This is a genomic window from Geodermatophilus nigrescens, assembly GCF_900129495.1.
Taxonomy (GTDB): domain Bacteria; phylum Actinomycetota; class Actinomycetes; order Mycobacteriales; family Geodermatophilaceae; genus Geodermatophilus; species Geodermatophilus nigrescens.
Genome location: NZ_FQVX01000008.1, coordinates 1 through 41,120, shown reverse-complemented (window position 1 = coordinate 41,120; position 41,120 = coordinate 1). Strand labels below are relative to the sequence as shown.

The following is a 41,120-nucleotide window of genomic DNA, read 5'->3' as shown; positions in this document are numbered from 1 at the left end:
ACTGATCCCCTCCGAAGAGGTTCACCGTTCGACTTGCATGTGTTAAGCACGCCGCCAGCGTTCGTCCTGAGCCAGGATCAAACTCTCCGTAGATGTTCGATACCGGCTGAGAACCGCGACCTGACAGATCGCGATATCAATCAACCAAAGGAATCCCAAGACCCGACCGGTAACACCGACCAGGCCACGGGGTTATTACTTGGCACTGACTTTCGGCACGCTGTTGAGTTCTCAAGGAGCGGACGCACACCAACTCGACCCTTCCGGGCTCCGTCAGCAGCGGCTTGTCCTACTGTACGCCCGCATCGGGGGCTCCTACCGGGGCCTCTCCGCTGCCCTCCCGGGCCGTGCGGCGCGCAGAGAGAAAGTTACGTGGCTGTCGGACCCGTGTCAAACCCGGGCCGCGGTGACGCCGGACACCGTTCCGGAACCGGCGTGTCACACGCCGTTCACACGGGCGTCGAGCTAGGGCGTCACCCGCTGCACGCCGGCCACGGACCGCTTGCCGCGGCGCAGCACCAGCCAGCCGCCGGGCAGCCAGGCGTCCTCCCCGGGCACGGCGTCGGCGTTGGTCACCCGCTCGTTGTTCAGGTAGGCGCCGCCCTCCTTCACCGTCCGCCGGGCCTCGGACAGGCTGGCGACGAGGCCGGTCTGCTGGAGGAGCTGCGCGACGGTCGGCGTCCCGCCGTCGACGGTGACGCTGCCGGCCTCCCGCAGGGCGGCGGCCAGCGTCTCGGGCCCCAGGGCGGCGAGGTCGTCGCGCCCGAAGAGCGCACGCCCGGCCGCCTCCGCCTGGCGCAGCTCCTCGGGCCCGTGCACCAGGGCCGTCAGCTCCTCGGCCAGCGCGCGCTGCGCCGCCCGGGAGGCCGGCCGCTCGGTGCTCTCGGCGACGATCGCGGCCACCTCCTCGGCCGGGCGCTCGGAGAACTGGGGCAGCCAGGTGAGCGCGTCGGCGTCGTCGGCGTTGAGCCAGAACTGGAAGAACGCGTAGGGCGAGGTGAGCGACGGGTCCAGCCAGACCGTGCCGCCCTCGCTCTTGCCGAACTTCTGCCCGTCGGACTTGGTGACCAGCTGGGTCGACAGGGCGTGCACGCCGGCGCCCTCGACGCGCCGCACCAGGTCGATGCCGGCGGTGAGGTTGCCCCACTGGTCGGAGCCGCCGGTCTGGAGCGTCACCCCGTGCCGGCGGAAGAGCTGCAGGTAGTCGTGCGCCTGGAGGATCTGGTAGCTGAACTCGGTGTAGCTGATGCCCGCCTCGGAGTTCAGCCGGGCCGACACCGCCTCCTTGGCGAGCATCCGGCCGACCCGGAAGTGCTTGCCGAGGTCGCGCAGCAGGTCGATCGCCGAGAGCGGCTCGGTCCAGGTGAGGTTGTCGACGTACACCGGGGCGGGCAGGTCCTCGCGCTCGGCCGGCAGCTCGAGGAACGGCGCCAGTTGCCGGCGGATGCTGTCGACCCAGCCGGCCACCGTGGCGCGGTCGTTGAGCTGGCGCTCCGCCGTCGGCCGGGGGTCGCCGATCAGCCCGGTGGCGCCGCCGACCAGCACCACCGGCCGGTGCCCGGCCCGCTGCAGCGCCCGCAGGACCATGACCTGCACCAGGTGGCCGACGTGCAGGCTCGGCGCGGTGGGGTCGAACCCGCAGTAGTAGGTGACCGGTCCCCCGGCGAGGTGCGCGGACAGCGCGGCCTCGTCGGTGGTCTGGGCAATGAGGCCGCGGCGCTTCAGCTCGGGGAGGACGTCGGTCACGGGATCAATCCTGCCCGGCGCCCCGGGGACGCCGGCGTCCCCCCGGGCGGAACGCGCTCACCGACGGCGCTCCGGTCTCCCAGAAGCGCCACGGCAGCTCGGTCGCCCGGCTGATGCCGACCCGGGGCCCGGCCGACACCCCGGCCGGCGGCTCCCCCGCGTGCAGGCGCACCGGGGAGGCGGGGTCGAGGACGTCGGCGCCGCCGTCGCCCGGCCCGATCGCCAGCGCCGCGGTGAGCCGGGCGGGCCCGCGGGCGAGGTCCCGCGGCACCCGGGCGGAGGGACGGCGGACGGCGGCCAGGGACTCCCCCACCACCACCTCGCCGGCGCGCAGCAGCACCGCCGACCCGCGCCCCGCCGGGCCGACGACGACGTTGGCGCACCAGTGCACGCCGTAGCTGAAGTACACGTAGAGGCGTCCGGGCGGGCCGAACATGATCGCCGCGCGCGGCGTCGGCCCGCGGTGGGCGTGCGAGGCGGGGTCCTCCCCCTCCCCCGAGTACGCCTCCACCTCGGTGAGCCGCACGGCGACGGTGCCCTCGGGCCGGTCGGTGACCACCCAGCAGCCGAGCAGGGCCGGCGCGACCTCGTCGACCGGCCCGAGCAGCTCGTCGGCGGTGAGCAGCCGCCCCGGCGAGGTCAGAGCGCGGCCGCCACGGGCGAGCCGGCCGACCACCGGCCGTGCGCGGCGGCGACGTCCTTCAGCGCCGCGAGCTGGCCCGCGACCCGCTCGGGCGCCGTCCCCCCGCGGGTGCTGCGGGCCTCCAGCGCGCCGCGCACCGAGAGCACGGAGCGCACCTCGGGGGTGAGCCGCTCGTCGATGCCGGCGAGCTGGTCGTCGTCGAGCTCGTCGAGCTCGACGCCCGCCTCCTCGCAGAAGGCGACCATCGCGCCGGAGATCTCGTGCGCCGAGCGGAACGGGACGCCGTTGCGCACCAGCCACTCCGCGACGTCGGTGGCCAGCGCGAAGCCCTGCGGGGCGGCGGCCTCGAGCACCTCCGGGCGCAGCGTCAGCGTGGCGACCATCCCGGTGACCGCGGGCAGCAGGAGCAGCAGCTGCTCGAGGGAGTCGAAGACCGGCTCCTTGTCCTCCTGCAGGTCGCGGTCGTAGGCCAGCGGCAGGCCCTTGAGCATGGTGAGCAGGCCGGTCAGGTTCCCGACGAACCGGCCGGACTTGCCGCGCGCGAGCTCGGCGATGTCGGGGTTCTTCTTCTGCGGCATGATCGACGACCCGGTGGCCCAGGCGTCGTCGAGGCGGGCCCAGCCGAACTCGGTCGACGTCCAGAGCACGACCTCCTCCCCCAGCCGGGACAGGTGGACGCCGATGAGGGCGGCCGCGAAGCAGAACTCGGCGGCGAAGTCGCGGTCGCTGACCGCGTCGATCGAGTTGTCGGCGGCCCGGTCGAAGCCGAGCTCGGCGGCGACGGCGTCGGGGTCCAGCGGCAGCGACGAGCCGGCCAGCGCGCCCGAGCCCAGCGGGCTGACGGCGGCGCGGCGGTCCCAGTCCTGCAGCCGGTCGACGTCGCGGGCGAAGGCGTGCGCGTGCGCGAGCAGCTGGTGGGCGATGAGCACCGGCTGGGCGTGCTGGAGGTGGGTCATGCCGGGGGCCGGCACGTCCTGGTACCGCTCGGCCAGCCCGAGGAGGGCGTACTCCAGCGAGGAGAGCTCCCCGACCAGGGCGCGCACGTTGTGGCGGAGGTAGAGCCGCAGGTCGGTGGCGACCTGGTCGTTGCGGGACCGGCCGGCGCGCAGCTTCCCGCCGAGCGTGCCGAGCTTGGCGATCAGGCCCCGCTCGAGCGCCTCGTGCACGTCCTCGTCGGCCTCGACGGGCGCGAAGGTGCCGGCGGCGACCTCGGCCGACAGCTCGGTGAGCGCCCCGAGCATCTGCTCGAGCTCGTCGTCGGCGAGCAGGCCGGCGCGGTGCAGCACGCGGGCGTGCGCGCGGGAGCCGGCCAGGTCGTAGGGGGCGAGCCGCCAGTCGACGTCGGTGGACTTCGACAGCGCCGCCATGGCCGGGGAGGGGCCGCCGCCGAAGCGGCCGCCCCAGAGCCGGGTCTGCGAGGCGGGGGCGGTCGGGTCGGTCACGGGGTCGGTCCTCCGGGGGGCTCAGGGACGGGGGCGTCGTCGGTCAGGTCGCTGTGCAGCTCGGGGTAGACGGCGGGGGTCCGCGCGGCCATCGCCCGCAGCCGCTCGGCCAGCGCGGGGCCGCCGTCGGGGGCGCGGGAGACGACGAGCAGCGTGTCGTCCCCGGCGATGGTGCCCAGCACGTCGGGCAGTCCCACCTTGTCCAGCGCCGAGGCGAGGAACTGGGCGGCCCCGGGCGGGGTGCGCAGGACGGCGAGGTTGGCGCTGCCGTCGGCGCTGGTGAGCAGGTCGGCCAGCAGCCGGGTGAGCCGGGCGGGCGCGGCCTGGGCCGGGCGCAGCGGGGCGTTCTCCGGCGGCAGCACGTAGGACGCCGGGGCGCCGTCGGTGCCGCGCAGCTTGACGGCGCCGAGCTCCTCGAGGTCGCGGGACAGCGTGGCCTGGGTGACCTCGATGCCGCCGTCGGCCAGCAGGGCCGCCAGCTGGGTCTGGGAGGTGACCGGCCGGGCGGTGATCAGCTCGGCGATGCGGGCCTGCCGGGCCGAGCGGGTCAGCGCCCCGGTCACGCGCGGTCCCCCGTCACCCGGATCGCTCCAGGAGCCACACCAGCAGGGCCTTCTGGGCGTGCAGCCGGTTCTCCGCCTCGTCCCAGACGGCCGACCGCGGGCCGTCGATCACGTCGGCGGCGATCTCCTTGCCCCGGTAGGCGGGCAGGCAGTGCAGGACGACGACGTCGTCGGCGGCGCGGTCGACCGCGGCCTGGTCCAGCGCGTAGGGCAGGAACGGCGCGACCCGGGCGTCGTACTCGTCCTCCTGGCCCATGGAGACCCAGGTGTCGGTGACCAGCACGTCGGCGCCGTCGGCGGCGGCCGCGGCGTCGGCGGTCCACTGCACCGAGCCGCCGGTCTCGGCGGCGATCTCCGCCGCCCGCTTGAGCACGTCCGGGGCGGGCTGGTAGCCCTCCGGCGAGCCGATGCGCACGTGCATGCCGGCCGTGGCGCCGCCGAGCAGGTAGGAGTGCGCCATGTTGTTGGCGCCGTCGCCGAGGTAGGTGAGCGACCGGCCGGCCAGCGACCCCCTGCGCTCGATCACCGTCTGCAGGTCGGCGAGGATTTGGCAGGGGTGGAAGTCGTCGGTGAGCGCGTTGACCACCGGCACGCGGCTGGTGGCGGCCATGGTCTCCAGCCGGTCCTGGCCGAAGGTGCGCCACACGATCGCCGACACCTGCCGGTCGAGGACCCGGGTGGTGTCCTCCACCGGCTCGCCGCGCCCGAGCTGGCTGGACCCGGCGTCGATGACCAGCGGGTACCCGCCGAGCTCGGCGACGCCGACGGAGAACGACACCCGGGTGCGGGTGGAGGGCTTGTCGAACAGGACGGCGACCGCGCGGGGCACCCCGTTCGCGGCCCGCAGCGGGGTGGGCGCGGCGTCGGTGTGCCGGGTGCGCTTGAGCTCGGCGGCCAGCGCCAGGACCTCGGCCTGCTCGCCGGGGGTGAGGTCGTCGTCGCGGGTGAGGTGCCGGATCACGGGGCGGTCTCCTGGAGGGCGGCGTCGAGGGCCGCGGGGAGGGCGGCGACGAACGCGTCGACCTGGGCGTCCGTCACGAGCAGGGAGGGGGCCAGCCGCACCACGTCGGGGGCGACGGCGTTGGTGAGGAAGCCGGCGGCGCGCAGGTGCGCCTCCAGGGCGGCGGCGGCCGGGGCCGTGAGGACGACGCCGAGCAGCGCGCCCCTCCCCCGCACGCCGGAGACGCCGGGGTGGCCGAGGCCCTCGATGCCGGCGGTGAACCGGTGCTCGAGCTCCTTGGCCCGCTCGAGCAGGCCCTCGTCGCGCACGGTGTCGAGGACGGCGAGCGCGGCGGCGCAGGCGATCGGGTTGCCGCCGAACGTCGAGCCGTGGGAGCCGGCGGTCATCAGCTCGGCGGCGTCGCCGAAGGCGAGCGTGGCGCCCAGCGGCAGGCCGCCGCCGATCGCCTTGGCCAGCGTGATCAGGTCGGGCTGGAGCCCGTCCGCCTGGGAGGCGAACCAGTGCCCGGTGCGGCCGGTGCCGGTCTGCACCTCGTCAACGGCGAACAGCGCCCCGGCGTCGGCGGCGGTGCGGGCGGCCGCGGCCAGGTAGCCCGCCGGCGGGGGCAGCACGCCGCCCTCGCCGAGCATCGGCTCGAGCAGCACCATCGCCGTCTGCCCGCCGACCGCGCCGGCCAGCGCGGCGGCGTCGCCGTAGGGCACGTACCGGACGCCGCCGGGCAGCGGGGCGAACGCGGCGGCCTTCGACGGCTGCCCGGTGAGCGCGAGCGCGCCCATCGTGCGGCCGTGGAAGGCGCCCTCGGCGGTGACCACCTCGGGCCGGCCGGTGAGCCGGCTGATCTTGAAGGCGGCCTCGTTGGCCTCGGCGCCGGAGTTGCAGAAGAAGACCCGCCCGGGCCGGCCGGCGAGCTCCAGCAGCCGCTCGGCGAGGGTGACGCCGGGCTCGTGCATCGCCAGGTTGGAGACGTGGCCCAGGGTGCCCGCCTGCCGGGCGATCGCCTCGGTCACCCGCGGGTGGGCGTGGCCGAGGATCGTCGTCGCGATGCCGCCGAGCAGGTCGGTGTACTCGCGGCCGTCGACGTCCCACACGACCGACCCCTCGCCGCGCGCGAGCGCGACCGGGGGCGTGCGGTAGTTGCCCATCATCACGGCCGACCAGCGGGTGGCCAGCTCCTCCGTGTGGGTCATGCCGGCTCCTCTCCGCTCAGGCTGTGGGCGGGGACGACCATCGTCCCGGTGCCCTCGGTGGTGAACATCTCCAGCAGCAGGGCGTGCGGGGTGCGGCCGTCGACGACGGTCGCCCGCTTCAGCCCGCCCTCGACCGCCCGCAGGCAGGCGGCCATCTTCGGGATCATCCCGGCGTCGAGGTCCGGGAGGATCTCCGCGAGCTCGGCGGCGTCGATCTGCTGCACGAGCGAGTCGCGGTCGGGCCAGTCGGCGTAGAGGCCCTCGACGTCGGTGAGGACGACGAGCTTCACCGCGCCCAGCGCGACGGCGAGCGCCGCCGCGGCGGTGTCGGCGTTGACGTTGTGCACCACGCCGTCGCGGTCGGGGGCCACCGTGGCCACCACCGGGATCTTGCCGGCGGCCAGCAGCGCGGTGACCGGTGCCGGGTCGACCGCGGCGACGTCGCCCACCAGGCCGACGTCGACCGGCTCGCCATCGACGACGGCCGTCGTCCTCTCGGCGGTGAACAGCCCGCCGTCCTCCCCGGACAGGCCGACCGCGAGCGGGCCGTGGGAGTTGATCAGCCCCACGACCTCCGGGCCGACCTGGCCGGTGAGCACCATGCGGACCACCTCGACGGTCTCCGGGGTGGTCACCCGCAGGCCGCCGCGGAACTCGCTCGCGATGCCGAGCCGGGACAGCATCCCGGTGATCTGCGGGCCGCCGCCGTGGACGACGACGGGCAGGATGCCGCAGGTCCGCAGGAACACCATGTCCTCGGCGAAGGCGCGGCGGCACTCCTCGTCGACCATCGCGTGGCCGCCGTACTTGATCACCACCACGTTGCCGTGGAACTCGCGCAGCCACGGCAGCGCCCCGGTGAGGACGGCGACCTTGCGGGCGTCGCCCTCCGGGTCGTAGGTGCGCATCACCCGGGTGGTGCCGATGCGGCGGCGCGGCGGCGGGGGCTGCTCGTCGACCCGGACGTCGGGCGGGCTCGGGTCCTGTGCGGTGCTCATGTGGAGTACGCCGAGTTCTCGTGCACGTAGGCGATGGACAGGTCGTTGGTCCAGATCGTGGCCTGCTCGGTGCCGGCCCGGAGGTCGACGTCGATGGTGATGGCCCGGCCGGTGAGGTCGACGCCCTCGCGCGGGTCGCCGATGGCGCCGCCCCGGCAGACGGTCACGCCGTTGATCGTGACGTCGACGCCGTCGGGCTCGAAGGCGGCGTCGGTGGTGCCGATGGCGGCGAGCACCCGGCCCCAGTTGGGGTCGTTGCCGAACAGCGCCGTCTTGAGCAGGTTGTTGCGCGCGCAGGCCCGGCCGGCGGTGAGCGCGTCGCGCACGCTGGCCGCGTTGCGGACGGTGATCGCGATGTCCTTGGTGGAGCCCTCGGCGTCGGCGAGCAGCTGCATGGCGAGGTCGGTGGCCGCGGCGGTGAGCGCCTCGGCCACCTCCGCCGCGGTCGGCGTGACGCCGCTGGCGCCGTTCGCCATGGCGATGACGGTGTCGTTGGTGGACAGGCAGCCGTCGGAGTCGACCCGCTCGAAGCTGACGCCGGTGGCGGCCGCCAGCGCCTCCTGCAGGACGGCCGGCTCGACGGCGGCGTCGGTGGTGAGGACGACGAGCATCGTGGCGAGGCTCGGCGCGAGCATCCCGGCGCCCTTGGCCATGCCGCCGACGGACCAGCCGTCGCGCTGCTGCACCGTCGTCTTGGGCACCGAGTCGGTGGTCATGATCGCCCGGGCGGCGTCGGGACCGCCGTCGGCGGACAGCGCCCCTGCGGCGGCGGTGACGCCGGGCAGCAGCCGGTCCATCGGCAGCCGGACGCCGATCAGCCCGGTGGAGGCGACGGCGACGTCGACCGCGCCGACCTCCAGACCGGCACGCCCGAGCGCGGCGGCGGTGTGCTCGGCGGTGGCGTGGGTGTCCTGGAAGCCCTCGGGGCCGGTGCACGCGTTGGCGCCGCCGGAGTTGAGGACGACCGCCCGCAGCCGCCCGCCGGAGAGGACCTGCCGGCTCCACAGCACCGGCGCGGCCGGGAAGCGGTTGGTGGTGAAGACGGCGGCCGCGGCGGCCTGCGGGCCGTCGTTGACGACCAGCGCGACGTCCTGGGCGCCGGTGCTCTTGAGCCCGGCCGCGACGCCGGCGGCCCGGAAGCCCACGGGTGCGGTGACGCTCACGGGGCCACCCCCACCAGCGGGAGGCCCGCGGTCTCGGGCAGGCCGAGGGCGATGTTCGCGCTCTGGACAGCCCCGCCCGCGGTGCCCTTGGTCAGGTTGTCGACGGCGGCGACGACGACCAGCCGGCCGGCGTCGGGGTCGACGGCGACCTGCACCGCGACCGTGTTGGCACCGAGCACCTGCGCGGTGGTGGGCCACTGGCCCTCGGGCAGCAGGTGCACGAACGGCTCGTCGCCGTAGGCCTCTGCGTAGGCGGCCCGCGCGGCGCCGGCGTCGGTGCCCGGCCGCAGCGGCGCCGAGCAGGTGGCGAGGATGCCCCGGCTCATCGGCACCAGCGTGGGCGTGAAGCTGATCCGCACCGGCTGGCCGGCGGCGGCGCCGAGGGTCTGCGCCATCTCCGGGGTGTGCCGGTGGACGCCGCCGACGCCGTAGGCGCTCACCGATCCCATGACCTCGCTGCCGAGCAGGTGTGGCTTCGCGGCCTTGCCCGCGCCGGAGGTGCCGGAGGCGGCGACCACGACGACGTCGGGCTCGACCAGGCCCGCGGCCAGCGCCGGGGCCATCGCGAGGGTGACCGACGTCGGGTAGCAGCCGGGGACGGCGATCCGCCGCGCCCCGGCGAGCTTCTCCCGCTGGCCGGCGAGCTCGGGCAGGCCGTACGGCCAGGAGCCGGAGTGCTCGCCGCCGTACCAGCGGGCCCAGGCGGCCGGGTCCTCGAGCCGGTGGTCGGCGCCGCAGTCGATGACGAGCGTGTCCTCGGGCAGCTGCGCGGCGATCGCGGCCGACTCCCCGTGCGGGAGCGCGAGGACGACGACGTCGTAGCCGGCGAGGTCCGCGGGAGCGCTGGGCCGCACCTCGAGGTCGGCGAAGGGCAGCAGGTGGGGCTGCAGCTCGCCCAGGCGTCGGCCGGCGCTCGAGTTGGCGTGCACCCCGGCGAGCCGGAGGTGCGGGTGCCCGGCCAGCAGCCGGACCACCTCACCGCCCGCGTACCCGGTGGCGCCGGTGACCCCGACCGTCCACGTCTGCCCTGTGTTCACGATGCATGACCATACAGGGGCGTGCATGACCTTTCATTGCCGGGGTCGGGTCCCCGTGCCCGGCACGGTCGTGCTCTGCACGCGGTGGTGTGCAGAGCACGACCTCCCCGGAGGACGCACGGCGTCCCGAGCCGGGTCGTGCTCTGCCCCGCCGGTGTGGGCAGAGCACGAGCACCCGCGGGGAGAGTCCTCGAGCACTGCCCCGCGGGGGTGGGCAGAGCACGAGCACCCGCAGGCGGAGTCCTCGAGCACTGCCCCGTGGGGGTGGGCAGAGCACGAGCACCCGCAGGCGGAGTCCTCGAGCACTGCCCCGTGGGGGTGGGCAGAGCACGGGCCGCCGCGGAGGAACAGGCGCAGGGTCAGGCCAGGGGGTCGGCGTCGCCGTACGGGAGCAGCCGCAGCCGGCGGGCGTCGCCGGCCGGGGTGGTGGCGCGCAGGGCGTCCAGGGTGTCGGCGCCGGCGCGCAGGAAGCGCCCCGACCACGCGTCGAGCTCCCCGGCGGCGATGGCCACGACGAGGTCGACGACGTCGGCGGGCCGGGTCCACTCGGTGCGGCCGGCGTGCATCGGCATGGCGCGGGTCATCGCGGTGTCGACGACGCCCGGCGCCACGTCGAACGCGCGCACGCCGTGCCCGGCGCCGGCCAGCCCGATCGCCTCGGTGATCCGCATCTGCGCGGACTTGCCGGCCGAGTAGGCGCTGTAGCGCGCGTCGCCGCGGGTGCCCAGGCCGCTGGCCAGCCCGACCATGCGCCCGCCGCCGGCCGCGAGCATCCCCGGCAGCACGGCGCGGGCGAGGAGGAACGGCCCGCGCACCTGGCTCTCCACCACCGACCACCACTGCTCGGGGTCGGCCTCCCACAGCGGCACCTCGGCGGCGTCGATCGCGCCCGCGTTGTTGACCAGCAGGCCGACCGGTCCCAGCTCCGGGGTCACCCGGGCGACGGCGGCGTCGACCGCGGCGGCGTCGGTGACGTCGGCGGGCACGGCCAGCGTGCGCGCCCCGGTGGCCGCGGCGACGTCGTCCATCGCCGCCCGCAGCCGCTCCCCGCCGCGGGCGAGGCCGGCGACGGCGGCGCCGCGGGCGGCCAGCCCCTCGGCGAGGTGCCGGCCGATGCCCGCGGACGCCCCGGTGACGAGCGCGACCAGCCCGGAGAGGTCAGGCATCACCACTGCGCAGGGTGATCCCCTGCATGGCGACGACGGCGAGGATGCCCTCGCGCACCTGGGCGACGTCGGCCGCGGTGAGCGTGCGGTCGGGCGCGCGCAGCACCAGCGAGTACGCCAGCGAGCGCGACCCGGCCGGCACCGGCGGGCCGGAGTAGACGTCGAACAGGCGCACCGCCTCGAACAGCTCGCCCGCTCCCCCGCGCACCAGCGACTCGACGTGCGAGGCGGTGACCTCGTCGGGCACGACGAAGGCGAGGTCGAGGAACACCGGCGGGAAGGCGGAGATCCGCGGGCCGACGGGCACCGGCCGGGCCGGCAGCGCATCGACGTCGAGCTCCATCACCGACGTGCGGGCGGGCAGGTCCAGCGCCGCGCACACCCGCGGGTGCAGCTCGCCGGCGTACCCGGCCACGACGTCGTCGTCGCCGACGCGCACGACCAGCTCGGCGCAGCGGCCCGGGTGCCAGGGCGCCCGCTCGCCGGGGCGGACGAACAGCTCCACGCCCGCGGCCGCGGCCACCACGCGCGCGGCCTGCACGGCGTCGGCCCAGCCGGCCGGGCGGCCCGGGCCCCACCAGCCGCGCGGCTCGCGCTGGCCGGCGAGGGCGACGGCGACGTGCCACGGCTGCTCGGGCACCGCGCCCATCAGCGCGGCGAGCGTCTCGTCGTCGGGCCGGGCGTCGACGCCGGGCAGCGGCGCGGGGGTGCGGTCGCCGCCGCGGAAGACCGCGCCGTGCTCGAACAGGGCGAGGTCGCGCTGCCCGCGGGCCAGGTTGCGGGCCAGGGTGGCGAGCAGGCCCGGCAGCAGCGTGGTGCGCAGCGCCGGCTCCTCCTCCGACAGCGGGTTGCGCACGAGGACCACGGCGCGCCGCTCGTCGTCGGCGTCCAGGCCGAGGGCGTCGAACACCGACGGCGCGAGGAACGGATAGGCCGGCGCCTCGACGTGGCCGGCCTCGGCCAGCGCCCGGCCGATCGCGCGGCGGCGGCGCTGGGTCTCGGTCAGCCCGCGCCCGGGCGGGGCGGTGGGCAGCACGGAGGGGACGTCGTCGTAGCCGGCGAGGCGGACGACCTCCTCGACCAGGTCGGCCGGGTCGGTGAGGTCGGGGCGCCAGGACGGCGGGGTGACGGTGAGCCGGTCCCCGTCGGCCTCGACGGCGCAGCCGACGGCGCCGAGCAGCTCGACCACCTGCTCCGGCGGGTAGGGCACGCCGGAGACCCGGCCGGGCCGGTCGGCGGCCAGCGCGATGGACGGGCGCGAGCGGCGGGTGTCGACGTCGACCGGCGCGCCGACGACGCGGGCGCCGCCGTACTCGGCGAGCAGCGCCGCCGCGCGGGCGAGCGCGACGACGGTCATCTCCGGGTCGACGCCGCGCTCGAAGCGGCGGGCCGCCTCGCTGGGCAGCCGGTGCCGGCGGGCGGTGCGGGCCACCCCGGTCGGCTCCCAGTGCGCGGCCTCCAGCAGGACGTCCGTCGTGCCGTCACCGATCTCGGTGGACGCCCCGCCCATGACCGCGGCCAGCCCGATCGGGCCGGTGTCGTCGGTGATGAGCAGGTCGTCGTCGGACAGCACGCGGTCGGCGCCGTCGAGGGTGGTCAGCCGCTCGCCCTCGCGGGCCCGGCGGACGACGATCGGGCCGGTCACCGCGGCGCGGTCGAAGGCGTGCATCGGCTGGCCGAGCTCGAGCATCACGTAGTTGGTGACGTCGACGGCCAGCGAGATCGACCGGATGCCGGACTGGGCCAGCCGGCGGCGCATCCACCAGGGGCTGGGCGCGGTCGGGTCGAGGCCCTCCAGCGCGACCATCGAGAACCGGTCGCAGCGCTCGGCGTCGGCGACGGTGACGTCCCACGCCGCCTCGCCGGACCAGCTCGGGTCCTCGGCGGCGCCCGGGTCCCGCCAGCCGACCGCGAGGCCGGTGCCCATCTCGCGGGCGATGCCGCGCATGGACAGGCAGTAGCCGCGGTCGGGGGTGACGGCCAGCTCGACGACGACGTCGTCGAGGCCCACGACCGGGCGGGCGTCGGCGCCGGGCTCGAACCCGTCGCCGAGCACGAGGATCCCGGCGTGGTCCTCGCCGATGCCGAGCTCGCGGACCGAGCAGATCATCCCGTCGGACACGTGGTCGTAGGTCTTCCGCGCGGCGATAGCGAACCCGCCGGGCAGCACCGCGCCGGGCAGCGCGACGACGACGGTGTCGCCGACGGCGAAGTTCCGGGCGCCGCAGACGATGCCGCGCGGCTGCGCCTCCCCGACGTCGACCTGGCACCAGCGGATCGGCTTCTTGAAGCCCGTGAGCTCCTCGATCCCCAGCACCCGGCCGACCACCAGCGGGCCGGTGACCTCGGCCGGGGTGTGGACCTCCTCGACCTCGAGGCCCAGCCGGACGAAGGCGGCGTCGAGCTCCTCGACGGTCGTCCCGGCGGGGACGTCGACGTACTCGGCCAGCCAGCCGACGGGGACCCGCATCAGAGCTCCACTCCGAACGCCGTCGTGAACCGGACGTCGCCCTCGACGATGTCGCGCATGTCGCCGACGCCCGAGCGGAACTGCAGCGCCCGCTCGATGCCCATGCCGAAGGCGAAGCCGCTGAACTCCTCGGGGTCGACCCCGCAGGCCACGAGCACCCGCGGGTTGACCATCCCGCAGCCGCCCCACTCGACCCAGCGCGGGCCGTCGCGGTGCTCGGGGAACCAGACGTCGAACTCCGCCGAGGGCTCGGTGAACGGGAAGTAGCTCGGCCGCCAGCGGGTGATCGCCTCCGGGCCGAACAGCGACCGTGCCAGGGAGTCCAGCGTGCCGCGCAGGTGGGCCATGCTCAGGCCGCGGTCGACCGCGAGGCCCTCCACCTGGTGGAACACCGGGGTGTGCGTCGCGTCGAGCTCGTCGGTGCGGTAGACCCGCCCGGGCGCGACGACGTAGACCGGCGGCGTGCGGGACAGCAGCGTGCGCGCCTGCACCGGGCTCGTGTGGGTGCGCAGCACCAGGCCGGAGTCCTCGGGCGCCACGAAGAGGGTGTCCATCATCGTGCGCGCCGGGTGGTCGCGGCCGATGTTGAGCGCGTCGAAGTTCAGCCACTCGGCCTCGAGCTCGGGGCCGTCGGCGACCTCGTAGCCCATGCCGACGAAGACGTCGGCGATGCGCTCCTGCAGTGTGGTCAGCGGGTGCCGGGCGCCACGCGGCGCGCGGTCCCAGGGCAGGGTGACGTCGACCCGCTCCTCGGCCAGCACCCGCGCGTCGCGCTCGGCCTCGAGCTCCCCGCGGCGGGCGTCGAAGGCCTCGGTGACGGCGACGCGCGCGGCGTTGACGCGCTTGCCGGCGTCGGCGCGGGCGGCCGGCGGCAGCGCGCCGAGCTCGCGGCGGGCCAGCGGCACGGGCGCGCGGTCACCGAGGTGGGCCGGGCGGGCGGCGGCCAGCGCGTCGAGGTCGGCCGCGGCCGCGAAGGCCTCCCGGGCCGCCGCGACGGCTCCATCGAGGGCCTCGGCGGACAGGGCCGCGACCTGCTTGGGGTCGTAGGGGTCGTTGGCGCCGGACACGGGAGGCCATTCTGCCCGGCTCCCCTCCCCGTCCGCCTGCGGGTTCCGGTCCCGTCGGCGGCGGCTGCCAGGATCGGGCGGCACGGCGGGCCGGCAGGGCGGTGCGGCGGGGACGGACACGGGGAGGCGCACCGGATGGCGACGCTGCTGGCGCTGGCCTCGGCCGTCGTCTACGGGATGGCCGACTTCGCCGGCGGCATGGCCAGCCGGCGGGTCGCCGCGGCCACCGTCGTCGCGCTGTCGCAGGCCGCGGGCCTGCTCACCGTGGCGCTGCTGCTGCCGTGGCTCGGCGGTGACCCGGCGCCTGCGGACCTGTTGTGGGGGGCGGTCGCCGGGATCGCCGGCGGCGCCGGGCTGGTCCTCTTCTACCGGGCGCTGGCCACCGGCGTGATGAGCGTCGTGGCGCCGGTGACGGCGGTGTCGGCCGCGGCGCTGCCGGTGCTCGGCGGGCTGCTGCTCGGCGAGCGGCTGGGCGCGGTGGCGGTCACCGGCATCGTCCTGGCGCTGGTCGCGGTGGTGCTGGTGTCGGCGGAGGGCGGGCTGGCCTCGCTGCGCTCGGCCCGGCTGTCGGCCGTCGCGCCCGCGCTGGCCGCCGGCGCGGGCTTCGGCCTGTTCTTCGTCGTGCTCGACCGCACCGGCGACGACGCCGGGCTCACGCCGCTGGCCGCCGCCCGCGTGGTGTCGGTGCTGCTCGTCGGTGGGCTGGCGCTGGCCGGCGGGTCGGGGCTCGGGGTGCCGCGGCGGGTCCTGCCGGTGGTGTTGCTGGCCGGCATCGGCGACATGACGGCCAACGCGCTGTTCCTCGTGGCCACCCAGGCCGGCGGGTCCCTGGCGATCACCGGCGTGCTGGCGTCGCTCTACCCGGTGAGCACGGTGGTGCTGGCGCAGGTGCTGCTCCGCGAGCGGCTGGTCGCCGCACAGCGGGCCGGGCTGGCCGCCGCGGCCGCGGCCGTCGTCCTCATCGCCCTCCCCTCCTGACCCTCCGGGGGGAGATCCCGGACCACCGGGTGTCGGATTCCGCCTCCCGTGCCGACAACGACCGCGTGACCCTCCCCTCACAGGCACCGGCGCCCGGCGACACGGTGACCGACACCGTGGCTGACGTCGTGTCCGCCGCGCTGCTCGACGACGCCATCCGCGGCGTCCACAGCGTCTTCCAGCCGATCGTGGAGCTCGACACCGGACGGGTGGTCGCCTACGAGGCGCTCGCCCGCGGCCCGGTCGGCCCGCTGGAACGGCCCGACGCCCTCTTCGCGGCCGCCCGCGCCGCCGGCCGGCTGGCCGAGCTCGACGAGGCGTGCCGCGCCGCCGCCTTCCGCGGCGCCGTCGACGCCGCCCTCGTCGCCCCGCTGACGGTCTTCGTCAACGTGGAGCCCGAGGTGCTCGACACCGCCCCGCTGGCCGACCTGCTGGCCATCGCCGAGCGGGCGCCCGGCCACGTCCGGGTCGTCATGGAGATCACCGAGCGGGCGATCGCCGCCCGCCCGGCCGAGCTCCTGCGCACGGTGGAGCGGGTCCGCGAGCTCGGCTGGTCGATCGCCGTCGACGACGTCGGCGCGGAGTCGATGTCACTGGCGTTCCTGCCGCTGCTGCGCCCCGACGTGGTGAAGCTCGACCTGCGCCTGGTGCAGGAGCGCCCCGGCCCGCAGATCGCCGAGATCATGAACGCGGTCAACGCCTACGCCGAGCGCAGCGGCGCCGTCGTGCTGGCCGAGGGCATCGAGGACGAGCGCCACCTGCGGACCGCCCGCGGCCTCGGCGCCACCCTCGGCCAGGGCTGGCTGTTCGGCCGGCCCGGCCCGGGTGCCGCGCCCGGCCTGACCGTCGGCGAGCTGGCGCTGCCCGGCGCCGGCGCCCCGGCCGGCGCGCTCGGCGCGGTGTCGCCCTTCGCGTGCCTGCCCGACGGCACGCCGCTGCGGCGGGCGCCCAAGGCCCTGCTCATCGAGCTGTCCAAGCAGCTGGAGCGGGAAGCGATGCGGCTGGGCGAGACCTGCGTGGTCGCCTCGACGTTCCAGGAGGCGCGCCACTTCACCGTCTCCACCACCCAGCGCTACCGCGACCTGGTCGCCCGCACCGGCTTCGTCTGCGCCCTGGGCGAGGACCTGCCGGTCGAGCCGCTGCCCGGCGTGCGCGGCGCCCACCTCGACCCGGCCGACCCGGTGCGCGGCGAGTGGGACGTGGCCGTCCTGTCCCCGCACTTCAGCGCGGCCCTGCTCGCCCGCGACCTCGGCGAGGACGGTCCCGACCTCGAGCGCACCTTCGAGTACGCGCTCACCTACGACCGCGACACGGTGTCGGCCGCGGCGCAGTCGCTGCTGTCGCGGGTGGCCCCGCGGGTCGGCCCCGTCGCCGAGCTGCCGGCGCACGCGCCGGCCGCGGCCGCCCCGTCGGGCCGGCCCGCCGGCGGTCTCGCCGTCGGCACCACCAACGCCGAGGTGCTGCTGCGCCGGGCGCTGGAGGCCACCCCCAGCGGCGTGACCGTGGTGGACATGCGGCTGCCCGACCAGCCGATCGTCTACGCCAACGCCGCCTTCCGGGAGCTCGCCGGGCTGTCCGCGCAGGACATCCTCGGCCGCAACTGCCGGCAGCTGCAGAGCCCCGACGCCGACCCCGCCGCCGTCGCGCGGATCCGGGCCGCCGTCGCCGCGGGCGAGTCCTGCCGCGAGACGGTGCTCAACGTGCGCGGCCCCGAGCGGACGCCGTGGTGGAACGAGCTGCACCTCGCGCCGGTGCACGACGCCGACGGCACCGTCGTCCAGTACATCGGCGTGCAGGTGGACGTGACCGCCCGCGTGGAGGCCGAGCGGGCCCTGGTGCGCGAGCGGGACCGCACGTCGGCGGCGCTGGCCCGCATCCAGGAGCTCGCCTACACCGACCCGCTCACCGGCCTGCCCAACCGGCGGCGCCTGGAGGAGCAGGTGGAGGCGGCGATCTGGGAGGCCCGCGCCCGTGGCGACGCCCTCGGCCTGCTGTTCGTCGACCTCGACGGGTTCAAGGCGGTCAACGACGCGCTCGGCCACGCCGCCGGCGACGAGCTGCTGCAGGTGGTGGCCGGCCGGCTGCGCGACCGGGTCCGCCGCCGCGACCTCCTGGCCCGGCTCGGCGGCGACGAGTTCCTCGTCGCGCTGCCCGACCTGCACCCGGAGACCGCGGCCGCCGAGGCGGCGCGGGTCGCCGAGGAGCTGGTGGCCTCGATCCGCCGTCCGGTGCCGCTCCTGGGCACCGAGGTGACGGTGGGCGCGAGCATCGGGGTGAGCGTGTGCCCGGCTGACGGCGTGGTGTTCGCCGACCTGCTGCACCGGGCCGACCTGCGGATGTACGAGCGCAAGGCCGCCTCGCGCGGCGCGGTGGCCCGGGCGGCCACCGCGCGGGCGGCGGCCGCGGCGGTGCCACCGCCGGCGGCGCCCGTGCTCGGCTGACCGGGGAGGGTCCGGCCGGGCACGGGACGGAGGGGGACGGCGCGGTCGCGCCGTCCCCCTCCGCGCGTTTGGATGGCGCGCGTGCCCGCTCCCCCGCGCCGCCCGCCCACCCCCCTCCTGGCGGCGGCGCTGGTGGCGCTGCCGGGCACGTACCTCGGGGCGGCGGCGTACCTCGGCCTGCCCGCCCCGGACCTGGCACCGCCGCTGCAGGCCCTGCTCTACGGGACGGCGATCGTCGGCGCGGCGTTCCTGCTGTCGTGGGCCGCCGAGGCCGCGCAGGTCGACATCAGCGCCGGCCTCGCGCTGGCCCTGCTCGCGCTGCTGGCCGTGCTGCCGGAGTACGCCGTCGACTTCGTCTTCACCTGGACGGCCGGGACGACGGTGGGCGAGATCGGCTCCTGCACCCCCCCGGACGGCGGCGAGGACGCCTGCGCGCTGGCGCTGGCCAACATGACCGGCGCCAACCGGGTGCTGGTCGGCGTCGGCTGGCCGCTGGTGGTGCTGGTCGCCGCGGTCGTGGTCGCCCGCCGCCGCGCGGCCGGTGACCCCGCCGCCCGGGACGTGCCCCGCGGCGAGGTCCGGCTGTCGCCGGCGATGTCGCCCGAGGTCGTCTTCCTCGGCATCGCGACCCTGTACTCGCTGCACCTGCCGCTGCGGACGAGCCTCACGATCGTCGACGCCGTCGTGCTGGTGACGGTCTTCGTGCTCTACGCCCGCCGGCTCGCGCAGGCCCCGGCCGAGGACCCCGACCTGATCGGCACCTCGCGCTGGATGGGCGAGCAGCCGCAGCGCCGGCGGCGCGCCTGGGTGGGCGGCGTGTTCGCCGTCGCGGCGCTGGTGATCCTCGCCTGCGCCGAGCACTTCGCCGAGTCGCTGGTGGAGACCGGCACGACGCTCGGCGTCGACGAGTTCCTGCTCGTGCAGTGGGTGGCGCCGCTGGCCAGCGAGGCGCCCGAGCTCATCGTCGCCTGCCTCTACGCCGCGCGGCTGCGCGCCTCGGACTCCCTCGGCACCCTGCTGTCGAGCAAGGTCAACCAGTGGACGCTGCTCGTGGGCACGATCCCGGTCGTCTTCGCGCTGAGCTCGACGTCGTTCTCCGGCCTTCCGCTGGACACCCAGCAGCGCACCGAGCTGCTGCTCACCGCCGCCCAGTCGCTGTTCGCCGTCTCGCTGCTGGTCGGCCTGCGGCTGACCGCCGGCGGCGCGGCGACGCTGTTCGTGCTCTTCGCCGTGCAGTTCGCCGGCAGCATCCTGCTGCCCGCCGACACCGACCGGGTGCTGGTCCTCGTGCTCTCCGGCGTCTACGTCGTGCTCGCGCTGGCCCGCTTCGCGCTGCGCGCCCGCACCACCCGCCGGCTCGCGCGCGACGGCACGGTCACCCCGTACGCCGAGCTCGAGCCGGCCTGACCCCGGCTCTGCTGACCCCGGGTTCCCGGAAGGCCGTCGCGGCCTCCTCGACCGTCGCGACGTAGGCGGCCCGGGCGGCGTCGCCGTCGCGGGTGAGGTTGCCGTTGTCCCGGCGCAGGCCGGCCGCGCCGTCGAGGCCCTCGCGCAGCACGTCGGCGTGGCCGGCGTGCCGCGCCACCTCGGCCAGCACGTGGACCAGCAGCGCGTGCAGCGTGGGGTGGCGGCGTTCCTCGGGCCACCACGGCACCTCGCCGGTGGCGTCCAGCGGGAGCGCGGCGACGGTGGCCTCCGCGTGCGCGGCCACCCGGGCGGAGAGCGCGAGGACGTCGGCGCGGGACTCGTCGGCGCGCACCCACAGGTCGTCGTCGTCCCCCGCGCCGGGGTCGTCCCAGACCATCGGCTCGGGGAACGGCCGGCCCAGCACGCCGCCCAGGTAGCCGGCCTCCACGCAGGCGAGGTGCTTCACCAGGCCGAGCAGGTTGGTGCCGGTGGGCGTCAGCGGCCGGCGCACGTCGTACTCCGAGAGCCCGTCGAGCTTCCAGAGCAGCGCCTCGCGGGCGGAGGTCAGGTAACGCAGGAGGGTCGCCTTGGCCGCGTCGTCGTCCACCCGGGCAGCCTGTCAGCCCTGGGCGAGCTGTGTGGCGTAGAGGCAAATGGCCGCGGCGGCGGCCAGGTTGAGGCTCTCGGCGCGGCCGCGCATCGGGATCCGCACCCGGGCGTCGGCGGCCGCGGCCAGCTCCGGCGGCACGCCGCGCGCCTCGTTGCCGAACAGCCACAGCACCGGCCCGGCGAGGACGTCGCCCAGCCCGTCGAGGGAGGCCTCCCCCCCGCCGTCGGCGGCGAGCACGGTGATCCCGCGGGCCCGCAGGTCGCCGACCAGCGGCTCCAACGGCGCGCCCCGGACGACGTCGAGGTGGAACAGGCTGCCCGCGCTGGACCGCACGGCCTTGCCGCCGTAGGGGTCGGCGGACCCCGCGCCGAAGACCACCGCGCCCGCGCCGCAGGCGTCGGCGGTGCGCAGCACGGTGCCGGCGTTGCCCGGGTCGGCGAGGCCGGCGAGGGCCACCGCCAGCGCCGGCGGGTCGGCGGCGAGCCGCCCGGCGGGCAGGTCGCGCAGGGCGCAGACGGCGACCAGGCCCTGCGGCGTCACGGTCTCCGACAGCGACGCCGCGGCCCTCTCGGTGACCAGCCGGACGGGGACGGCGGTGCCGGCGAGCAGGTCGCGGTGCGCGGCCGCGGCGGCCTCGGTGGCGAAGACCTCGCGGACGGCGTCCGGGTCGGACACGGCCAGCGCGAGCGCCTCGCTCACGGCCTGCCGGCCCTCGGCGAGGAAGGCGCCGGCCTCGTCGCGGCCGGCCCGGCGGGTGAGCTTCCGCGCGGCGGCAACCCGCCCGGAGCGCTCGGTCAGCAGCTCGCTCACGTCGTCGTCCTCCCCTGTCGCACGGACCCCGGACACACCGACGCCGCCGGCGCCGGCCCCGGGGGACCGGACGCCGGCGGCGTCGGGAGGCGGAACGTCAGGCGGCCTGCTCGCCACCGGCCGGAGCGGCGGCGACGGCGGCGCGGGCGGTCTCCACCAGCGCGGCGAAGGCGGTCGGCTCGTTGACCGCGAGCTCGGCGAGCACGCGGCGGTCGAGCTCGATGCCGGCCAGCTTGAGGCCCTGCATGAACCGGTTGTAGGTCATGTCGTTCTGACGCGCGGCGGCGTTGATGCGGGTAATCCACAGCTTGCGGAAGTCACCCTTGCGCACCTTGCGGTCGCGGTAGTTGTAGGTGGCCGAGTGGAGGATCTGCTCCTTGGCCTTGCGGTACAGGCGCGAACGCTGACCGCGGTAGCCGCTGGCGGCCTCGAGGGTCGTCCGGCGCTTCTTCTGGGCGTTGACCGCCCGCTTCACGCGTGCCACGTGAGTACTCCTTGTTCGTTACGGGAGGCGGGGGCTCAGATGCCCAGCAGCTTCTTGACGGCCTTGGTGTCGGCGGGGCTCAGGACCTGGTCCTTCTCCAGCCGGCGCTTGCGCCGCGAGGACTTGTGCTCGAACTTGTGCTGGTTGTTGGCCTGCTCGCGCATGATCTTGCCGGTGCCCGTCACGCGCACCCGCTTGGCGGTGCCCTTGTGGGTCTTCTGCTTCGGCATGTCCTCGTCGTCCTGTTCGTGGGTGTCGGCGCCGCGCGGCAGCGCGGGGCTGCCGCGACGGCGCCGGCCGTCTCGGTGGTGCGGTCCTGCGGTGCGCCGGTCAGGCCGTCGGGGTCTGACCCTCGGCGGCCCGCTCGGCCTTGGCCTGACGGCGGGCGCCGTCGGTCGCGGCCTGGTTCCGGTGCGGGGCGATCACCATGACCATGTTGCGGCCGTCCTGCTTCGGGTTGGACTCGATGACGCCCAGTTCGGACACGTCACCGGCCAGCCGCTGCAGCAGGCGGTAGCCCATCTCCGGGCGCGACTGCTCGCGACCGCGGAACATCACGGTGATCTTGACCTTGTCGCCCGCCTTGAGGAAGCGCTCGACGTGGCCCTTCTTGGTCTCGTAGTCGTGCGGGTCGATCTTCAGGCGCAGCCGCATCTCCTTGATGACGGTGAGCGCCTGGTTCCGCCGGGCCTCGCGGGCCTTCTGGGCGGACTCGTACTTGAACTTCCCGTAGTCCATCAGCTTGACGACCGGCGGCCGGGCCATCGGCGCGACCTCGACGAGGTCGAGCTCGGAGTCCTGCGCCAGGCGCAGCGCCTCGCCGATCGGCACGATGCCGACCTGCTCGCCCTCCGGTCCGACCAGGCGGACCTCGGGGACGCGGATACGGTCGTTGATACGGGGCTCGGTGATGGCCTCTCCTCTGCAGTTCACACGGGAGGAGCCGCCCTCCGGGACCGGAGACGACGAGGGCCCCGTGAGCGGTGTGCTCACAGGGCCCGTCTCGCCGGTACCGCCCCGGCCCACGGATGGGCCGGGTACGTCGCGGGACGCCGGCCGGGGCGGGCCGGCGTCTCGCGAACCGGTGACCTGAGCGCCTCGGCGGCGCCAGGTGGGAGCGGGCTCCTCTTGGGTCAGCGGCCCGGGGCGGGGCCGCTGGAGTGGTTCACGCGCCTCGTGTAGCGGGGAGGCACGCTCATGCTACAGCGTCCGGGACCCCCGGGTCATTCCCGGGCCTCCCACTCGTAGAGCAACGGGCCGGTGGCGGGCTTCGGATGGGCCGCGCGGTGGGCGGCGAGCAGCGCCCGCAGGCCCTCGACGGCGTCGAGCGCGCGCTGCCGGTCGACCGCCTGGACGGCGAGGACGGCGACCTCGTCGTCGTTGGTGAGCTCGAGGCTGGCCCACGAGGAGTGCCGGTCGAACCGCACGGCCCGCACCCGGTCCCAGCCCAGCTCGTGCTTCACCAGCACGTTGCGCACGCGCACGCCGTCGGCGTCGGCGTCGACCCGGGACGCGCCGGCCAGCATCACACCGCCCCCGACGAACAGGCCCAGGCCCACGACGGCGACCTGGTCGACCAGGCCGAAGGTGACCACGCCGGTCGAGGACTCGGTGAGCAGCACCGCGACGACGACCATCACGGCCACGACGACGGCGGCGGCGACCGCGCAGATCAGCCGCAGCCGGCGCGGCGTGGCGGACACGGGGACGGCGGGCGGCGTCGGCACGGGTCCCATCCTCCCAGCCCGGCGGCCCGGTGCGGTGGCAGAGTGCCGGGCGTGGAGGGATCCGGCATGGTGGGGACCGGCGTGGGAGGGACCGGCGGAGGAGCGACCGGCGGAGGAGCGACCGGCGGAGGAGCGACCGGCATGGAGGTGACCGGGCCCGCGCAGCAGGCGGCGTGGCGGGAGCGCACGGTGCCGGGCGTCGAGCGGGTGCGCCCCGGGCTGTGGTCGGTGCCGGTGCCGCTGGCCGGCCCGCTGCGCTGGGTCAACGCCTACGTCCTGGAGCTGGCCGGTGGCGGGCTCGGGCTGGTCGACACCGGCTGGGACGCCGACGACAGCTGGGCGGCGCTGTGCGCGGGCCTGTCGGGCATCGGCGCCGGCGTCGCCGACGTCCGCGGCGTGCTGGTCACCCACATGCACTTCGACCACGTGGGGCTGGCCGCCCGGGTGCGGGAGGCCTCCGGCGCGTGGATCGCGATGCACCCGGCCGACGCCCGCGGCCTGGCCTCGCTCACCGGGCGGGCGCCGGAGCTGTCCACCGAGACCGAGGTGGCCTTCCTGGTGGGCCTGGGCGCGCCGGAGGCGGACGCCCGCGCCGACGCCGGCACCCCGGAGCAGCGCGCGCAGTGGCACCGGCTGGCCCGGCCCGACCGGCTGCTGGAGGACGGCGACCGCGCCGACCTGCCCGGCTGGTCGCTGCGCGCGGTGCACACGCCCGGGCACACCGCCGGGCACCTGTGCTTCGCCGACGAGGACACCGGCCTGTTCTTCGCCGGCGACCACGTCCTCCCCCGCATCAGCCCCAACATCTCCACCCACGCCGGGGGCCTCGCCGACCCGCTGCGCGAGTACCTCGTCTCGCTGGAGGCGGTCGGCGCGCGGGAGCCCGCCGAGGTGCTGCCCGGCCACGAGTGGCGCTTCCGCGGCCTCGGCGCGCGCACCCGCGAGCTGCGCGCCCACCACGAGCGGCGGCTGGCCGAGCTGCTGGCCGCCGTCCGCGAGCACCCCGGCAGCACGCCCTGGGACCTCGCCGCGCACCTCACCTGGTCGCGCCCGTGGTCGGAGTACGCGCGGCGGATGCGCATCTTCGCCGTCACCGAGACCGACGCGCACCTGCGGCTGCTGGCCAGCCGCGGGCTGGTGACCGGCGACGGCGGCGCGGTGCCCACCTGGACGGCCGCGACCCTGCGCTGAGCCGCGGCCCCGCCGCGGCACTAACCTCCGGGGGCGGACCACGTCCACCCAGAGCCGGTGCCGAGGTGGCCGCACTCCTGACGAGGTGCACCCATGCGCCCTGACGCGTCCCCGCACCTCCCGCTGGCCGACGAGCTGTCGGTGGTCTTCGCCCGCATGGCGGGCCTGCTGCTGTCCGAGGAGACGGTCGCCACCTCGCTGGGGCTGCTCAGCGCGCTCGTCCTCGAGACCGTGCCGGGGGCGGCCGGCGCCGGGGTGTCGATCGTCGACGAGCAGGGCCGCCGGTCCGCGGGCGCCACCGACCGCCGGGTCGAGCAGGCCGACGCCCTCCAGTACGAGCTGGACGAGGGGCCGTGCCTGGCCGCGGTCGCCGGCCGGCAGCTCGTGCGGGTCCCCGACCTGGCCACGGAGACCCGCTGGCCCCGCTGGGCGGCGGGGGCGGCGCGGCTCGGCCTGACCGCTGCGCTCAGCGCCCCGCTCGTCGCCGGGGAGCGGACGCTGGGGGCGCTCAAGGTCTACGCCGACACCCCCGGCGTCCTCGACGCGCACACCGAGCGCCTGGTGACCATGGCCGCCGCGCAGGCGGCGATCCCGGTGGCCAACGTGCAGCACCGCGAGCGGGCCCGCCGGGCGAGCGACGAGCTCCGCAAGGCGCTCGCCGCCCGCGACCTCGTCAGCACGGCCAAGGGCGTGCTGATGGCCCGGCACGGGATCAGCGAGGAGGCCGCCCTGGGGATGCTGGTCGCCCGCTCCGGCGGCGAGGCCGGGACCCTCCGGCAGGCCGCGCGCACCGTGGTCGACTCCGCCGTCCGCCGGCGCCGCTGATGGAGCGGTCCGGCCCCGTCCCGCCGTCCGAGCAGCTGGCCGCGCTGCGGGCGGCCAAGGCGGTGGCGGGTCTCGACGACGAGCAGCTGTGGGTGCGGTACTTCTCGCTCGGCGGGAACGCCGACCTCATGGCCGTCGAGGCCCACCTCGGCGGCGTCCTCCCGCTGCCGCCCGTCGACGGCGACCTGCTGGCGCTCGCGGTCAACGAGCGGCTCGACGAGTTCGTCACCGCCCGGCGGGTCCCCTACACCCGCCCGCAGTACCGCCACCGGCCGACCACCGGCCCGCTGGCCGCCCTGCTGCAGCTGCTGGACACCGCGAGCACGGCCTCCCCCGACCGGCTGCCCGCCCTCACCGCCGACGCCGGCCGGATGCTGGGCGTGGAGGTCGTCGTGCACGTCGTCGACCACCAGCAGCGCCGGCTGTGGCGGCTGCCGTGCGACGACGAGCCCGCCGGGGAGCCGATCGCCGTCGAGGGGACGCTGCCCGGCCGCGTCTTCCAGACGGGCACCCCGCTGCCGTCGGAGGGGCACGGCGCCCCGCGGCTGTGGGTCCCGCTGGTCGACGGCGCGGACCGGCTCGGCGTCCTGGAGGTGCAGGTCGGCAGCGCGGCCGAGCTCGAGGACCCCGGCCTGCGCGCCCAGTGCCGCTGGCTGTCCTCCCTGGTCGGCCACCTGGTCACCTCGATGGGCCCCTACGGCGACGCGCTGGAACGCGCCCGGCGCACGGTGCGGCGGTCGGTGTCGGCCGAGCTGATCTGGCAGCAGCTGCCGCCGCTCACCGCGGCCTCCGAGCAGTTCGTGCTCGCCGGGCTGCTGGAGCCGGCCGAGGACGTCGGCGGGGACGCCTTCGACTACTCCCTGTCCCGCGAGACCGTCTCGATGGCGGTGTTCGACGCGATGGGCCACGGCCTGCCGGCGGGGCTCATCGCCGCCGGCGCGCTGGCGGCCTACCGCAGCGTGCGCCGGGACGGGCGCAGCGTCTTCGAGCAGGCCCTCGCCGTCGACGAGGTGGTCGCCGCGACGTTCCCCGCCAGCTCCTTCGCCACCGGCGTCCTGGCCGAGCTGGACACCGGCTCCGGGCGGCTGCGCTACGTCAACGCCGGCCACCCCCCGCCCCTGCTGCTGCGCGACGGCCGGGTGGTCAAGGAGCTCGGCGGCGGGCGGCGGGTGCCCTTCGGGATCGAGGCCGGCGGGGTCACCGTCGGCGAGGAGGTGCTCGAGCCCGGGGACTGGCTGGCCGTCCACACCGACGGGGTCACCGAGGCCCGGGACGCCTCGGGGGCCTGGTTCGGCGAGGAGCGGCTCGTCGAGTTCCTGACCCGGGCGTCCGCCGCGGGACACCCGCCGCCGGAGACGGCCCGCCGGCTGATGCGGGCCGTGCTCGACCACCAGGGCGGCGTGCTGCAGGACGACGCCACCGTGCTGCTCGCCTGCTGGGACGCCGGGCGTCCCTGAGCCCGGGGCCGACACATGCCCGCAACGCCGACCCGCCACCATGGTGCGGTGACCGCTCCCCAGCCCGACCCGGCTCCCGCGGACGCATCACCGGCCGACGCCCCGCCGGCCGGTGCACCGGCCCCGCTGGCCGGGTACACCGTGGCCGTCACCGCCGCCCGCCGGCGCGAGGAGCTCGGCGCGCTGCTCGACCGCCGCGGCGCCCGGGTGGTCTACGCGCCGGCGATCCGGATCGTGCCGCTGGCCGACGACGCCGAGCTGGTCGCGGCCACCGAGGCGGTGCTGGCCGCGCCGGTCGACCTGGTGGTGGCGACCACCGGCGTCGGGTTCCGCGGCTGGCTGGAGGCCGCCGAGGCGTGGGACCTGCCGCTGGTGGAGCACCTGCGCACCGCCCGCGTGCTCGCCCGCGGCCCCAAGGCACGCGGCGCGATCCGCGGCGGCGGGCTGGTCGACGCGTGGTCGCCGGCGTCGGAGTCCTCGGCCGAGGTGCTGGAGCACCTGCTCTCCGGCGCGGAGGGACCGCTGGAGGGCCGCCGCGTCGCCGTGCAGCTGCACGGCGACCCGCTGCCGGACTTCGTCGAGGCGCTGCGCGCCACCGGCGCCGAGGTGCTCACCGTGCCGGTCTACCGGTGGGTGCTGCCCGACGACGTCGCGCCGCTGCGCCGGCTGGTGACGACGGTGGTCGCCCGCGGGGTCGACGCCGTCACCTTCACCAGCGCCCCGGCCGCGGCCAGCCTGCTGTCGGTGGCCGCGGAGATGGGGCAGCACGACGCCGTGGTGGCCGCGCTGACCGGCGGTGTCCTGCCGGTCGCCGTCGGCCCGGTGACCGCGGGCCCGCTCGAGGCGGCGGGCGTGGCCACCGTGCAGCCCGAGCGCTCGCGGCTCGGCGCGCTGGCCCGCGAGGTGGTGGCCCGGCTGCCCGAGCGCGACCCGGTGCTCGACGTGGGCGGCGCCCGCCTGCAGGTGCGCGGGTACGCCGCGGTGCTCGACGACCGGCTGGTGGAGCTGCCGCCCGGCTCGATGGCGGTGCTGCGGGCGCTGGCGGCGCGTCCGGGCGCCGTCGTCGCGAAGGCCGACCTGGTGCGCGGGCTGCCCGGCGGCGGGGACGGGCACGCGGTGGAGATGGCGGTGACCCGGCTGCGCGCGGCGCTCGGGCCGGGCCTGGTCGAGACCGTCGTCAAGCGCGGCTACCGCCTGGCCGTGTGAGCGTGCACGTCCGCGGAGATGCCCCGTGCACCTCCGCGGACGTGCGCGGTCCTACACCCCCGCCATGCGGGACGTCGGGCGCAGGTACACCGCCCAGGTGACCAGTACGCAGACGGCGTAGAAGCCGATGAACACCAGGTAGGCGGCGTCGCCGCTGCCGGTGGTGAGGAACGACTGGCGGAACGCGAGGTTCACCAGCACCCCGCCGAACGCGCCCACGGCGCCGGCGATGCCGATGAGCGCCCCGGACATGCGCAGCGCGTGCCGGTCGGCGGCGGCCGGGTCACCGCCGGCGGCCACCGCCTGCTGCGCCTGGGTGCGGAACACCGCCGGGATCATCTTGTAGGTCGACCCGTTGCCCACGCCGCTGAGCACGAACAGCAGCACGAACCCGACGACGAACAGCGGCAGCGACCCCACCCGGCTGGCGGTGAACACGACGGCGGCGCCGGCCGCCATCGCGATGAACGTCCAGAAGGTGATCCGGGCGCCGCCGAAGCGGTCGGCCAGCGAGCCGCCGAGCGGGCGCACGAGGCTGCCGAGCAGCGGGCCCAGCCAGGTCAGCGACGCCGCGGCCAGCGGGGTGGCGAAGTCGGCGGCGAACTGGTTCTGCAGCACCTGGCCGAAGGCGAACCCGAAGCCGATGAACGAGCCGAACGTGCCGATGTAGAGGAACGCCATCACGTAGGTGTGCGGCTCGCGGGTGGCCTCGCGCATGGCCCGCGGCTGGTTGCGCGCCGTCGTCAGGTTGTCCATGAGCAGGGCCGCGCCGACGGCGGCGACCACGATCAGCGGGACGTAGACCAGCAGCACGACCCGTGGGTGCTCCGCCCCGGCGGTGGCCAGCACGAGCAGGCCGACGAGCTGCACCACCGGGACGCCGAGGTTGCCGCCGCCGGCGTTGAGGCCGAGCGCCCAGCCCTTGAGCCGGTCGGGGTAGAAGGCGTTGATGTTGGCCATCGAGCTGGCGAAGTTGCCGCCGCCGACGCCGGCGAGGCAGGAGACGACCAGCAGGGTGGAGTAGGAGACGCCGGGCTCCAGGACGACGGCGGTGGCGACGGTGGGCACCAGCAGCAGCGCGGCGCTGACGATCGTCCAGTTGCGCCCGCCGAAGGTCGCGACGGCGAATGTGTAGGGCAGCCGCACGAAGGCGCCCAGCGCGGTGGGCAACGTGGTGAGCAGGAACTTGCCGGCCGGGTCGATGCCGAACACCGGCTCGGGCAGGAACAGCACGAGCACCGACCACAGGCTCCAGACCGAGAAGCCGACGTGCTCGGAGAACACCGAGAAGAACAGGTTGCGGCGGGCGACCCGTTTGCCGGTGCTCTCCCAGAACTGCGGGTCCTCGGGGCGCCAGTCGTCGATCCAGCGCCCGCCGCGCGGCGGGCTCGGCGGCGCGGGGGCGGTCGGGGGCGCGGTGCGGGTGGGGGCGGCCATGGGGCGGAAGCGTCGCGGGCCGCGGTTTCCCCGCCGTCGCCGTCACGGGGAACTCCTGTTCCGATCTGCTCACCGCCCCTGCCCCGCTGTGGTGAGGCGGCCGCCGCCGGGCCGACACGCGGCGCCCTGCTCGGCCATGATCGACGGCGTGGAGCAGCGGGAACGGGCGCCGGGTCGCGCGCTGGTGGAGGCCGGCGAGCTGGTGGCCGGGTCGATGGCGCGCGGCGCGGCCGGGCTGCTGTTCGACCCGGCGCCGGCGCGGGTGCGCCTGGACGCGGGGCTGGCCGCCTGGCTGCGGCGCACCGCGGACGCGGCCGACACCGAGCCGCCGTCCCCGGCGTCGACCCGCGGCCGCTGCCGCGCCGGGGCCGCCCTCGCCTTCGCCACCGAGCTGTCGGTGACCCGCGCCGCCCAGGGCCGCACCGTGCGCACCGACGCCTACCTGCTGCCGGGCCCGGGCGAGCGCGCGCCGGCCGACGAGGTGGGCGAGGCGGTCCTGCTGGCCGCCCGCGCCACCGCCGAGGAGTGGCGGGTGCGCCACCTCGGCTACCTGCTCGCCGAGGCCGCCGTCTCCCCCGACCTCGACCCCGCCGTCGTGCACCGCGGGCTGCGGTTGGCCACCGGGCTCACCGGGCGGCAGTGGGTGCTGCTGGCCGCCGTCGGACGGCGCGAGCGCGTCCCGCTGCCCATGACGCCGGTGCCGCAGGACCCGCGCGGCTGGACGGCGTGGGGCGCCCTGGAGGACCTGGCCGAGCTGCAGCGCGACGGCCTGCTCGACCCGCCGCCGGCCACCCCGCGCCCGGGCGGCGCGGCGCTCCCCCGGCTGCGCCCGGCCGACCTGCGGCTGACCCGCCGCGGCGTGCTGGTGCACCGGCTGCTGGCGCTGGACTTCGTGCGGGACCGGGCGGTCGCCGACGCGCTCGCCGACCTGGCCGGCTGACCCGCCGCGCTCCTACGCTCGCGCCGCGACCGCCGTCCCCGCCGTGCCCGGCGGCGCGGGCAGCGGCGGTGATCGTGACCGTCCCGTGACCCGCCGCTGTGGGTCCGCCGGGGGCCCCGCCGCGTGTAGAGGGTGACGGCGACCGGCGGGAGGCACGGGTGGGCAGCGAGGACACCTGCTTCGAGTCGTTCGTGTCCCGCGAGCAGGCGGGGCTGCTGCGCCTCGCCGTCCTGCTGGCCGGCGACCGCGGGCACGCGGAGGACCTCGTGCAGACCGCCCTGCTGCGCACCTACCGGCACTGGGACCGCGTGGCCGGCCGCGGCGACCCGACGGCGTACGTCCGCCGGGCCGTGGTCACCGCGCACACCAGCTGGCGGCGCCGGCTGTCGACCGGCGAGCAGGTGGTCGAGTCCGTGCCCGACCGGGCCGGACCGGCCGACGAGCGCGACGGCGACGAGGAGCTGCGCGCGGCACTGCGGACGCTGCCGCCGCGGATGCGCGCCGCCGTCGTCCTCCGCTACTACGCCGACCTCTCCGAGCAGCAGGCCGCGCAGGCCATGGGCTGCTCCGCGAGCGCGGTCAACACCCAGACGACCCGAGGGCTCGCCCGGCTGCGCGCGCTGCTGACCGCGCCCGTGCCCGTGCCCGGGGAGGGCTCCCGATGGACGACCTGACCGACCGGCTGACCCGGCTCGCCGAGCGCACCGCTCCCCCGCCGCGGGAGGACCTCGCCGCCGCGGTGGTGGCGCGGCACCGGCGCGACCGGCGGCGGCGCACCGGCACCGCCGCGGTCGCCGTCGCGGTGGCGGCCGTGGTGGTCGCGGTGCCGGTGGTCGTGCGCGGCGGGGACGACCCCGCCCCGGCGACCGGCGTGGCCGCGCCCGGGTCCGTCCCGGACGGCGTGCTGGACGGGCCTCCCCGCGGCTCGCTGGCCGGCGACGCCGCCTTCGTCGAGGGGGTGCGGCGGCTGCCGTGGTCGGGCGACGCCGCCGGCGTGCCCGAGCCCGCCCTGGACGGCCGGCGCGTCGTGTTCGCCGGGGAGGTCGCCGGGCAGCGGTGGGCGCTGGTCGCGGCCCCGAACGGCGACCAGCCGGCCCCGCTCGTGCCCGACCCGGAGCTGGAGACCGACCTCGGCGCGCGCGGCGGAACCGTCGCCGCGTGGTTCACCGGCCCGGCCGGAGCGGCCCCGGAGCAGATGGCGGTGCACGGCCTGCCGCGCGTCGTCGACCCCGCCCAGCCGCTGGCCTCGGCCGATCCGGTCACCGGCGCGGTGGTGGTCGTCACCGAGCCGGGCGACGTGGTCAGCGTCTCGGAGCGGCCCGAGGTCGCCGCCGACGGCACCGCCTCCCGCACCTGGGCCCGCGTCGACGCCCCTGACGGCGTCGCGCTGGTCGACCGCGGGCCCTCGCCGCTGCCCTCCGACGCCGCCTACCGCTACCGCGTCGAGCGCGACGGCACCGAGGTGATCACGACCATGCCGGACACGCCCTGGAGCCAGTTCACGCAACCGGAGCTGGACGTCGCCTGGGCCCGTCCGCAGCCGGCGGCGGCGCCGGGCGACCAGGTCCTGCGGGCCGAGATGGACGCCCTGCTCGCGCGCACCGGGCTGGGCCCGGACGACGTCGCCTTCTCCGTGCTGTGGGCCGGTGACGTGCCCGCGCCGACCGTCGGCACCGCCCGGCTGGCCGTCTTCACCGCCACCCTGCCGTCGGGCGCGGTGTACGTGGGGACGACGGCCGGGGTGGCCGTCGACCGCACCGGCAGCGCCGGCTGGACCTGCGGCTCGGAGCTGCGGGCCGCAGGCGACGGCGACCGGGTGGTGGCCGCGGTGTGCGACGTGACCGACGCGAGCGCCGACTCGCCGGTGCTGCCGACCCTGGTCGTCGTGGCCCCGGCCGGGACGGCGTCGGCGCGGCTGCTCGACACGGCCGGCGGCGTGCTCGGCGAGGTGCCGCTGGTCGACGGCGTCGCGGCGGTGGGGCCTCCGCCGGACGGGCTGGCCTCGGTCGAGACCCTCGACGCGGCGGGCGCGGTGCTCGAGCGCGCCGAGCCGCTCGGGGAGGCGCTGCTCGAGTGAGGACGCCGCTGCTGCTCACCGCCCTCCTGCTGGCCGGCTGCGCGGGGGCGCCCAGCGGCCCGGACGGCGCGGTCTGCCCCGCGATCGGGTGGACCAACGGGCTCCGCGTGGAGCTCGCCGGCGACTGGGGCGAGCCCGCGCCGGCGTCGGTCCGGGTGGCCTGCGCGGGCGGGTGCGGGCAGGTCGTCCGCCAGGACGCCGACCCCGTGCCGCGCGCGGAGGTCACGGCGGAGGTGACCGGCTCGACCGCCGGCGTCCCGGTCGACATGACGACGCCGGACTCGGCCGTCGTCACCGTGCTCGCCGCCGACGGCACCGTGCTGGCCGAGGAGGAGCGCGACCTCGACTGGGTGCGGGTCGGCGGCAGCGCGGCGTGCGGCGGGCCGATGGAGGCCGCGGTCGAGGTCGCCGCGCCCTGAGCGCTCAGGCCGAGCGGGCGTAGGCGGCGGGCGTCGTCGCCAGCATCCGGCGGAAGTGCCGGGTCAGGTGCGCCTGGTCGTGGAAGCCGACCGCCTGGGCGACGTCGGCCGGCGGCATCCCGGCCAGCAGCAGCCGCCGGGCGCGGTCGACCCGCCGCCCGGTCAGGTAGCGGTGCGGCGGGAGGCCGTGCCGGCGGGTGAAGGCCCGCACGAGGTGGGTGGCCGAGACGCCGAGGTCGGCGGCGGCCGCCTCCAGCGGCAGGCCCTCGACGAGGCGGGCGTCGAGCAGGTCGCGCAGCCGGTCGGCGACGCGGTCGTCGCGGACCGGGTCGGGCGGGGTCACGGCGCGGTCGAGGTGCCGGCCCAGCCGCTCGACGACGAACGCCAGCCGGCTGGCCGCCTCGAGGTCCTCGGTCGCCGGCGTGAGGGCGGCGTGCAGCCGGGACACCCGGTCGCGCAGCACGGGGTCGGCGAACGCCGGCCGGTCGACGGCGCGGCCGACGCGCTCCTCGCCGAGCGTCGCCGGCTCCAGGTACAGCACCCGCTTGCGGAAGCCGCCGGGGAACTGCGAGCGGCCGTCGTGCGGGACGCCGGGCGGCAGCAGCGTGACGGCGGCCGCCGAGGCGCCGTGCGGGTGGCGGTCGAGGTCGTAGCGGACGGCGCCGTCGTCGACGAGCAGCAGCGTCCAGGCGTCGTGGGTGTGCGCCGGGTAGACGTGGTCGGTGAACCGGGCGTGGAACACCTCGGTGAGCCCGGGGACCGCCGGCCGCCAGGCGACGACGTCGGCTGCCACGTCAGGAACGTACAAGAACCGGGCCACCCGCCGGCCCGACGCTGGGGGGCATGGAGACCAGCACCGTCGAGGACACCGCCGTCGAGGAGAGCGCCGCCGTCGAGGAGAGCGCCGCCGTCGAGGAGACCGTGGACGTCGGCCCGCCGTGGCCGACCAAGATCGCCGTGGTGCTGCGGGAGGGGCTGCTGCCGTGGCAGGAGTTGAACGTGACCGCGTTCCTGTCCAGCGCGGTGGCCGCCGCGGTGCCCGAGCTCATCGGCCGCCCGTACGAGGACGCCGACGGCACCGCCTACCTGGCCATGTTCCGCCAGCCGGTGCTGGTGCTCACCGCGTCGGGCGAGGTGCTGGCGCGCGTGCGCACCCGGGCGCTGGAGCGCGGGCTGCCGACGTCGCTGTTCACCGCCGACCTGTTCGCCACCGGCGGCGACGCGGAGAACCGGGCCGCGGTGCGCGCCGTCGCCGGCGCCGAGCTCGACCTGGTCGGCCTGGCGCTGCACGGGCCGAAGAACGCCGTCGACAAGGTCACCAAGGGCGCGCGCATGCACGGCTGAGGACGGTCCCCCGTCGTCCTGTGCACGCGGCGCGGTCCCGGGCTCCCCCGGACCGCGCTGCGTGCACACGTCGCTCAGACCTCCACGACGAGCAGGCCGTCGGTCTCGCGCACCGGGTACAGCGTCAGCCGGCCGACGCCGCCCGTCGAGGTGCCGTCGCTCCAGCGGAACCCGTAGAGGTGCAGCGGGCAGACGAGCACGTCGGGGTCGGTCTGCCCGTCGGCCAGGGGCCCGCCGGCGTGCGGGCAGGCGGCCTGGGTGGCGTGCAGCGAGCCGTCACGCAGCCGGAAGACGGCGACCTGCACGCCGCCGGCGACGAACGCCCGCCCCTCCCCCGCCGGCACGTCCTCCGCCCGGCCGACGACGTGCGCCCGGGCGGCCGGCGCCGGGGCGGTCCCGGGGACGGCGACGTCGGTGGCCGGCGACCCGAGCGCGGTGCCGGGCGTGGTGGGCGCGGCGGCCTCCAGGTGCGGCGCGCTCACCGGACCGGCACCTGCGGCAGCGGGACCAGCGGCAGCGACGTCGCGAACTGCCCCGGCGTCGCCGGCGTGCGGCCGTCCTGGCCCCACGGGTCGGTGTAGGCGTCGACCGAGCGCTGCATCGCCGCGTCGAGGTCGGCGCAGATGCCCTCGGCGTCCTCCAGCAGCACGCGCTGCAGGTGCTCCAGGCCCACGCGCGGCACGAAGTCGTAGGTGCGCTCGAGCCAGTGGGCGTTCTCCCGGTAGTACTGCAGGAACCGGCCGGTCAGCTCGATCACCGCCTCCGGGGAGTCGACGGTGGCGAGCAGGTCGCCCTTGCGCACCGTCGCCCCGGCCGCGCCGCCGACGTACACCTCCCACTTCCCGTTGCCCACCGCCACGACGCCGACGTCCTTCACGTACGCCTCGGCGCAGTTGCGCGGGCACCCCACCACGGCGAGCTTCATCTTCGCCGGGCTCTCGATGCCCTGGAACCGCGTCTCCAGGTCGATGCCGAGCTGCGTGGAGTCGCCGAGGCCGAAGCGGCAGAAGTCGCTGCCCACGCAGGTCTTCACCGTCCGCATGCTCTTGCCGTAGGCGTACCCCGACGGCATGCCGAGGTCGTCCCAGACCGCCGGCAGGTCCTCCTTGCGCACGCCGAGCAGGTCGATCCGCTGGCCGCCGGTGACCTTGACCATCGGCACCTCGTACTTCTCCGCCACCTCGGCGATCCGCTTGAGCTGCGCGGGCGTCGTCACCCCGCCCTTCATCTGCGGGACGACGGAGAACGTGCCGTCGCGCTGGATGTTGGCGTGCACGCGGTCGTTGACGAACTCGGCGTCCTTCTCCCGCACGAAGTCCCTGCCCCAGACCGTCTTGAGCAGCGAGGTGAGGGCCATCTTCGAGCGGGCGTCCTCCTTGCCGCCCGGCGCGAGCGCGGCGAAGACGGCCGACACGCTGCGCAGGTCCCGCTCCCGGACGGCGGCCACGAGCGCGGGCTTGGCCAGCGGGATGCCGGGGACGTACCAGGAGGCGGCCGGGTCCTCGGTCACCTCGCCGTCGGCGGCCCACTCCACGACCTGTTTGACGAGCGCCTTGCACGACCCGCAGCCCTTGCCGGCGCGGGTGCGGTCCATGACCGCGCCGACGCTGCCGCAGCCGTCGGCCACGGCCCCGCAGATGGCGCCCTTGGTCACGCCGTTGCAGTTGCAGACCTGGGAGTCGGCCGGCATCTCGGCGACGCCGACCTCCTCCTTCCCGTCGGAGAGGTCGACCAGCAGCCGGATGCGCTCCTCGGGGAGCGCGGTGCCGCGGTCGAACACCTGGGTCAGGTGGGCGACCTTGCGGGTGTCGCCGAGCAGGGTCGCGCCGACCAGCCGGTCGTCGCGGATGACCACCGACAGGTGCACGCCGCGGCGGGGCTCGGAGATGACGAGGAACTCGTCGGAGTCCCGCTCGGGGGCGCTCACGCCCATGGTGGCGACGTCGACGCCGGCCACCTTGAGCTTCGTCGCCGTCCGGCTGCCGTGGTACTCCGCCGTCGGGTCGGTGCCGGTGAGCACGTCGGCGAGCACCCGCGCGTGCTCCCAGGCGGGCGCGACCAGGCCGTAGACCGAGCCGCGGTGCTGCGCGCACTCGCCGATGGCGTAGACGTCGGGGTCGTCGGTGCGCAGCTGGTCGTCGACGACGACGCCGCGCTCCACCTCCAGCCCCGACAGCAGCGCGACGTCGGTGTGCGGGCGGACGCCGGCGGCGACGACGAGCAGGTCGCAGTCCAGCCGCCGCCCGTCCCGCAGCAGCACCCCCTCGACGGCGTCGGTGCCGAGCACCTCGGTGGCCAGCACGTCGAGGTGCACGGTGATCCCGAGCGCCTCGACGCTCCGCTTGAGGATGGCGCCGGCCTCCGCGTCGAGCTGGGCGTTCATCAGGTGCGGCATCGCGTGCACCAGCTCGACGGCCAGCCCGTGGCCCTGCAGCGCGCGGGCGGCCTCCAGGCCGAGCAGCCCACCGCCCAGGACGACGGCGCGCCGGCAGCGGCGGGTGGCGGCGAGCATGTCGCGGGTCTCGTCGAGGGTGCGGAAGCCGTACACGCCGGGCAGCAGGCCGCCGTCCTCCCGCCGGACGCCGGCCATGGGCGGGATGAAGCTGGAGCTGCCGGTGGCCAGCACGAGGTGGTCGTAGGCGGTGGCCGTGCCGTCGGCGGCGTACACGAGCTTCGCGGCGGTGTCGATCCGCTCCACCCGGACGCCGGCGCGCAGGGTGATGCCGTTGTCGGCGTACCAGTCGTGGCTGTTGAGGACGATGTCGTCCTCGTGCGTCTCCCCGGCCAGGACCGGGCTGAGCATGATCCGGTTGTAGTTGCCGTGCGGCTCGTCGCCGAACACGGTGACGCGGAACTGCTCGCCGCCGCCGCGCTCGAGCACCTCCTCGACGAACCGGGCGCCGGCCATCCCGTTGCCGACGACGACGAGCCGCGCCCGGGCGTCGTCGAGCTCGTCGTCGACCGCGATCGTGGTCAGCCCCGCGGGGCGGCCACCGAGGACCGTCCCCATCAGACCTCCACCAGGCCCAGGTCGACGACGAGCTCGCCGGTGACGCCCTCGGGGGCGGCGGCGTGCAGCTCGACGACGGTGCCGCCGGGCAGGTCCTCGACCACCCGCAGCGGCACGTGCACGTCGCCCTTGGCGCCGATCGGGAACCAGCGCACCGGCTCGCCGTCGCGCACGAGCAGCACGTAGACCAGCTCGGGGGTGGAGTTGCCGCCGCGGAAGTACAGCGCCTGGGCGGTGGCGCCGGCGGGCACCTGGTAGCGCAGCGCGGGGTCGACCGGGCCCGGCTTGGCCAGGCCCTCCCCGGTCAGCGGGAACACGCCCTGCAGGAATCGGGGGCTGCTTCTCACGGGTTGGCTCCTCCTCGGGCTGCGGGACGGGGACCGCGGGGCGGGCGGGGTGGGTCGGACGTGCGGGCGGGGCGCGGGCTGGCCGGCGTCGTCCGGCGCCGGGAGGCGCTCGGCGGGGCCGCCGACCCGGGTGACGGCGACCGCGCAGACCTTGAACGCGGGCATCCGGCTGACGGGGTCGAGCGCGGGGTCGGTGAGCGCGTTGGCGCTGGACCCGCCGCCCCAGTGGAAGGGCGCGAAGACCGTGTCGGGGCGGATCGTGTCGGTGACGGCGGCGGCGAAGCGGGCCCGGCCGCGGCGGGTGGCCAGCTCCACGACGTCGTCGTGCGCGATGCCGAGGCGGCGGGCGAGGTCGGGGTGCAGCTCCGCGCGCGGCATCGGCGCCACCAGCTGCAGGCTGCGGGTGCGCCGCGTCTGGGTGCCCGACTGGTAGTGGGCGAGCACCCGGCCGGTGGTGAGCACGTACGGGTACTCGTCGTCGGGCCGCTCGTTCGCCTCGACGTGGTGCACCGGCACGAACCGCGCGCGGCCGTCGGGGGTGGCGAAGCGCTCGGTGAACAGCCGCGGGGTGCCGGGGTGCGCCGGCCCGTCGTCCGGGGTGGCGGGACACGGCCAGAACACGCCCTGCCCGGCGTCGATGCGGTCGTAGGTGATGCCGGAGTAGTCGGCCGCTCCCCCGGCGCTGGCCCGGCCGAGCTCGGCGAAGACGGTCTCCGGGTCGGCGGAGAAGCCTCGGGCGCCGAGCCGGCGCGCCAGCTCCGCGAGCAGGGCCAGGTCGTCGCGGACGCCGTCGGGCGGGTCGAGCGCCCGCCGCCGGCGGATGACCCGGCCCTCGAGGTTGGTCATCGTCCCCGACTCCTCCGCCCACATGGCGCTGGGCAGGACGACGTCGGCGAGCTCCGCGGTCTCGGACAGGAAGAAGTCGCTGACGGCGAGGAAGTCGAGGTCGCCGAGGCGGCTCATGACACGGCGGGCGTCGGGTGCGGAGACGGCCACGTTGGAGGCGAGCACCAGCAGCGCGCGGACGCCGCCGTCGGTGCCGAGCGCGTCGAGCAGCTCGAAGGCGCTGCGGCCCGGCAGCGGCAGGTCGGCGGGGTCGACGCCCCAGACGGCGGCGACGTGGGCGCGGTCGGCCGGGTCGGCGAGCCTGCGGTAGCCGGGCAGCTGGTCGGCCTTCTGCCCGTGCTCGCGGCCGCCCTGCCCGTTGCCCTGGCCGGTCAGGGTGCCCCAGCCGCTGCCGGGCCGGCCGGGCAGGCCGAGGGCCAGCGCCAGGTTCAGCCACGCCGTCGCGGTGTCGGTGCCCGAGCGGTGCTGCTCGGCGCCGCGGGCGGTGAGCACGACGGCGTTCCCCGCGCGGGCGAGGGCGGTGACGGTGCGGCGCAGCTGCGCGACGGGCACGCCGGTGATCCGCTCGACCCGGTCGGGCCAGTAGGACGCCACCGCGTCGCGCACGGCCTCGAAGCCGGTGGTGCGCGCCGCCACGTACGCCTCGTCGACCAGCCCCTCGGCGACCGCCAGGTGCAGCAGCCCGTTGGCCAGCGCGAGGTCGGTGCCCGGCAGCGGCTGCAGGTGCAGGCCGGCGGCGCGCGCGGTCGCCGTCCGGCGGGGGTCGACGACGACGTGCAGCGCGCCCCGCGCCCGGCCGGCGTCGAGGTGCTGCATCGCCGGCGGCATGGTGTCGGCCGGGTTGCTGCCCACCAGCACGACCACGTCGGCCCCGGCGAGGTCGGACAGCGGGAACGGCAGCCCGCGGTCGAGGCCGAGCCCGCGCACGGCCGCGCCGGCGGCCGAGGACATGCAGAAGCGGCCGTTGTAGTCGATGGCGCTGGTGCGCAGTGCGACCCGGGCGAACTTGCCGAACTGGTAGGCCTGCTCGTTGGTCAGCGACCCGCCGCCGAAGCAGCCCACGGCGTCGCGGCCGTGCTCGGCCTGGGTGCGCCGGACCGCGGCGACCACCCGGTCCAGCGCCTCGTCCCAGGTCGACTCGACCAGCGGGCTGGTGCGGTCGCCGGGCACCGCGCGCACCAGCGGGCGGGTGAGCCGCTCGGGGTGGTCGAGCAGCTCCGGCGCCGACCAGCCCTTGGCGCACAGCCCGCCGCGGTTGGTCGGGAAGTCCAGGGGCACGAGGGTCGCGGGCCGGTCCCCGGCGGTCACCGCCATCCCGCACTGCAGTGAGCAGTACGGGCAGTGCGTCTCGGTCGTCCGCGTGCGCGGGCCGGCCGGGACGGCGCTCGGGACGGGGCCTGCGGACACGCCCAGGAGCGTCGCGGGCGGCGGTTTCCCCGGGGCGGCAGCGACGTCAACCGTTCGTTCCGGAGACCTCACCGGTGGTCCCCGGTCGCCGTGCGGCCCGGGACGGAGGGGAGGATCGGGGTGCCGGCGACGCGAGGAGGTGTCCGTGGACGGCACCGACGACACGATCCCGATGCGTCGTCCCGACCCCGACTCCCCCGAGGGGCGGGCGGGCGCGGCGACGGTGGTCCCCGCCGGACCCCCCACCGGCGTGCGGGCGCCGCTGGACCGGCGGCGCATCCTCGGCGCGGCGATCGCCTTCATCGACCGGCACGGGCTGGCCGCCCTGACCATGCGCCGGCTGGGCGCCGAGCTCGGCGTCGAGGCGATGGCGCTCTACCGCTACGTGCCCGGGCGCGAGCAGCTGCTCGACGGCGTCGTGGAGACCGTCATCGACGAGCTCTACGGCGACCCCGACGTGCACATGGAGGCCGCCGGCGGCTGGCAGGACTACCTGCAGCGGCTGGCGCACGGGGTGCGGCGCATCGCGCTGGCCCACCCGGAGGTCTTCCCGCTGGTGGCCACCCGCCCGCCGGCCGCGCCCTGGGTCCGCCCGCCGCTGCGCAGCCTGCGCTGGGTGGAGTCCTTCCTGACCGCCATGACGGCCAGCGGCTTCTCCGCCGAGGCCGCCGTCGCCGCCTACCGCGCGTACTCGAGCTTTCTCCTCGGACACCTGTTGTTGGAGGTGTCGCAGAAGGGGGTACCGATCAACGCGGAGGACGAGTCGGAGGGCGTGCCCGGCACCGGCACCGACCTCTCGCAGTACCCGCTGGTGGTGGAGCTCGAGGACCTGCTGTCGCGCGACGAGTCGGCGGCGGAGTTCGAGGAGGCGCTGGAGAACCTCCTGGAACGGCTGGAGGGCGTGCGGCGGCTGGGCCGGGTCCCCGGCGACGAGAACGGGTTTACGTCGTAAAGCGGCGGGGCATCCCCAAGTCGGCCCGCTGACCCCCGGTGCACCGCCGAGAGCGGGAGCGGGCCGTCCCCGAACCCCTTCCGCGAGGAGCACACGTGATCTCCGACCAGCAGATCAGCGACGTCATCGGCAGCACCGCCATGGGCCCCGACGGCAAGCACGGCACCGTCGGCGAGGTCTACCTCGACGACGAGACCGGCCGCCCCGAGTGGGCGACCATCCGCACCGGCCTGTTCGGCACCAAGGAGGCCTTCGTGCCCCTGGCCGACGCCTCCGTCTCCGGCGGCGAGCTGCGCCTGCCCTACGACAAGAGCCGCGTCAAGAACGCGCCGCACGTCGACGTCTCGGGCGGGCACCTGTCGCCGCAGGAGGAGCAGGAGCTCTACCGCTACTACGGCCTGGGCACCTCCGGCACCACGACCGGACAGGGCATGACGACCGGTACCACCGGCCAGGCGATGGCGACCGGCACGACCACGCAGACCACCGGGACCACCGGTCGGGACCGCGACGGCGACGGCACCTACGACGACGTCCGCGGCGCGGTCGGCCACGACACCTCCGGCCCGACCACCGACAACGCGATGACCCGCTCCGAGGAGCACCTCAACGTGGGCACCCAGCGGGTCGAGGCCGGTCGGGCGCGGCTGCGCAAGTACGTCGTGACCGAGAACGTGACGCAGACCGTGCCGGTCTCCCACGAGGAGGTCCGGGTCGAGCGCGAGCCGATCACCGACGCCAACTACGGCAACGCCATGGACG

General features: G+C 76.5%; 37 protein-coding genes and 1 rRNA gene. 14 read left to right on the top strand and 24 right to left on the bottom strand.

Annotated features, from left to right (window positions below; all coding sequences use genetic code 11):
- The 13 genes from BUE37_RS22700 to pheS all read right to left on the bottom strand — a co-directional run.
- Positions 1 to 93: ribosomal RNA gene (locus BUE37_RS22700) — 16S ribosomal RNA — on the bottom strand; the annotation flags it as partial.
- Between the two features lie 372 nt (positions 94 to 465).
- A complete protein-coding gene (gene tyrS, locus BUE37_RS22695) occupies positions 466 to 1,746 on the bottom strand; it encodes a tyrosine--tRNA ligase (RefSeq protein ID WP_073422732.1) in 1,281 nt (426 codons plus the stop codon).
- Between the two features lie 4 nt (positions 1,747 to 1,750).
- A complete protein-coding gene (locus BUE37_RS22690; protein ID WP_245794897.1) occupies positions 1,751 to 2,422 on the bottom strand; it encodes a DNA-3-methyladenine glycosylase in 672 nt (223 codons plus the stop codon).
- On the bottom strand, positions 2,386 to 3,831 hold the full coding sequence (gene argH, locus BUE37_RS22685) for an argininosuccinate lyase (RefSeq protein ID WP_073422731.1): 1,446 nt from the start codon (positions 3,829 to 3,831) through the stop codon (positions 2,386 to 2,388). The genes BUE37_RS22690 and argH overlap by 37 nt, the downstream gene beginning before the upstream one ends.
- The gene (locus BUE37_RS22680) at positions 3,828 to 4,394 is read right to left on the bottom strand and encodes an arginine repressor (protein WP_073422730.1); all 567 of its coding nucleotides are present in this window, start codon (positions 4,392 to 4,394) and stop codon (positions 3,828 to 3,830) included. Before BUE37_RS22680 ends, argH begins: the two co-directional genes overlap by 4 nt.
- A 13-nt stretch (positions 4,395 to 4,407) precedes the next feature.
- A complete protein-coding gene (gene argF, locus BUE37_RS22675; RefSeq protein ID WP_073422729.1) occupies positions 4,408 to 5,355 on the bottom strand; it encodes an ornithine carbamoyltransferase in 948 nt (315 codons plus the stop codon).
- Positions 5,352 to 6,542 carry an acetylornithine transaminase gene (locus BUE37_RS22670; protein ID WP_073422728.1) on the bottom strand — a complete coding sequence of 397 codons (1,191 nt, stop codon included), beginning with the start codon at positions 6,540 to 6,542 and terminating at the stop codon, positions 5,352 to 5,354. Before BUE37_RS22670 ends, argF begins: the two co-directional genes overlap by 4 nt.
- On the bottom strand, positions 6,539 to 7,540 hold the full coding sequence (gene argB, locus BUE37_RS22665; protein ID WP_083629044.1) for an acetylglutamate kinase: 1,002 nt from the start codon (positions 7,538 to 7,540) through the stop codon (positions 6,539 to 6,541). Before argB ends, BUE37_RS22670 begins: the two co-directional genes overlap by 4 nt.
- Positions 7,537 to 8,703: a bifunctional glutamate N-acetyltransferase/amino-acid acetyltransferase ArgJ gene (gene argJ, locus BUE37_RS22660; protein WP_073422727.1), complete on the bottom strand. Its 1,167-nt coding sequence runs from the start codon at positions 8,701 to 8,703 to the stop codon at positions 7,537 to 7,539. Before argJ ends, argB begins: the two co-directional genes overlap by 4 nt.
- Positions 8,700 to 9,740, bottom strand: coding sequence for an N-acetyl-gamma-glutamyl-phosphate reductase (gene argC, locus BUE37_RS22655; protein WP_217651361.1), 1,041 nt, complete (start codon positions 9,738 to 9,740; stop codon positions 8,700 to 8,702). The genes argJ and argC overlap by 4 nt, the downstream gene beginning before the upstream one ends.
- 359 nt (positions 9,741 to 10,099) lie before the next feature.
- Entirely contained in the window at positions 10,100 to 10,906 is an 807-nt protein-coding gene (locus BUE37_RS22650) for an SDR family NAD(P)-dependent oxidoreductase (RefSeq protein WP_073422738.1), read from the bottom strand.
- Positions 10,899 to 13,376, bottom strand: a complete 2,478-nt coding sequence (gene pheT / locus BUE37_RS22645; protein ID WP_073422725.1) for a phenylalanine--tRNA ligase subunit beta — start codon at positions 13,374 to 13,376, stop codon at positions 10,899 to 10,901. The genes BUE37_RS22650 and pheT overlap by 8 nt, the downstream gene beginning before the upstream one ends.
- Complete coding sequence (pheS, locus tag BUE37_RS22640; RefSeq protein ID WP_073422724.1) at positions 13,376 to 14,443, bottom strand: phenylalanine--tRNA ligase subunit alpha; 1,068 nt, start codon at positions 14,441 to 14,443, stop codon at positions 13,376 to 13,378. Before pheS ends, pheT begins: the two co-directional genes overlap by 1 nt.
- Before the next feature lie 135 nt (positions 14,444 to 14,578).
- On the opposite strand from pheS, the gene BUE37_RS22635 reads away from it, so the two are divergent.
- The 3 genes from BUE37_RS22635 (at position 14,579) to BUE37_RS22625 (ending at position 19,269) form a co-directional block, all read left to right on the top strand.
- A complete protein-coding gene (locus tag BUE37_RS22635; RefSeq protein ID WP_073422723.1) occupies positions 14,579 to 15,421 on the top strand; it encodes an EamA family transporter in 843 nt (280 codons plus the stop codon).
- 116 nt (positions 15,422 to 15,537) lie between these two features.
- Entirely contained in the window at positions 15,538 to 17,862 is a 2,325-nt protein-coding gene (locus BUE37_RS22630) for a diguanylate cyclase domain-containing protein (protein WP_217651360.1), read from the top strand.
- A gap of 81 nt (positions 17,863 to 17,943) precedes the next feature.
- Positions 17,944 to 19,269, top strand: a complete 1,326-nt coding sequence (locus BUE37_RS22625) for a sodium/calcium exchanger protein (RefSeq protein WP_217651359.1) — start codon at positions 17,944 to 17,946, stop codon at positions 19,267 to 19,269.
- Here BUE37_RS22625 and BUE37_RS22620 read toward each other — a convergent pair.
- From BUE37_RS22620 to BUE37_RS22595, 6 genes are all read right to left on the bottom strand, one after another.
- Complete coding sequence (locus BUE37_RS22620; RefSeq protein WP_073422721.1) at positions 19,238 to 19,876, bottom strand: DinB family protein; 639 nt, start codon at positions 19,874 to 19,876, stop codon at positions 19,238 to 19,240. The two genes, BUE37_RS22625 and BUE37_RS22620, sit on opposite strands and share 32 nt — an antisense overlap.
- Positions 19,877 to 19,888: 12 nt before the next feature.
- Positions 19,889 to 20,689, bottom strand: a complete 801-nt coding sequence (locus BUE37_RS22615; protein WP_083629042.1) for a TrmH family RNA methyltransferase — start codon at positions 20,687 to 20,689, stop codon at positions 19,889 to 19,891.
- A 97-nt stretch (positions 20,690 to 20,786) separates the two neighbouring features.
- Complete coding sequence (rplT, locus tag BUE37_RS22610; protein ID WP_073422720.1) at positions 20,787 to 21,173, bottom strand: 50S ribosomal protein L20; 387 nt, start codon at positions 21,171 to 21,173, stop codon at positions 20,787 to 20,789.
- Positions 21,174 to 21,208: 35 nt separating this feature from the next.
- The gene (rpmI, locus tag BUE37_RS22605) at positions 21,209 to 21,403 is read right to left on the bottom strand and encodes a 50S ribosomal protein L35 (RefSeq protein ID WP_073422719.1); all 195 of its coding nucleotides are present in this window, start codon (positions 21,401 to 21,403) and stop codon (positions 21,209 to 21,211) included.
- A 100-nt stretch (positions 21,404 to 21,503) separates the two neighbouring features.
- Positions 21,504 to 22,106, bottom strand: coding sequence for a translation initiation factor IF-3 (gene infC, locus BUE37_RS22600; protein ID WP_073422718.1), 603 nt, complete (start codon positions 22,104 to 22,106; stop codon positions 21,504 to 21,506).
- 290 nt (positions 22,107 to 22,396) lie between these two features.
- The gene (locus BUE37_RS22595) at positions 22,397 to 22,909 is read right to left on the bottom strand and encodes a PH domain-containing protein (protein WP_073422717.1); all 513 of its coding nucleotides are present in this window, start codon (positions 22,907 to 22,909) and stop codon (positions 22,397 to 22,399) included.
- Between the two features lie 132 nt (positions 22,910 to 23,041).
- On the opposite strand from BUE37_RS22595, the gene BUE37_RS22590 reads away from it, so the two are divergent.
- The 4 genes from BUE37_RS22590 to BUE37_RS22575 all read left to right on the top strand — a co-directional run bounded on the left by BUE37_RS22590 (position 23,042) and on the right by BUE37_RS22575 (position 27,579).
- Positions 23,042 to 24,091 carry an MBL fold metallo-hydrolase gene (locus BUE37_RS22590; protein WP_073422716.1) on the top strand — a complete coding sequence of 350 codons (1,050 nt, stop codon included), beginning with the start codon at positions 23,042 to 23,044 and terminating at the stop codon, positions 24,089 to 24,091.
- A 93-nt stretch (positions 24,092 to 24,184) separates the two neighbouring features.
- Positions 24,185 to 24,916 carry a GAF and ANTAR domain-containing protein gene (locus tag BUE37_RS22585; RefSeq protein ID WP_073422715.1) on the top strand — a complete coding sequence of 244 codons (732 nt, stop codon included), beginning with the start codon at positions 24,185 to 24,187 and terminating at the stop codon, positions 24,914 to 24,916.
- Positions 24,916 to 26,373 carry a PP2C family protein-serine/threonine phosphatase gene (locus tag BUE37_RS22580; protein ID WP_083629040.1) on the top strand — a complete coding sequence of 486 codons (1,458 nt, stop codon included), beginning with the start codon at positions 24,916 to 24,918 and terminating at the stop codon, positions 26,371 to 26,373. The genes BUE37_RS22585 and BUE37_RS22580 overlap by 1 nt, the downstream gene beginning before the upstream one ends.
- 48 nt (positions 26,374 to 26,421) lie before the next feature.
- Positions 26,422 to 27,579: a uroporphyrinogen-III synthase gene (locus BUE37_RS22575; protein ID WP_245794894.1), complete on the top strand. Its 1,158-nt coding sequence runs from the start codon at positions 26,422 to 26,424 to the stop codon at positions 27,577 to 27,579.
- Between the two features lie 51 nt (positions 27,580 to 27,630).
- Here BUE37_RS22575 and BUE37_RS22570 read toward each other — a convergent pair whose 3' ends face one another.
- Positions 27,631 to 29,016, bottom strand: a complete 1,386-nt coding sequence (locus BUE37_RS22570) for a nitrate/nitrite transporter (protein ID WP_073422714.1) — start codon at positions 29,014 to 29,016, stop codon at positions 27,631 to 27,633.
- 148 nt (positions 29,017 to 29,164) lie between these two features.
- On the opposite strand from BUE37_RS22570, the gene BUE37_RS22565 reads away from it, so the two are divergent.
- From BUE37_RS22565 to BUE37_RS23535, 4 genes are all read left to right on the top strand, one after another.
- Complete coding sequence (locus BUE37_RS22565; RefSeq protein WP_245794892.1) at positions 29,165 to 29,956, top strand: hypothetical protein; 792 nt, start codon at positions 29,165 to 29,167, stop codon at positions 29,954 to 29,956.
- 158 nt (positions 29,957 to 30,114) lie between these two features.
- A complete protein-coding gene (locus tag BUE37_RS22560) occupies positions 30,115 to 30,630 on the top strand; it encodes a SigE family RNA polymerase sigma factor (protein ID WP_073422712.1) in 516 nt (171 codons plus the stop codon).
- Positions 30,618 to 32,033, top strand: a complete 1,416-nt coding sequence (locus BUE37_RS23540; RefSeq protein ID WP_073422711.1) for a hypothetical protein — start codon at positions 30,618 to 30,620, stop codon at positions 32,031 to 32,033. The genes BUE37_RS22560 and BUE37_RS23540 overlap by 13 nt, the downstream gene beginning before the upstream one ends.
- On the top strand, positions 32,030 to 32,452 hold the full coding sequence (locus BUE37_RS23535; RefSeq protein WP_073422710.1) for a hypothetical protein: 423 nt from the start codon (positions 32,030 to 32,032) through the stop codon (positions 32,450 to 32,452). Before BUE37_RS23540 ends, BUE37_RS23535 begins: the two co-directional genes overlap by 4 nt.
- 4 nt (positions 32,453 to 32,456) lie before the next feature.
- Here BUE37_RS23535 and BUE37_RS22545 read toward each other — a convergent pair whose 3' ends face one another.
- Positions 32,457 to 33,245, bottom strand: coding sequence for an AraC family transcriptional regulator (locus BUE37_RS22545; protein ID WP_073422709.1), 789 nt, complete (start codon positions 33,243 to 33,245; stop codon positions 32,457 to 32,459).
- Positions 33,246 to 33,295: 50 nt separating this feature from the next.
- On the opposite strand from BUE37_RS22545, the gene BUE37_RS22540 reads away from it, so the two are divergent.
- Positions 33,296 to 33,796: a DUF2000 domain-containing protein gene (locus tag BUE37_RS22540; RefSeq protein ID WP_083629037.1), complete on the top strand. Its 501-nt coding sequence runs from the start codon at positions 33,296 to 33,298 to the stop codon at positions 33,794 to 33,796.
- Positions 33,797 to 33,870: 74 nt separating this feature from the next.
- Here BUE37_RS22540 and BUE37_RS22535 read toward each other — a convergent pair whose 3' ends face one another.
- From BUE37_RS22535 to BUE37_RS22525, 3 genes are read right to left on the bottom strand one after another with little or no spacing between them, the layout of a single operon-like run.
- Positions 33,871 to 34,278, bottom strand: a complete 408-nt coding sequence (locus BUE37_RS22535) for a Rieske (2Fe-2S) protein (protein WP_073422708.1) — start codon at positions 34,276 to 34,278, stop codon at positions 33,871 to 33,873.
- Entirely contained in the window at positions 34,275 to 36,806 is a 2,532-nt protein-coding gene (nirB, locus tag BUE37_RS22530) for a nitrite reductase large subunit NirB (protein ID WP_073422707.1), read from the bottom strand. The genes BUE37_RS22535 and nirB overlap by 4 nt, the downstream gene beginning before the upstream one ends.
- The gene (locus tag BUE37_RS22525) at positions 36,806 to 39,406 is read right to left on the bottom strand and encodes a molybdopterin oxidoreductase family protein (RefSeq protein WP_073422706.1); all 2,601 of its coding nucleotides are present in this window, start codon (positions 39,404 to 39,406) and stop codon (positions 36,806 to 36,808) included. Before BUE37_RS22525 ends, nirB begins: the two co-directional genes overlap by 1 nt.
- Before the next feature lie 145 nt (positions 39,407 to 39,551).
- Here BUE37_RS22525 and BUE37_RS22520 point away from each other — a divergent pair, with 145 nt between their 5' ends.
- Both BUE37_RS22520 and BUE37_RS22515 read left to right on the top strand, forming a co-directional pair.
- The gene (locus BUE37_RS22520; protein ID WP_245794890.1) at positions 39,552 to 40,358 is read left to right on the top strand and encodes a TetR/AcrR family transcriptional regulator; all 807 of its coding nucleotides are present in this window, start codon (positions 39,552 to 39,554) and stop codon (positions 40,356 to 40,358) included.
- A 95-nt stretch (positions 40,359 to 40,453) separates the two neighbouring features.
- The coding region (locus BUE37_RS22515; RefSeq protein ID WP_073422705.1) for a PRC and DUF2382 domain-containing protein at positions 40,454 to 41,120 on the top strand (667 nt) is incomplete at its 3' end.

Excerpts from the sequence above, each read along its gene's own strand:
- BUE37_RS22670 (WP_073422728.1), bottom strand. The coding sequence starts at position 6,542 with ATGACCCACACGGAGGAGCTGGCCACCCGCTGGTCGGCCGTGATGATG.
- argB (WP_083629044.1), bottom strand. The coding sequence starts at position 7,540 with ATGAGCACCGCACAGGACCCGAGCCCGCCCGACGTCCGGGTCGACGAG.
- BUE37_RS22650 (WP_073422738.1), bottom strand. The coding sequence starts at position 10,906 with ATGCCTGACCTCTCCGGGCTGGTCGCGCTCGTCACCGGGGCGTCCGCG.
- pheT (WP_073422725.1), bottom strand. The coding sequence starts at position 13,376 with ATGCGGGTCCCCGTCGGCTGGCTGGCCGAGTACGTCGACGTCCCCGCC.
- BUE37_RS22635 (WP_073422723.1), top strand. The coding sequence starts at position 14,579 with ATGGCGACGCTGCTGGCGCTGGCCTCGGCCGTCGTCTACGGGATGGCC.
- rpmI (WP_073422719.1), bottom strand. The coding sequence starts at position 21,403 with ATGCCGAAGCAGAAGACCCACAAGGGCACCGCCAAGCGGGTGCGCGTG.
- BUE37_RS22595 (WP_073422717.1), bottom strand. The coding sequence starts at position 22,909 with ATGGGACCCGTGCCGACGCCGCCCGCCGTCCCCGTGTCCGCCACGCCG.
- BUE37_RS22590 (WP_073422716.1), top strand. The coding sequence starts at position 23,042 with ATGGAGGTGACCGGGCCCGCGCAGCAGGCGGCGTGGCGGGAGCGCACG.
- BUE37_RS22585 (WP_073422715.1), top strand. The coding sequence starts at position 24,185 with ATGCGCCCTGACGCGTCCCCGCACCTCCCGCTGGCCGACGAGCTGTCG.
- BUE37_RS22580 (WP_083629040.1), top strand. The coding sequence starts at position 24,916 with ATGGAGCGGTCCGGCCCCGTCCCGCCGTCCGAGCAGCTGGCCGCGCTG.
- BUE37_RS22570 (WP_073422714.1), bottom strand. The coding sequence starts at position 29,016 with ATGGCCGCCCCCACCCGCACCGCGCCCCCGACCGCCCCCGCGCCGCCG.
- BUE37_RS23540 (WP_073422711.1), top strand. The coding sequence starts at position 30,618 with ATGGACGACCTGACCGACCGGCTGACCCGGCTCGCCGAGCGCACCGCT.
- BUE37_RS22540 (WP_083629037.1), top strand. The coding sequence starts at position 33,296 with ATGGAGACCAGCACCGTCGAGGACACCGCCGTCGAGGAGAGCGCCGCC.
- nirB (WP_073422707.1), bottom strand. The coding sequence starts at position 36,806 with ATGGGGACGGTCCTCGGTGGCCGCCCCGCGGGGCTGACCACGATCGCG.